We start from the raw sequence: 54,334 nt of genomic DNA, 5'->3' as shown, positions 1-54,334 counted from the left end.
CCGGGCGTCTTCTGGCTGTGGACGATTCCCTACAATGTCGCGATCGAAGCGACGATGGTCGCGCTCCTGATCGTCCGCTCGAAGCGGGCGAACGTCGCCCTTCTCCTGCTGCTCCTCCTGCTCCTCGCCATTCCCTATTGGAACGAAGGCTCCATCCCGAACGCGATCGCCCGGCATTACGGCTACAGTTGATGCGGCCTCTCGCCCTCCTCTTCCTCCTCGCCCTCGCCGCCTGCAACGGCGACAAGCCCGGCGAATGGTCGCTGTTCGTCTATGCGGACGCGGCCGACCATCAGAAGTGGCAGCGGACCGACCGTTTCCAGTCGGAGGGGATGTGCAGGCAGGCGGGTGAGGAAGCCGTCGCCGCGCTCCCCGATCCCGCCAGGGCCGGCTTCGAATGCCGGCGCACCGGCCCGCCCGCCTGATCCCTTCACCCGAAGCTAATCCCACCCGTGGCCGGCAAACCACGGGCGGGGCCGAGACTTCCTGAAAGCGGCCGGGCCTGCCAGGGCCGGGGCGGGTCCCCTACCCGAGCTCTCGGAAACCGGCGGATAGCTGACGGCGCTCTACTCCCTCTCGTGCGCCGCCCACCTAGGTCTTGGCTAATCCCGTGCAGTCCCACCGCATTCCAGTTGCAAACACGAACCGGAATCGAGCGTTCCAATGCAACCACAGTGGTCGGGAACTGACCTGGGATGGGACAAAAGCCTGTCCTACAGGCCCGCCTTTGTGGCTTATCCTCGCCGATGCGAGTCGCGGATAATCACCCCAGGCGCTTTTGTTCAATTCCGTCCGCAGCGCTGCTGCACCTGACCCGTTCATCAAACTGCGCCGACCTTCAACGTCCTCAACTTCCCCTCGGTGGAGATCCTGCGCACGCCGAAACCGGGCCGGAGCAAGCCGCCCTCACGCGCGCGTGCGTTGGGGAGTGAACTTAGTGAACTTTCGCGGCAGCCACTCCACCGCCTCCGCCTCCAGCGCAGCCTACCAGAAAGCGACGGCGGCCCCCGCCGCTACGACGATGACGGTCAGCAGCAAGGGCGCCCATGCGCCCCAATCGGGTTGCGAGATCTCGGACTTCATGTCGCTGTCCTTCGAAAGTCGCGCGCTAGGATCGCTCGAACGCGTCTTCCTCGGCATCCTCGACGGCCGCCGGCCGCTTGGCGGCCGTTTCGGCGGTCCGCCTGGCGATTCCGTCCTCGACCTGCTGGAGGATATTCGCGCGCTCGGCCCACATGGCGGCGCTGGTTTCCATTCGCGCCCGCTGGTTGGCGTTCAGCATCGACACCGATGCCAGAAGGTCGTTGGCGGAGCGCTCACGGCAGACCTTGGCGCTCTCGCGCTTGCCGCCGCCACGGGCCGACGCTGCAGAAGCGGCGGGCAAGGCAATGTCGAAATGCCGGGTCATGCGATGATCTCCCCGGGGCCCTCGGCCTCGACGGATCGCATCTCGGCGATCTCGGGCCGGCGGAACGCCTGCTTCGCCGCATCGATCCGCGATGCATAGCCCTCGGCAAGGCCGGAGTGGGCGGCGCGCGACGGCTCGCAGGCGGCGTTGTCCGCCATGATGAGAGAGACCTGGTGGCGGTGGTAGAGGTCGTTGAGGTCCATGGGTCTGCTCCATCTGCATCAAGCGGGAGCACGCGAATGTCTCTCTGTCGCACCTCGGCTCGGGGTTGGTCAGGCGCGATACCGGTGTCGTAGCACAGCACGCCTGATTTACCTAATAGTTCCTCAATAATTTTCAGGACGATGGAAAGTAAATTATCTGCCATTTACTCAGTTAATTCGTCATTCATTCGCCGAAATCATTGTAATTCTGCAGATGAAACCTACTTGATGATTTGCTATCAGTCGCAATCGACGGTTTTGGGCGCTACGTCGCTCCTTCCTCCATCCTGATCGTCTCCTAGCGTGAAGCGCGCCGATCCGGGCGCCTTCGACAAAGGAATCCACCATGAAATATTTTGGCACCGTCAAGTCGTTCGACAACGAACAGGGTCATGGAATGATCAAGCCGGAAACCGCCGGCGACGAGCTTCGCTTCGAGCGCAGCGCCATCAGCTGGGGCAAGGAAAACCCGCCCACGGCCGGCCAGCGCCTGTCCTATGACGTTGGACAGAACAGCGAGCAGAAGCCCTGCGCGATCAACCTTCAGACCATCTAAGAGCCGGGGGAGATGCCGCGGCGGCCCGCTAGTCGGGCCGCCACGGTATTTCCATTTCGTCGCGAGCAAAGCGCCTGCAACCGCCTGGCGCCTCGCGGACGCTTTCACTCCCCGTTCAACTGCTGCATGGCTAGGCGCGTCCCCGGCGCATGGCTTCCTACACCTTCCCCTCCGCCTTCGGCGCGACCCCGCTTCGGCGGCGGCTGTCGGGGCTCGGGCTGGCGCTGGCCGTCAACCTCCTGCTCTTCCTGGCGCTTCTCACGCTCGGCGTCGTCACCCTGCCCGCTCCAAAGTCGCCGCCGGCACTGGTGGTCGAGCTGATGGCCTCGGACTCGGCCGCCGCTCCGCAGCGGGCAAAGGCTGCTCCGGAAAAGGCTCGGAACCTCGCCCGGCCGGTCCTCCACCGCCCGACGATTGTTCCCGAGGCTCCCAAGCTTCCCAATCTCCACCCGACCGACCTGATCGAGATGAGCAGCGAGGAGCTTGCCGCCGCGGACATCTCCAGGCTTCCCAAGTCTGGCGCGGGCTCTGGCGCCGGTGATTCGAAGGAGGTCGGCCGCGGCCCCAACGGCGAAGTGCTCTACGCCGCCGAATGGGCCCGCCACCCGACCAACGCAGAGCTCGAGGGCTATTTGCCCCGCAACGCTCCCGAGGGCTCGGGGCTGATCGCCTGCCGCACGGCGCCGGGCAACCGCGTCGAGGATTGCATCGAGCTCGCCAACTCGCCGCCCGGCTCTCACCTCGCGAGCGCCGTCCGCCAGGCCGCGTGGCAGTTCCGGGTCCGTCCGCCGCGCCGCAACGGCAAGGAGCTGATCGGATCCTGGGTGCGGATCGAGATCGACTATTACCATTCGGGCGGATGAGGCGGCTTAACCACGTCCCGTCACCAGCCGGTAACGGCCGGGGCGCACAGGGAAAGACGGCGACGTCGTTTGACCTTTAGCGAGCTCCGGCGGCGTCGCCACCTCCCCTCATCACCATGGATTTGTTTTTCTGTTCTCCATGCTTGAGCGGCAACTATAGTAAATTGGACAGTAACCATTCTATTTTGCGACACGACCTTCTGTCCCGCTATTGTACAGTTTCCGGCATTACATCGGTTCTCGCTTGAACTTTCTTCGAATCGGTGCATTCTTGTTCGCGAGTTACGGCGTACCGACTCTCTGGGCCCGGGTGGACAGCTTTGAGGCAAACTGGAGACTCTTCGTGACGCTCGAATCCAACTGCCAGCGGTCCCGCGACCGCAAGCGAGTACTGATGAATGCGACGATCATCAGCGCCGACGCCACTCTGATGGCGCGCGTGATGGAGCTGACCGCGGCGGGCGCAAAAATCGCCTGCGACCGCCGGCTCGACCCGGACTCGGACGTGATCTTCAAGCGCTTTGATGCGTTCCTTGCTGCCCGTGTCGTCTGGTCGGACGAAAGCGGCGCCGGCCTGGAATTCTACCGGGCGAAGCCGGTTCTGCAGGCTGCGTAAGAGAAAAATACGAAGATTGCTGGAACAGAAGCGCTTCACATAAGTTAAGCCCGGCAGGACTATTTCCTGCGGGCCATTTCTCTTGCCGAACCAAGACGATACGGACGACGCCGAAAAACTGACCGGCGACATCCGCGATTTCAACCAGCAGCTGACCGCGAGCATCGGCCGATGCAAGTCGATCGTCGACGACTGCCGTTCGAAGCTCGTCGCCAATTCGAACGAGGAGGAGATTCCGGCCCCGCCTGCCGGCGGGCCAGGTCCAATCCCCTCCTGACCGGCTTCTCTGTCCCATCCTGGTGCATCCCGTTGGGCCGCGAAACCAACGGGCGCGCCGATGCTTTTTAAGTGACGAGTCGGGAGGAGCGGACGATGCGGGGCCGTGCCTCCCGGCCGCTGTGCCTTGGCGAAATGGAGGCTGAGTGACGGTCAACAGCGACCTCAGGCGCGCGAAGCGCAAGCGGGTGTTGATGACGGCAACCGTCATCTGCATGGACTGCGTCCAGAGGGCACGTATCCGGGACCTCACCAGCACCGGCGCCGGGATCACCTGCGACCGCCCGCTCGAGCGCGGTTCCGACATCATCCTGAAGCGAGGCGACCTGTTCATCGCCGCTCGGGTCGCGTGGGCCGACCGCAACACCGCCGGCCTGGAATTCTATCGCCCAATCGCGCTCGAAGAGCTCGCGTCCTCCTTCATGCTTGCCTAGCCGGCCCCGGCGGGCACTTTATCGGATCTTTGGCCCACCCGCGGCCTAGGTCGCTGGGACGGCGCGCTTCTGGTCGGCTGCGCCCGGCACCGGCTCGGCGGCGTCAGCTCCGAGTGCCACGATGCGGTTTTTCTCGTCCACATGAACAACCCGCGGCTTTAGCGAGCGCGCCTCGGCGTCGTCGACCATCGCGTAGGACATGATGATGACGAGGTCGCCGCTCTGAACCAGATGTGCCGCGGCGCCGTTGATGCCGATGATCCCGCTGCCGCGCGGCGCCGGGATGACGTAGGTTTGAAGCCTGGCGCCGTTGGTGATGTCGGCGATCGCCACCTGCTCGCCTTCGAGCAGGTCCGCCGCCTCCATCAGCTCGGCATCGATCGAAATCGAGCCGACATAGTGAAGGTCAGCCTGAGTCACCGTCGCGCGGTGGATCTTGGACTTCAGCATTGTTCGAATCACTGCAGCGACTCCCGTTCCTGCTGCAATGCAATATCGCACTTGCAACATCAGGGCAAAATTCCCAACTGTCGGTGACGAGCGCTGGCGAGCTTAGCCAACCGCTTGCTTTCCGACAAGCCAAGACTTTGAACTCGTTATATTTTTATGTTTGGCACAGCGCTTGCTTTGACAGTGGTGACAACGCCAACAGGAGCTTCCCGATGACCGTCGCCACCGCCGAGTACCAGAACGACCAGCTCGCTACCGAAAAGCGCGAGCCCGCGCTTCCGTTGCGCAGCGACACATTCCTGGGCGTTTGCGAGGCGATCGGCCAAGACTTCGGCTTCAACCCCAACTGGCTGCGGATTGCCTTTGCTCCGCTGATCATCATGAGCCCGCTGAGCGCGATGGGCGCGTATCTCGCCCTGGGCTGCGTTGTGGCTGTCGCGCGCTGGCTGTTCCCGGTTGCACTCGCGAATGCGGCGCAGATTGACGCTGGCGAGACGGGCCCCGCTGCAGACTACGGTCAATCGGAGGATAGGCTGGCCGCCTGAGGAGCAGCGCCACTGGCTGCTTCAACCGCGCTGGGAGAAAATCCCGTGCCCCAGATGCGGTAAACCCCGCCGGTTTGACCCGGCGGGGTTCCCATACTTCAAACCCGAAAGTCTGAAGCACGAGACCACTTTAGGCCCGCCGCGGCCGGAGTCGAGTCAGATTCGACTCCGGCCTCAACAAATTAGTGCGCGAATCGGTGGATAAGCCTGTGGACAATTCCGGCTTCCCCTCAGGCATCTTAATCTCGGTGACCGATTCCCTAAGACGCCATAAACCTCCTCTTTACGCCGTTGCGTTACGGACTTTCCCATAGAGCCGTTCAAGGCCTGGACGGAGGGAAACACGCGAATGGCGATCAATCAGTTCGTCGACCGCAAGGCGCTAGGCGCCGCGGAAGCGCATCTGGCACGCGTCGCCGACGAAGGCAGCGGGCGTCATGCGCATCTTGCCGCGCTTATCGAAGCTTCCGGTCCGAACGCGCCGCGCGACGTCGCCGATTCCGTACATCTCCTCTGCAGCATTCACGGCCATCATCCCGGCCTGATCGAGCAGGCGCTCGAACTTGCGCCGAAAGGACCGGCGCAGAGCTGGCTCGTCCGCGCCGCCGATGCCTTCGAGCGCGAACGGCTGTACCTGGTGCGCCTGACCGCCGCCGTCGGCCCGATCCCGAGCACGCCCGGCGCCGCCGAGACCGAGAACACGCTTCTCGCCCAGCGCCATGCGCTCGAGATCCTCGCCAGGTCGGAGCGCCGCGGCTGCGCTCTCGGAGCAGCAACCGCGCTGGTTTCCGACTGGTGGCCGATCCGCCGCCTGCTCGACCGCGCTGCCATTCGGGTCGGGATCGAGGCGCCCGCCCCTTCGCTTCCCGATGAAGCGTCCATCTTGGCGGTGATCGAGAGCGAGTGTGACACGCCCGCAAGCGAGCGAGCGCTCGGCTTTGGCGGAGAGCAGATGCTCCTGCAGAACCGCGGACTGTTCGACCTTCTCGAGGCTCGCGCAGCCGCCCGCGGCGACTACTGATCACCGACTGATTTACGGAAATTCGGGCGGCCGTCATTCGACAGCGCGGCCGCGACCCAGCGCGTGCTTTCGAACTGGGCGAAGGCCATCATCAGCATCAGGGTCATCGGCACCGCCAGGAATGCGCCGGGAATGCCCCAAAGGAACGTCCAAAGCGACAAGGCGACGATCGTCGTGACGGGATCAATGTTTTGCGTATCCGCCTGCATTCGCGGATAGATGAGGTTGCCGACCACGAAAGCGGCGACCTGGATAACGGCGAAGATCGCCACCGCCTGCCAGATCGTGTCGAATTGAAGCAGCGCGAACAGCGCCGGGGCGATGGACCCGATCGTGACCCCGATGTTCGGAATGAAGGTGAGAAGGAAGAAGATCACGCTCCAGAAAAGCACGTTGTCCAGGCCGACGGCGAGCATCACCGCTGCGGCGGCGAGGGCAACCATCAGTCCCGTCACGGCCTGGACCCACAGGTAGGTGCGAATATCGGCGGCGATATGCTTCAGGATGTCCTTGATCGTCCGCCGCTTAGCGGAGGTGTCGGCGATCGCGTCGATCTTGTCCCTGATCCTTCGGCGGCCGGCGACCATAAACCCGAAGTAGATGATGATCAGCAGGACAGCGCCGGCAACACCCTGGACCGCGGACAGCACATAGCCTGCGATTCGCGGGATGCTGACGTCGCCGATCAGCGACTGGACATGAAGCGGGCGGTTGAGCCCGGCCGAGCTGCTGACGTTGAGAACGACGGAATCGACGCGCTCCACCAGTGCCGGACCACTCTGCACAACCTGCACCGCGCCTTGGGCGAGGACGAACATGCCCCCTGAGGCGGACAGGATCACGACCAGGCCGGCGGCCGCCGAGACCACCCATTTGGGCGCCTTCGGCCAGCGGTTGTTGATGAAGGCGACGACGGCGTCGACAAGCACCACCAGGACGAAGGCGATGACTAGCGGGATCAGGATTCCGCTGAGGAAATAAAGCAGCGCCATCGCGGCCGCGGCGCCGGTCAGGATTTGCGCAGTCGCTATGGGCCGGGAGCTCACGCCGGCATGTGAGACGAACGGTCGCTACTTTGCAACCTTGCTCGGCTTCGCCAATCCCGCGGACTGGCCGCAGACGATCACTCGTCGCGGTAGGCCAGCTCGAAATTGCCCCAGCGACGGCCGTTAAACCACACCGGCACGAAGACGTTCTTCACCGGAATGAAATTGTCGCCCAGCTCCATCCTGTAAGTAGCGAGCATCGCCGGCTTGTTCGAGTTGATCGCGTTGCGCGTCGTCTCGTCCATGAAGATCCGCTTGTTGCGGCAATGCGCGTCGTTCCATACCGGATCGGGACCCGGCTTGTGACAACGCTCCGACAGATGGGTCGGAAGATAGCCGTTCACGTCGGTGATCGCGGAGCCGATGATCCTGTTGTCCGTGGCCTTGAAGCGGTCGAGGATGGGCCGGACGTACTTGTCGGCGAAGTCGCAAAAGCCGGTGTCGTACTGGGCCGGATTGCTGCCTTCGATCAGCTTGTAGTTGCGGTCGAAGACGTCGCTCTCGCTGATCTCGCCGGCTGCGATTCCCCGCTCCACCTCGGCCTGGATGGCGCGCATCGCCTCCTGTGCCTTGAGGATGAACGGCGTGTCGTCGATCTCCGCGCCGGAATTGGCGAGCGTGTCCAGCATCGAGTTGGACAGGCTTTCGAGGTGCTTCAGCCGCTCCTTGGCGGAGACTAGCTCCTGGCCGTTGTCGCGAGCGTCGCCCGCAAAATCCGTAAGGCCCGCCTTCACCCGGTCGACGCTGGTCTGGATCATGCTGGTGGAATGGGCGATGCCTTCGGTCTGGCGGTCGACCATTCCGACGATCTCGCTCACTTCGCGCACGGTGTCGCTGATCTGGCCGAACCCCTTCTGCGCCTCGCGGCTGCGGTCGACACCGGTCTTGATCTCGCTCGTGACCGCGCCTGCCTCGCGGGTCAGCTCGCCGATCGTTGCGGCAATCTGGCTGGTCGCGGTGCGAGTGTCGTGCGCGAGTTTCTTCACTTCGGCGGCGACCACCGCAAAGCTTCGGCCAGCATCTCCGGCGCGAGCGGCTTCGATGGTCGCGTTGAGGGCGAGCATGTTGGTCTTTCGGGCGATGGCTTCGATGGTCGAGGAGACCGTCTGGACCTGCGCCATCGCCGAAGCGAAGCCGGCCATCCGCTCGCCCAGCTGCACGATGAGGTCGGTCAGCCCCTTGAAGCCGCCGATCGTGCCTTCGATTGCATCGCGACCGGACTCGAGCTTGGCCTTGGCCTGCTCGGCGAGCAGCCGCGCTTCGTCCGTGGAATCCGATACTCGCCCTTGGTCGGCGAGAAGGCGGGTCGTCACCTCCTCCAGCTGGTCGAGCATCTTGAGGTTTTCGCTGATCCGGCCAGCGACACCCGAAACGTAGCCGGCGACGTCGCTGCATTCGATCGACAACGAACCGCAGTCCCGCGCAACCGCGCGAATTGCGTTTTCGGTGACTTCCTCGATCCCCTGTGTGGCCATGGCCGGACCCGCTCCCAATTCCTCTTGCCGTGCGGAATAGACGCGAGGTGCTACTCTTTCGTTAACCAACGCGCCCGCGGCGTCCGGCCGGATGCGCCGTCGGCGTACAGTTCCAGTGGCTCGGCGACCGGATTCACGGGGCCGCCTGAAGGTTCCGACCGGAGCCGCTAACATCCTGCAATGTCAGCATTTCACCTGCGCGAGGTGCGCTATCCATGATATTCAACCCGCACTAACGGGAGGAAAACCATGGAAGAAACCTTTAGCGACAGGTGGCGCAACGCCGCTTTCGGTCTCTGCCTGACAGTGCTGGTCGTGGGCGCAGGCCTGGCGGTCGCCTTCCTCTAGGCGCTGCGCAGCGAGGGCTAGTCGAGGGCAGTCGCGGCGGCCGGCTTTTTCGGCGCCTTTTGCCAAGCGGTCACCGTGTAACCCCGCTCCGCGAGGCAGCCTTCCATCGCTCGCTTCACGGCGGCTTCCTTTTGCGCTCGCTTCATTTTCGACATTCCCCACGCGCCGCCGAGGATCGCGAAGGGGAGCAGGGCGATCGTCGCACTCATCGCTGCCAGCCCGGCGTAGCCTCCGATAGCTGCAGCGGTGGTGGTGCCAACGGCCGCTGTCGCGGCTCCTGCCGCGACACCCACGCCTGCGGAGCCGGAGCGTCCGTTCGAATCCAGCTTTCCGGCGATGAAAAGTTGCTGGCAAGTCGAATAAGCCGTGTCGAACTCGGCCTGGTCGGCAGTCGCGGCGAGGGTCGGAGTGAATTCCCTCGGCCGGGACGAGCAACCCTCAAGCGTGATCCCGGCAATAACGGCAAGAACCGTGAGCTTGTTGCGCATCCATTTTCCCCCGTTCGCAACCCCTTCGGGGGACGCGCTCCTCACGCAGAGAATGTCATGTTTTTGAAGATGCGCAATTTTATTCGGCGCGAGGTCAGGAGAGCTATTCGGCGGCCAGGGCCTCATACTCCTGCGCCGCCAGATATTTTTCGGCATCGAGCGCGGCCATGCAGCCTGTGCCGGCGGCGGTGACCGCCTGGCGGTAGATTTTGTCCATCACGTCGCCGCAGGCGAATACCCCCTCGACGCTGGTCTTGGTCGTCCCAAGCTCGACCTTGATATAGCCTTCGGAATCCAGGTCGAGCTGGCCCCTGAACAACTCAGTCGCAGGACTGTGACCGATCGCGACGAAGCCACCTTCGACTTCGAGGCGGCTGATTTCGCCGGTGCGCTTGTTCCGAAGGTCCAGTCCGACCAGCGCCTCGGGATCGCCGCCGCCGACGAACTCGACCACTTCGCTGTCCCAGATCACGTTGATCTTCTCGTTTGCGAACAGCCGGTCCTGCAGGATTTTTTCCGCACGAAGGCTGTCGCGGCGGTGGATCAGGGTGACGTCATGGCTGTGGTTGGTCATGTACAGCGCTTCTTCGACCGCGGTGTTGCCGCCGCCGATCACCGCAACCTTCTTGCCACGATAAAAGAAGCCGTCGCAGGTCGCGCAAGCCGAGGCGCCCCTGCCCTTCATATGTTCCTCCGAAGGAAGCCCGAGCCATTTGGCCTGGGCGCCGGTGGCGATCACCAGGGCGTCGGCATGGTATTCGGTGCCGCTGTCGCCGATCAGCACGAAGGGGCGGCGCGACAGGTCGACCGAGGCGATATGGTCCCATACGACCTTGGTGCCGACATGCTCGGCCTGGGCCTGCATCTCCTCCATGAGCCACGGACCCTGGATGACCTCGCGGAAGCCGGGGTAGTTTTCGACGTCGGTGGTGGTGGTGAGCTGGCCCCCGGGCTGGATTCCCTGGATGACGATCGGCGAGAGGCCGGCGCGGGCGGCGTAGATGGCAGCCGTATAGCCGGCCGGGCCCGAGCCCAGCACCGCCAGGCGCGTCGAAATGCTGTTTGTCATTGCCGCCATTTAAGGAGCCGAAGCGGACCCCGCAACGGCGGCAATTCGACGGCTAGACCGCGCGGCGGCCGGCGACGAAGTTCCAGATGAGAACGATGACGCCGATGATCAGAAGCAGGTGGATGAGGCCGCCAGCGACGTGGAAGGCGAAGAAGCCCAATGCCCACAAGATGAGCAGGATTACGGCGATTGTCAGAAGCATGGGTAGGTCCTCTTGGCTGGAATTCGGAACGAAGCCGTAACCGTTCAACGGCAGCGCTGTTCCGCCGGTCCACCTGCCCAGGCTTAGACGAGCCTGCTCTGCTGCAGCGACGCGTCGATGAAACTCGCGAACAGGGGGTGCGGCTCGAACGGGCGGCTCTTCAGCTCGGGGTGGAACTGGACTCCGACGAACCAGGGATGGTCGGGCCGCTCGATGATCTCCGGAAGTCGCCCGTCGGGCGACATCCCTGAGAAGACGAGGCCGGTCTTTTCGAGAACCGGGACATAGTGGGTGTTCACCTCGTAGCGATGGCGATGCCGCTCGCTGATCCGGGTCGCGCCGTAGATGTTGGCGGCCCGGCTATTGTGGCCGAGCTCGGCTTCATAGGCGCCGAGCCGCATCGTTCCGCCAAGGTCGCCGTCGGCCGCTCGCTCCTGCAGCCCCTCCTTGCTCATCCATTCGGTGATGAGGCCGATCACCGGCTCCTCGGTGGGGCCGAACTCGGTGCTGGAGGCGTTCTCGACGCCAGCCGCGCGCGCGCCTTCGATGCAGGCCATCTGCATCCCCAGACAGATGCCGAAAAACGGGATTTCGCGCTCGCGGGCGAACTTGACCGCGGCGATCTTGCCCTCGCTCCCGCGCTCGCCGAACCCGCCGGGGACGAGGATGCCGTGCAGCGGCTCGAGCTCGGCCGCGAGGCTCGAATCCTCATGCTCGAACAATTCGGCGTCCAGCCACTGGATGTTGACCTTGGCGCGGTTGGCGATTCCGCCGTGGATCAGCGCCTCGCGAAGGCTTTTGTAGGCGTCGGGAAGGCCGACATATTTGCCGACCACGCCGATCGTCACTTCGCTCTCGTAATTGTCGATCCGGTCCATGACCTCGCGCCAGCGGTCCAAGTTCGGCCGAGGGGCGTCGTCCATTCGGAAGGCGTGGAGCACTTCATCGTCCAGCCCCGCCTCGTGATACTGCAGCGGAACGTCGTAGATGTTGCGCGCATCGAGCGCGGGGATGACCGCCGACTTCCGAACGTTGCAGAACAGCGCGATCTTCTCCCGCTCGGGTTCGGGCAAGGGTCGGTCGCAGCGGCACAGCAGCACCTCCGGCTGCACCCCGAGACTGGAAAGCTCGCGGACGCTCTGCTGGGTCGGCTTGGTCTTCAGCTCGCCGGCGGCGGCGATCCAGGGGACCAAAGTGGTGTGGACGCTGACGGTCTGGTCGCGGCCAAGGTCGTTCCTCAGCTGGCGAATCGCTTCGACGAAGGGGAGGCTTTCGATGTCGCCGACGGTGCCGCCGATCTCGCAGATGACGAAGTCGCAGCTGGCGGTATCGGCGAGAGCGAACTCCTTGATCGCGTTGGTGACGTGCGGGATCACCTGGACGGTTGCGCCAAGATAATCGCCCCGCCGCTCCCTGGCGATGATGTCGCGGTAGATGCGGCCGGTCGTGATGTTGTCCGACTGACGCGCGGATACGCCGGTGAAGCGCTCGTAATGGCCAAGGTCGAGATCGGTCTCGGCCCCGTCGTCGGTGACGTAGACCTCGCCGTGCTGATAGGGGGACATCGTCCCCGGATCGACGTTTAGATAGGGGTCGAACTTGCGGATCCGGACCTTGAATCCGCGCGCCTGGAGAAGCGCCCCGAGAGAGGCGGACAGCAGGCCTTTTCCAAGGGAAGACACCACGCCGCCGGTGACGAAAATGAACCGCGCCATGGGAGTTGAGGCTTAGGGGGCGAGTGCCCCCAAGGGCAACCCGTTAAGCGAAAAAAGTTTTCTACTGGGCGAGCGGAACCGCCGGCGCAGAGTCATTCGTCGGGGTCGCCGGCTGCTGTTGCGCGGGCTGCTGCTGGGTCGGAACCGGAGTGGTTGTGGCCGGGACCGCCGGAGCGGTCTGGTTGACGAGCGACGTGTCGATCGTCGCCGGCTTGCGGCTGACACCGGCGATGGCTGAGAGGGCGATCGCGAGGATGATGAAGAGTGCGGCGAGGACCGCGGTGGAGCGGGTGAGGAAGTCCGCGGCTCCGCGAGCAGTCATCAAACCCGACGAGCTTCCGCCCACCCCGAGGCCCCCGCCTTCGGAGCGCTGCATGAGGATCACGCCGACGAGGGCGGCGGCGACGATCGTCTGGATGATCAGGAGGAAGGTGAAGAGCATCGGGAAGCCTTATCTGTTGCCGCGGCGACTTAGCGAGTGAGGCTCAGGCTTTCAACGCCGCAGCTTCGATGATCGGAACGAAATCCGCAGCCTTGAGGCTGGCTCCGCCGACGAGAGCACCGTCCACATCCTTCACCGAGAAGATCTCGGCCGCGTTCATCGGCTTGACCGAACCTCCGTAAAGGATCCGAATCTCGTCTCCGGCGTCACCGTAGGCGGCGCGAAGCCTGCGGCGCAGGGCCGAATGCATCTCGCCGATGTCGGCTGCCGTCGCGGTCCGTCCCGTTCCGATCGCCCAGATGGGTTCATAAGCAAGGGCGAGCTTTGAAACGTCGATGCCGCGCGGGAGCGACGAGTCCAGCTGGCGCTCGACATTCGGCACTGCATCGCCGGCCTCGCGGACGGTGAGGGATTCGCCGACGCACAGGATGGTGAGAAGCCCGGCGTCGAGCGCCGCGGACGCCTTCTGCCGCACCTCGTCGTCGGTCTCACGCTGCGCATCACGGCGTTCGGAGTGGCCGACGATCGCCATCGTCGCACCTGCGTCCACCAGCATCGCGGTGGCCACGCAGCCCGTGTGGGCGCCCTTCTCCGCGAAATGCACGTCCTGGGCGCCGATGGGGAAGCCAGGGACAGCGCGGACCGCGCGCTCGATCAGCGTCGCCGGAACGCACAGGCCCGTCTCAACCTGGGGAAATTTTTTGGCAGAAGCGGCGATCGCCTCGATCTCCGCGATATCGCTTCCGACGCCGTACATCTTCCAGTTTCCAACGACGAGCTTGGTCCGTGCCATGCCTTTCCTCTCCTTGCGCGGTGCCGTAGCCTCGCCCCGCTTGAAGGCGCAAGCGCCCACCCGTAAAGCGGCTGCCAACCGCTTCTTTCCAGAGAGTTGCCAACCGTTATGCTCAGATATTTCCGCAGCATGTCCAAGTCGACGATTGGCACCGCCATCATCGGAATCGTCGGCCTTCTGATCCTGATCGGCTTTGCCGCCGGGGATATCAGCAGCGTTAGCCTGGGCGGCGGCGGGCTCAGCAGTGACACCTTGGCAAGAGTGGGATCGCGCAGCGTCACCGATCGCGACATGAGCTCGGCGATGCAGCGGCGCCTTGGCCAGGTCCGGCAGCAGAACCCTGAAGCCGGCTATCCGGAGCTCGCCGCCGACTTCGACCCGCTGCTCGAAAGCCTGATCGAGCTTCGGTCGCTGCAGGCGTTCGCCGCCAAGAACGGCTTCGTCCTTTCCAAGCGCCTGATCGACAAGGAGATCGCGCAGCTTCCGGGCGTTCGCGGCCTTGCTGGCGAAGTCAGCATCCAGGGCTACCAGACCTTCCTCGCCCGCGAGCATCTGACCGACGCGGAGGTCCGCGACATCATCTCCGGCACCTTGCTTCAGCAGCTGTTGGTAACGCCCGTGGCGAACAATGCCCGGGTGCCGATCGGGGTCGCCACGCCTTATGCTTCGATGCTTCTCGAGCAGCGGGAGGGCCAGGTGGCGCTGATCCCGATCGAGGCGTTCGCTGCAGGGCTCAACCCGAGCGACGCGCAGCTCCAGCAATATTATTCCGCCAACCGGGCGCGCTACATGGTCCCCGAACAAAGGGTGCTGAAGATCGCCAGGATCGGGCCGGAACAGCTCGCCGGTGTCTCTGCTACGCCCCAGGAGATCGAGGCGTATTACAAGGCTCACCAGGACGTTTACGGAGCTAAGGACGTTCGGGCGATCGACCAGGCGGTCGTGCCGGACCAGAAGGTCGCCGCCGGAATCGCTCAGCGCGCGCGCTCCGGCCAAAGCTTCGTCGACGCGGTGAAGCCGGCGGGGCTCGGGGCGCAGGACGTCCAGCTCGGCCCGCAGACCCGCGACCAGTTCACCGACGTCGCCGGAGCGAAGGTCGCCGCGACCGCATTTGCAGCCAAGACCGGCACGGTTATCGGGCCGATCCAGTCGGAGCTCGGCTGGCACGTGATCAAGATCGAATCCGCGCAGACGCAGGCGGGCAAGTCGCTGGCCCAGGCGAGCGACGAGATCGCGGCGAAGCTGAACGCCGAAAAGCGGGCCGACGCGCTCGCGACGCTGGTCGACAAGGTGCAGGACAAGATCGACGACGGGGCGAACTTCGACGAGACCGTAAAGTCGGCGAATCTGTCCGTGACGGTAACCCCCCTGATCACGGCGAGCGGAGTCCAGCGCGGCGACTCAGCCTACAAGTTCCCCGAGGACCTCGTGCCCGTGCTCAAGAGCGGCTTCGAGCTTTCGGCGACGGACGATCCGGTCGTCGAGCAGCTCGCCGGCGACAAGGGCTTTGCGCTGGTTTCCCCGGCGCAGATCGTGTCGAGCGCGCCGGCGCCGCTGGCGTCGATCAAGGACCGGGTCAGGACCGACTGGATCCGCGGGCAAGCGCTCGCCCAGGCCAAGGCAGTCGCGAACTCGATAGCTGCCAAGGCGCGCGGCAAGGGATCGCTTGCGGAAGCCGTGAAGGCCGCAGGCAAGCCGCTTCCGGCCATCCAGCCGATGAGGGCCCGCCGGATCCAGCTGTCCGAGCTTGGCGACAAGGTCCCTGCACCGCTTCGGGTGCTGTTCAGCAGCGCGTCGGGAACGGCCAAGGTCGGCGCAGACCCGCAGGGCCGCGGTTTCTTCGTCGTCAAGGTCGACAAGATCGTGCCCGGCAACGCTACCGGCCAGCCGGGGCTGATCACCGAAGTCCAGAACGAATTCTCGCAGCCCTTGGCGCAGGAATATGCGCAGCAGTTCCAGGCGGCAGTCAAGAACGCGGTCGGGGTCAAGCGGAACCAAGCGGCGATCCAGGCGACCAAGAAGCGGATCACAGCGGGCTCGCTTTAAGCTTCAGCTCGCTTGACCTGCAGGCATTTGTTTCCTACACGTTCCCTGTCTGTTCATGCTATGGGGGCCACGGAAATGCTGACCGCAAAGCAACGCGAGCTTCTCCTCTTCGTCAACCAGCGACTTGGCGAAACAGGCGTCAGCCCGAGCTTCGACGAGATGCGCGAGGCGCTCGCACTCAAGTCCAAGTCCGGCGTGCACAGGCTTATTTCGGCTCTTGAGGAGCGCGGGTTCATTCGGCGGCTAGCCAATCGGGCGCGTGCTCTCGAGGTGGTGAAGCTCCCCGAGTCGAGTGCGCCGGCGCCTATGACGCCGAGGCCGGTCACTCCGGTGGCAGCGAACGACACGATCGAAATCCCGCTGCACGGACGAATCGCGGCAGGCACTCCGATCGAGGCCCTGCAGGGCACCGAAGGCTTTGCGGTTCCGGCTGCGCTTCTGGGGCCGGGCGAGCATTACGCGCTCGAAGTCTCGGGCGATTCGATGGTTGAGGAGGGAATCCTCGACGGAGATTTCGCGCTGATCAGGAAGGTGGATACCGCCCGCGACGGGGAGATCGTCGTCGCCCTAATCGACAATGAGGAAGCGACGCTCAAGACGTACCGGCGCGAAGGACAGGTGATCCGGCTGGACCCCGCCAATTCGCGCTATGAGCCGCAGCGCTACGAGGAGGGCCGTGTCCAGATCCAGGGACGCCTGAGCGGCCTGATCCGGCGCTACTGACGATGGCCGATCCCAGGATCGACTATGTCGAGCTTCCGAGCGCGACCGCGCACGAGTTCACCCGGGCTTTCTATTCGAAAGCGTTCGGCTGGACTTTCACCGATTACGGGCCGGATTATTCAGCGACGACCACTGGCGACGTGGACGTCGGGCTGAACGGCCAGCCGGACGATTCGATCTCGGCACCGCTGCCCGTCATCCGGGTCGCGGACCTCGAGGCGGTGTTCGACGCCGTGAGCAAGGCCGGCGGAGTGATAGCCAAGCCCATCTTCTCCTTTCCCGGCGGACGGAGGTTTCACTTTATCGATCCGTCGGGAAGCGAGCTCGCCGTGTGGAGCGAGCTCTAGCTTATTCCGCCGTCGTCGGGTCGATGACGCTTCTGACCTCGGAAATCTTGTTGGCGGGGAAGCCGCCGCGCTGCGCATGCTCGCGGATAATCTCCTCGTTGGGAGCGCGGTAGACGCAGTAGATCTTGTCGTCGGTCACATAGCTGTGGACCCACTGGATCGTGGGGCCGAGGTCACGAAGCACGTTGCAGCTCGTCTGGGACGCGTTCTTGAGATCGGGTACCCCGAGCTTCCCGACACCCGGCATGTCACGCTCGATCACATATTGTGGCATGAAATTTCACCTCCCTCGCTTTCGCGACCGCATAGCAGATGGCGGCGCAGGCGCCCACGGGTGCTGGCCAAGCTGGCTCGACACGGTGACCACGCGCGGCGCCCCCCGGAGATAAATCGCAACGCCGCCGGTGCGACCGAGCGAGTCCCGATCGAGCTTGAGCCATCTGGGACTGCAACTGCGCGGAAGCCAGCGGTCCGATACGGCGATGTCTGAAGCCGCGCAGGAGCGGACGAGGTCGCGCCAGGCGATCGAGGCGGTCGAGCGGGTCGCGAGTACTCGCCACGTCCGCCCTTCCCTCATCACGTCGGCGACGCAGGAGTCGCGCGAGCAGTTCGCGAACGGCGCTTCCTCGAGAACCAGCGGATCGCCGTCGAAGCCCGCGGTCTCGGCAAAGACGTCGCGGATGAAATCGCCGGTTCGGCTGCGAAGGATTCGCGGGGCGCCGTCGCTCTCGACGACCGCGAGATGCTTGCCGTCGCCGGTCACCAGCAGGTCGGGCGAAGGCGCCAGCGCCGCTCCGGTCGCCCCGAGAGCGACCGGGACGAGCCCAAGCAGGCGCACTCGCCCGTTCCACATCGCCAGCCACAATCCGCCGGCGATCATAAAAGCGAAGGCCCAACCCGGCATCGACGCGAGCGTGGCGACGGCTCCGCTGGCGCTTCCGACCCAGTGCGCGAGCCACAGCAGGAACTGGATAGAAAGACCGGTGAGGTACCAGAAAGGCGCGCCCAGCCCGACCAGGTCGAGCAGGAGCGATGCGGCCTCCAGCGGCATGATGACGAAGGTAGTGAGGGGGATCGCGACCAGGTTCGCGCCGATCCCGTACAGGCCGGCCTTGTGGAAATGGTAGAGCGCGAGCGGAATCAGGGTGAGCTCGACTGCAAGGCCGGTCGCCGTCATCGCCAGGAGTGCCCGGCCAAGCCGCGCGAACGGGCCTTCGTCGCGCCTCATGAAGGTACGGCGGGCCCAGCCGGTCGAATGCAAGGCGATAATAGCGGTGACCGCGGCGAAGCTGAGCTGGAAGCTCGCGCCGGCGATGGATTCGGGCTTGATAAGCAGGATCGCGAGCGCGGCGACGCTCAGCAGGCGAATGCTGAGCGCCTCGCGGCCGAGGGCGATTCCCGCCAGCACGAGCAGTGCAACGATGCAGCTCCTGACCGTCGGAACCTGGGCGCCGGTGAGAAGGGTGTAGGCGATGCCCGCGACCGCTCCGGCCGCAGCGGCGACCAGCACCAGGTTGAACCTAAGTGCCAGCCGCTCCGACAGTGCCAGCAACTTCAGGGTCAGCAACATGGCTGCGGCGATGACCGCGGCGATGTGGAGGCCGCTGACCGACAGCAAATGCGTCAGGCCGCTCCTTCGCATGGCGTCGGCATCGTCCTCGCCGACCGCGTTCTGGTCGCCCGTTGCAAGCGCCGTGGCGATTCCGCCGGAAGGGCCCGGCAAGCGCTCGCGGATGTGCCGGCCGAGCTGATCGCGGACGCCGTCGAGACCGTCGGATCTTCCCGGCGCCAGCACCTCGACCGGTCCCAGCGCCTTGCCGACGCCACCGATGCGCTGAAACCAGAGATCGCGCGCGAAATCGTAGGTTCCCGGCAGAACCATCGGCGGCGGCGGAGCCAGGCGGGCGCGGACGGCGATTCGCGCGCCGCTCGTCAGGCCCTGCGGAAATGAGTCTGCCTTGACCGAGACCCGTACCCTGGGCGGAAGCGAAGGATCGGTCGGAGCGAGCGTTAGCCGAACGTCGCCCTTTGCCACCCGAGGCTCAACACGCTCGATCAGACCGTTGAAGGTAGAGACGAGCGGGCGATCGATGCGGGGCGCTGCGACTCGCTCGGAGCGAATCCAGATCAGGCCGCAGCCCAGGGCCATCATCAGGGCGAACCATCCGGCCGCGCGCTCGGCCCTGCCGCCGCCGACGGTGAAGCCGGCGATAGCCACTCCGGAAGCTATTGCGAGGAGCGCGAGCCATTCGGTTCGGGAACCCAGCGCGAACCAGCAGGCGATGCCCGCGCCGAAGCCGACCACCGCCCACGGCGGCAGCTGCGCGCGCTCGGCCTCGAGAAGGGCTTCAACCCTTTCCCGGCCAGCGCGAAAGCGCTCCTCCCAATAGCCCCGAGCCCGCTGTGGAAGAGGCGCACCCTCTATGTTAGGGGCGCTCGTCCATTGCATTGCACAACGAAAAAAGAGGAAAGCGCGCTTGAGCGCAAGCGGTAGTTCTCAGCCGGTGGTGACAAGGTTCGCGCCGTCGCCGACCGGATTCCTTCACATCGGCGGCGCTCGAACCGCGCTGTTCAACTGGCTGTTCGCCCGCCATCACGGCGGCAAGTTCCTGCTTCGGATCGAAGACACCGACAAGGCGCGTTCCACCAAGGAGGCGATCGACGCCATCCTCGACGGGATGCGCTGGCTCGGCCTCGATTGGAACGGGCACGAATATTACCAGTCGCAATTCTGGGCTCGCCATGCCGAGATTGCCCACAAGATGCTCGACCGCGGGCACGCTTACCGTTGCTACATGAGCCAGGATGAGCTGGCCGCCGAGCGGGCGAAGGCACAGGAGGAACGGCGCCCATTCCGGATCCGCAGCCCCTGGCGCGAGCGGAGCGACGGACCCGACGGCGAACCCTTCGTCATCAGGCTGAAGGCGCCGCAGGACGGCGAGACGGTGATCGAGGACCGGGTTCAGGGGCGCGTCGCGGTCCAGAATGCGGAAATCGACGATTTCGTGCTGCTGCGCTCCGACGGAACGCCGACCTACATGCTAGCGGTGGTGGTCGACGACCATGACATGGGAATCACGCACGTGATCCGCGGCGACGATCATCTCAACAACGCGTTCCGGCAGCTCGCGATCATCCGCTCCATGGGCTGGCCGGAGCCGATCTATGCGCACGTGCCGTTGATCCACGGCGCCGACGGAGCGAAGCTGTCGAAGCGCCACGGCGCACTGGGTGTCGATTCTTACCGCGACGAACTGGGGCTGCTACCTGAAGCGGTTTCCAATTACCTGCTTCGGCTCGGCTGGGGTCACGGCGACGACGAAATCATCAGCCGCGACCAGGCAGTCGAATGGTTCGACCTCGCGCACGTCGGCAAGTCGCCTTCGCGTTTCGATTTCAAGAAGCTCGAGAATTTGAACGGCCATTACATGCGCGAGGCGGACGATGGCCGGCTCGCGCAGTTGGTCGCGCCGAGGCTCGGAGCCCTCACCTCGGACCAGCGCGACCTGCTTGTTCGTGCGATGCCCGAGCTCAAGGCCCGCGCGCAGACGCTCAACCAGCTCGCGGATGCGGCGCGGTTCCTGTTCGACAAGCGCCCGCTGGATATGGATCCGGCCGCGGCCGCACTCCTCGACGGCGACGCGCGCAAGCTTTTAGCCGCCGCGCATGGAGCGCTGTCAAAGCTCGGAAGTTGGGATCACGATGGCCTCGAGCAGTGCATCCGCGAAGTTGCGGAGCAAGAGGGCGTGAAGCTTGGAAAGCTCGCCCAGCCGCTTAGAGCGGCGCTTACCGGGCGGGCGACCAGCCCGGGCATTTTTGACGTGCTGGCCCTGCTGGGGCAGGGCGAAAGCCTGAACAGAATACAAGACCAGATCGTGGAGCCAAACGAATGACCGACGAAGTCACCTTCAAACTTCCGAAGGGGGATCAGGCCTATCCTGTCCTGGAGGGCTCCGTCGGCCCAGAGGTCATCGACATACGCAAGCTCTACGGCCAGACGGGTATGTTCACCTACGACCCCGGCTTCACGTCGACGGCGAGCTGCCAGAGCGCGATCACCTATATCGACGGCGAGAAGGGAATCCTCCTTCATCGCGGCTACCCCATCGACCAGCTCGCCGAAAATTCGAGCTTCATGGAGGTCGCCTACCTCCTTCTGCACGGCGAGCTTCCTGCCAGGAAGGAGCTCGAAACCTTCAGCTACACCATCTCGCGGCACACAATGGTGCACGAGCAGATGCTGACCTTCTTCCGCGGCTTCCGGCGTGACGCGCACCCGATGGCGATCATGTGCGGAGCGGTCGGCGCACTGTCTGCTTTCTACCACGACAGCACCGACATCACCGACCCCGAGCAGAGGATGATCGCTTCCCACCGGCTGATCGCGAAGATGCCGACGCTGGTGGCGATGGCGCACAAATATTCCGTCGGGCAGCCGTTCCTCTATCCCGACAACTCGTTGAGCTACACCGGCAATTTCCTGCGGATGACCTTCGGCGTCCCGGCCGAGCCCTATGTGGTCAACCCGATCATCGAAAATGCGATGCGGCGGATCTTTATCCTCCACGCCGACCATGAGCAGAATGCGTCGACCTCGACGGTGCGGCTGGCCGGATCGTCGGGCGCCAACCCGTTCGCCTGCATCGCCGCTGGAATCGCCTGCCTGTGGGGGCCTGCGCACGGCGGCGCCAACGAAGCCGCGCTCAACATGCTTCGCGAAATCGGAAAGCCCGAGAACATCCCGCAATATATCGCCCGGGCCAAGGACAAGAACGACCCGTTCCGGCTGATGGGCTTCGGCCACCGGGTCTACAAGAATTTCGACCCGCGCGCGAAGGTGATGAAGGCGACGGCGGACGAGGTGCTGAAGGAGCTCGGCAAGTCCGATCCCGTTCTCGACGTCGCCAAGGAGCTCGAGCGGATCGCCCTCAGCGACGAATATTTCATCGAGAAGAAGCTCTATCCGAACGTCGACTTCTACTCGGGCGTCATCCTCAATGCGATCGGCTTCCCGACCGACATGTTCACCGCCCTGTTCGCGCTTGCGCGGACGGTCGGCTGGGTGGCGCAGTGGAACGAGATGATCTCCGACCCCGAGCAGAAGATCGGACGTCCAAGGCAGCTGTACGTCGGCGCACCACAGCGCGACTACATTCCCGTCGAGAAGCGCTAGCCGCTCAGGCGGCGGGCAGGACGAGCGTGAAGCGCGAGCCCGAGCCGGCCTCGCTCTGAAGCTGGACCTCGCCGTTCATTGCCCTGGCAAGGCGCCGGGCGATGGCAAGGCCGAGGCCGCTGCCCTCCCCGCCCTCATTGCCTTTCTGGAACGCCTCGAAGATCCTCTCCTGGTCGTTCAAGGGGATTCCCGGCCCTTCGTCCGCGACATGGACGAAAGCTGCATGTCCAGACTGCTCGAACGAGACGGTGACGGCGCTGTCTTCGGGCGCGTAGCGAACCGCATTGCCGATCAGGTTCACGAGGATCTGGATAACGCTTCGGGACTCGCCGCGTGCGACTAGCCGGTCCGTCGGCTGCACGCCGATGACGATCCGGCGCTCATTGGCCGCAGATTCGATCAGCGCCAGCGCTTCCGACGTGAGCTCGACGAGGTCGATCTCGCCCACTCCATTGACCTGCGCCTGCTCGCCAAGCGAGCGGATCACCGAAAGCAGGTGCCGGGCCGCGGTGGCAATGTCGGACGCGTAGGCCGAATAGCCCTCGCTGACCGGCTCGCCATCGGCCTGGCTCATCTCGGTCGCCGACTGGACAATCCGGTCGAGCGGAGAGCGAAGGGCGGTCTGGATCGCTCCGTCGAGAACGGGCGCACCCGCTCCCGCTGCCGGCGCATGCGTGGCAACAGCAGAGCCCTCAAAACCGGCGAACGATCCGTCGGCGGCGAGTGCCACCGAGCCGCTGAGGATCAGCTCGGCATGGCCATCGCGAATCTGGACCCGCTGGCCGCTGAAGCCCGTGCGGCAAGCCAAAGCGTCCAGGAGAGGCATCTCGCCGTCGCCGCCTTCGTGAAGGCGAAACAGCCTCGTCAATGGCTGGCCAGCGGCCTCCGCCAGCTCGCACCCCAGCAACTCGGCGAGCGGCGGGCTGACCGAAAGCAGCCGAAGTTGATCGTCCACCGCCCAGCTGAGCGCCTCGGGAAGGAGCTTTTCATCCTCGGCCGAGGCGATTGCCGCGAGGCGCGGCGCGGACGCCGGACGAGCGCTCCAGCGCTCGATGGTCAGCGCGACTTCCTCACCCTCGGGCACGGCGCGGACCCACATATCGACGTCCTGATCCCGCCCTGCAGCCAGGACCCGCCGCGAGATCGGGATTCGAAGGCGCTGAGCAACGCGTACGATCGCAGCCAATTGCGGAAGGGCCAGCGACGCCCCGAGCTTCGAGCCAGCTTCCGACTGGAGCCGCTCGAGTTCCGGATCCGCGGCGACCAGCCGGCCGAGTCCATCGACCCGGCCGAGGACCGGCTTCGGGTCAGACGGTGCGCTGGCCATTGTCCACCGCCAGTGAGTCGATCGCGCTTCGATAGGCCGGATCGAGTCGAAGCCAGCCGCGGGCCCGGTCGACCTCCTCTTCCGCCATCGAGTCGAAGGCGATGATTTCCGATTCCGGATCGCTTCCGGAGAGCTCAGCCAGACGGGCGATGATCTCGCCGGCGATGGAGCGCGAAACGCCGCCGAGGCGCAGGAGCAGGGCAAGCTTGCCGTAGCCCGCGGTCAGGAGTTCCCATGAATCGTCCAGCCCGATTCCCGAACGACGACCGAGCACTTCGGCGAGGAGGGATGCCTCGCCTTCGTGGAGGCAGGAGAGGATCACTTTTTCGTCGAGTCGGCTCGAGCGATCGAGCGCGTGCGCCAGGTCGAACAGCCGCGCCTCGAGGCGATTGCCCTCGTCGTGGCGCGACAGGACTGACTGAGCGGCAGATGCCAGGCGTTCGTCGGCCTCGCCTTCCGACAGTCGCATGAACAGGTCCATGCGAAGAGCGGCCGCGATCGCGTTGACCAGCGAGGCCGCAGCCTCGGCGGACAGGTCGTCGAAGATGATCCGCGGCCCGTCAAAGCGGTCGCGGCGCCTGCCGCGCGCCAAAATGAGCGCCATTGCGGCGGCTGAAACCTCAGAATCGTCGTCGCTCACCAAGGACTGGAGGAAACGCAGCTTTCCAGTTCCGACACCGGAGCGAAGCGCGGTCGACACGCGCTCCTCCTCCGCCCTTCGAAGCAACAGATGGATCAGGTCCGGGATGTCGAGGAGGCCGGACGAGCGGAGCGAGTCAAACAGCTGCTCGCCGTCGTCATTGGCGGGCTCCGCCCCGGCGAGGATGACTCGGAACTCGTCGGCGACGGAATCGACGAGGCCGGTCAGCATGCCGGTCATCAGCGCCCGTTCCTGTTCCGTCAGGCGCGCACTTGGATCGAGGAAGAAGTCGGTTCGCGCAGTGCGCAGCCGGACACGGCCCGCAACGCGTGCGGGATCACGCCCACCACCTTCGCCGGCGGCGGCAATCGGCCATTCGACGGGCACCATCGTACCTCGATTTAACCCGATCCAGTTAACGTGCCGTCAACCGGGTGCCAATCGATGGTTGATGTGCTGGACGAGGAAAAAGCTCACCCCGGCGTAGACCGCGAGCGCGAGCAGGTAGGCGGTCCATGCGCCGAACGCCGCGAAGGGCAAAGCGGCTAGGATCGCGTTGCGGCGCGACAGCAGCCAGATGCCGCCTGGAATCTCCAGCTTTCCGCTTTCCACCCGCGCCGCTTCGGCAAGAGCCGCGGCAGTGGCGGCGGCAAACAGCGCACCCCAGCCTGAGCCGTGCCCAGCCTGCCACCAGCCGAGTGCGATCAGCGCGGCCCCCGCCGCGGGCCAAAGCAGCCGCCGGGTGAGCGACCGCGAAGGCATCGGCTTCAGCCTCAGCGCAGCCAGTCTTCGTGCGATGAGGGGCAGCGGCGTGGTGAGGACGAGCAGCAGTAGGCCGGTCCATAGCCAGCCCGTCGCGAATGCGACCGTGGCGCCTACAGACAACAGGACCGCCGCCTGAAGGAGGTTGTCGGGCCGGACCCGGGTTTCGATCAGCTTTTCGGTGGCCAGCTCCTCTACGAGGGGAAGAACGTACCGGCTTGCCCAATCTCGCCTCGATCCGCGCGAGGCGACGATCAAATGCCGCTCCAAATCGGCCAGGTCGCCGCTCGTCTCTGCCAGGAGCGGGTCGCCGACCCCGGCTGCGATCGGCACCAGCCGGGCGCCGCCCTGAAGACTCCGCCGGAGAAGAGTCGATTGAAGGTCCCAGTCGCCTAGCATCGACGCGGTTGCGCCGACGGTCGCGGAATCGACCAGCGCGACTCCTGCCCAGCGGCTCACTGCGTCGATCCGCTCGAACTTCTCGTGCCCGGAATCGTCGGGAACGGTGACGATCGTCGGCTCTTCTTCTTCGGCGATCGCGGCGAGCAGCTCGGGCGGCGGAGCAAGGCCGTCGGCGACCATCAGGATCAGCTCCCCCGCCTGAAAACGGCTGGCGGCTTCGACTCCATCGCTGACAGTGACCACGGGAAGCCCGTCCTGCTGGAGCTTCTGAAGCACCTCGTTGAGAGCGATGGGAATGCGTTCGACGATCACAACGATCGGAGCGGCTCCCGCGGCGGCGGCGCAGCGTACCTGATATTCGAGAAGGGTCCTGCCGGCGATCGGAAGAAGGGCCCGAAGCGAGCCCGAATCGTCCTCCGAATAGGCTGCGATCAACGCACCCAGAGCCATTCAATCCCCCACACTGCGGCGGCCTACTGTGCCGTCCTGCTCCACCCGGTTCTAATCGCTTTCTTGAGCGAACAAAGATGGTAAACTGCCACACATGACCGCAACCCGCCCGAACGCCGCCTCTCCGGACCATCCGGAGACGGAGGTCCCGCTGGACGAGAGCGACCAGAGCGCTCCGGCCGCAGGCTTCGACCAGATGCAATGGGAGGAAAGCCGGTCGGACGACTCGCCGGCAACCGCCGGGGGTCGAACGGTACTCGCCACCGTACTCATCCTGCTCGCGATCGGCTGGACGGCGTTCACCGCATGGTCGGCGGGCCGAGTGCTTGGCAACGGGTCGCTTGCCTCGCCGGCGGTGGCCCAATGGGTGGCGGTCGCGACCGGCCCGCTGGCGCTTCTCGGCCTCGTCTGGCTGATGTTCGGCCGCACCCGCCGCAAGGAGGCCGAGCGCTTCACCCGCTCGGTCGTGACCATGCGAACCGAGGCGCGCTCGCTCGAGAGCCTTCTTCACGTCCTGTCGCGGCGCATCAACGACAGCAACTCCGAGCTGACGATGATTAGCGAGCATCTGATGCAGCTCGGCGACAAGGCGACCGACAAGCTTGGCGGAATCACCCGCGAATTCGATTCGAGTACCGACCGGCTGTCGCGGCACGGCGAAGCTCTGGACCGCGCGGCCGAGGCGGCGCGGACGGACATTGCTGTGCTTCTCGAAGACCTTCCGAAAGCGGAAGTGCACGCGAAATCCATCTCCGAACAGCTTCGCGGCGCGGCGGCGGAAACGGCCGCCCGGACAGCTGAATTCGACCAGCAGCTTGCGGCGCTTGCCGACCGTAGCCGCGAAGCCGACGAGATCGTCTCCGCCGCCTCGCAGCGGCTGGTCGCGCACCTCACCCATATCGAAAGCGCCGGAGCAGCGGCGGCAGTGCGAGTGGGCGAAGCGGAAACGGGTTTCTCGTCGATCGTGGACGCGCTCCTCGACCGGACCGGAGCGACCCTTGAGGAGATCAGGACCGGCATCGACATCCAGGCCCAGGCGGTTACCGCGCTGGTCGAGCAGGCTTCGGCCGGAATCGGGCGCGCCGGAGTCGACGCTGCCCAGGCGCTCGGCGGCAATGTGGATGCCGCGAACACCGCGCTCGACAGCCTGACTAGCCGGGTTGCCGAACAGGAGCGGACATCGCAGCGGATGGTCGCGGAGATCGACCGAGCGCTCGGCGAGCTTGACCAGAGGTTTGCCGCGCTTGCGGACGCCGGCGACGAACGTTCCGGACGGTTCTTGCAAGCCATCGGCCGTTCGCGGGCCGAACTCGACGCGCTGGACGAGCAGACCGGTGCGCAGCACCAGTCGCTCGAAGGGCTGGCGCAGCGCAGCCAGGCGCTACAGGCGGCGGTCGAGCGGCTTTCGGCGACGGTTCGAGCGCAGCTGACCGGCGCGCTGGAGGAAGCGGGCGGACAGACCGACTATCTTCTCAATTCCACTCGCTCGGTTCGGCCGGAGATCGAATGGATCCGCGATGCCGCTCGCGATGCGAGCGAGCGAATCGAATCGAGCCGCTCGGCAATCGCGGAACAGCAGGACAGGCTGTCAGCGCTATTGGGAACGCTCGATGAGGGCGTCGGCGGCGCGCAGGAAAGCCTTGCGAACCTTGCGACCGCTTTGTCGGCTGCACAGGTGGAAGCCGCGCAGCTGACTAACGAAACCGGCCCCGGCCTGGTCCAGGCCATGGTGCAGGTCCGCGAGGCCGCAGCGCAGGCAGCCGAGCGCGCGCGCGAAGCGATCGCTGCCGTCATTCCCGAAAGCGCCGAGGGCTTCAGCGAGGCCACTCGCGAAGCGCTGGAGCGGGTCATTCGCGAAAGCGTCGAGGGGCGGCTTCGCGACGTCGAAGTCGTCGCAGCCAGGGCCGTCGAATCCGCGCGCGGAGCGACCGACCGGCTGACCCACCAGATGCTTGTGCTCGGGCAGAGCGCGACCGCACTCGAGCAGCATATCGAGAAGCAGAACGACGAGCGGCGGGAGGCGGACAGCGAGGCCTTCGCCAGGCGCGTTTCGCTGCTAATCGATTCGATGCACTCGGCGTCCATCGACGTCGGCAAGATCCTGTCCGATGAGGTCGATGAGAAAGCGTGGGAAGCCTATCTGAAGGGCGACCGCGGAGTGTTCACCAGGCGCGCGGCGCGGCTGATCGGCTCGAGCGAAGCCCGGGCGATCCGTGCCCATTACGAATCCGACGGCGAGTTCCAGCAGTCGGTGAACCGCTACATCCACGATTTCGAGGCGATGCTTCGCCGCGTGATGGCGGAGCGTGAAGGCGGAGTAATGGCCGTTACGCTGATGTCGTCGGATACGGGGAAACTTTATGCCGCGCTGTCGGACGCGTTGGATCGCCGCCGCTAACCGACGATCCGCCGGTACAGGTCGAGATCGTCCGGAGTTATCCAACCGTAGATGTAATTAAGGTCGTAGAGCGCCGTCAGGACCGCCGCGAGAACGGCAGCGCGCAGCAGGTGTCGCCCGAGCCTGAAGCGGTGCGGGGCGCTTCTCGCCTGCCCCGGGACAAGCTCATTGCCCACTTCTTCGTCCGTCTTCACCCCGAACGGGAGCATGATGAAGGCGCTGGCGACGACGAACAGGAAGTAGATGGCAACGAGCGACGTCCACCTCATGCCATCTCGACCCTCAGGACCATGACTTCGACGATCGGCTTCTTGCCGGTCCAGGCAGTCGCGCAGCGACGCACGGCAAGGCGTACCGCCTCGCGCATCTTCTCCTCGTCGGCGGACGGGTCGAACGCGCGCTTGGCGGAGTCGGTGGCGTCGGCGACGAAGTCATCGCGATCCTCCTCCACCGGCACCCCGAACGGCCGGATGTGCGGAGTTCCGGCGAGGCGTCCCTTGGAGTCGAGCGGAAGAGCGACGGTGATCAGGCCGCCGACGCTGATTCGCCGACGCTCGGTGACCGTGGCGCCATCGGCGGGAAGGATCACGTCGCCATCAAGGACGAGGCGGCCGACCCGGATCTCGTCGATCTTCTTAGGATCGCCCGGCGCCAGCCGGATGACGTCGCCATTCTTCTGGACGACCGCCTTCGGAACCCCGTGTGCCCGGGCGAAACGAGCCTGTTCCGCAAGGTGCCGGGCTTCGCCGTGAACGGGAACGATGATCTCCGGACGGATCCAGTCGTACATGGCAGCAAGCTCCGGCCGTCCCGGGTGACCGGAGACGTGAACGTGCGCCTGCTTCTCGGTCACGATGTTCACCGCAAGGTCGGACAAAGCGTTCATGATCCGGCCGATCGCGATCTCGTTTCCGGGGATGATCTTCGACGAGAAGATCACCGTGTCGCCCTCGGCCAGCTTCAGCTCGTGATTGCCGGTCGCGATCCGCCCAAGCGCCGCCCGCGGCTCGCCCTGCCCGCCGGTGGCGATAATCAGCACCTCGCTGCGGGGAAGCCGCATCGCCTCTTCGAACGATAGCCTGGGCGGGAAGTCGAGAAGATAGCCGGTCGCCTGCGCGACATTGAGGATCCTGTCGAGCGAGCGGCCGGCCACGCAGACCTGGCGGCCGGTATCCAGGGCCACTTCGCCAATCGTCTTCAGCCGCGCGGCGTTGGAGGCGAAGGTGGTGACGAGGACCCGGCCTTTCGCCTTCTCGACTTCGCTTCGGAGCCCGACGTGAACTCCCGCCTCCGACCCTGAAGACTGGTCCTGAAACACGTTGGTGGAATCGCACACCAGCGCCAGCACGCCTTCATCGCCGATCCGCTGCAGAGTCTCGGCGCTCGACGGTTCGCCCAGCACAGGGGTCTCGTCGATCTTCCAGTCGCCGGTGTGGAAGATCCGCCCGTAAGGCGTGTCGATGCACACGCCGTTGCCCTCGGGAATCGAGTGGGCGAGAGCGACGTAGCGCACCTTGAACGGGCCGAGCTCGACCTCGCCTTCACGGTCGATGATGTGGAGCGGTACGTGGCCGGTAAGCCCCTCTTCCTCGAGCTTCGAGGCGATCAGGCCCGCGGTGAACGGGGTCGCGTAAAGCGGGACCTTCAGGTCCTCGGCGAGATAGGGCAGCGCGCCGATATGGTCTTCGTGACCGTGGGTGAGGATGATCCCAGCGAGCCGGTCCTGCTGCTGCTCGATGAACTCCAGCTCGGGAAGGATCAGGTCGATTCCTGGATATTGGGTGTCGGCAAAGGTCAGGCCGAGGTCGACCATCAGCCACTCGCCGCGGCAGCCGTAGAGATTGACGTTCATGCCGATCTCGCCCGACCCGCCGAGCGCGCAAAACAGCAGTTCTTCTCCTGGAATCATTCGCCTGCTGCGATCTGCTCGTAGAGGAGATTCAACCCCTGGATCGTTAAGTCCGGTTCAACCGCGTCAAACACCTCGGTGCGCTTGTCAAAGAGGTCGGCGAGACCCCCGGTGCCAATAACCGTGACCTTGCCGCCCACTTCTTTCCTGAGCCGCGCGATCAGTCCCTCCATCATCGCCACATAGCCCCAGTAGATGCCGATAAGCATCTGGCGCTCGGTCGTGCGGCCGATGACGCTGTCATCCTCCGGCGTTTCGATAGCGATCCGCGGAAGCTTTGCGGCGGCGTTGACCAAGGCATCGATCGACAGGTTGATTCCGGGGGCGATGATCCCGCCTTTATAGGCTCCGCTCGAGCCGACGAGGTCGAACGTCGTCGCGGTCCCGAAATCGACGACGATCAGATCGCCGGGATATTTCGCATGACCGGCCATCGCATTGAGCGCCCGGTCCGCGCCGACGCTTTGTGGCTCGTCCACTTCCAGCGGGATCGGCCAGGCTGCTTCGCCCTGCCCCGCGATCAGGGCCTTCACGCCGAAATATTTGCCGGCGAGGACTTCGAGGTTGTGCGTGGCGCGCGGGACGACGGTTCCGATGATGACCGCGTCCACGGCGTCCTTCGACAGGCCTTCGAGCTGGAGCAATTGATGAAGCCAGACCGAATATTCGTCCGCCGTCCGCCTCACGTCGGTTGCAATCCGCCACCGCGCGCGAATGGCGCCGGAATCCACCAGCGCGAACACGATATTGGTGTTTCCGGCGTCGATGGCGAGAAGCATTCCCGCGCCTTAGGCCAAGCGAAGCGCGGCGGCAAAGTGCCCGTCAGCCAAGGCTGATGTCGCCCGCTCTGATCAGCTCGACCGTGCCGTCCCAAAGGCGAAGCCGAAGCGTCCCGTCCGGTTCGATTCCGTCGAACGTGCCGCGGATGACGGTCTTCTCGTCGGCGTGGACGCTGAGCTCGGTTCCGACGGGGTGCGCACGGGCAAGCCACGCCCGCGCAAACTCGCCAGGCTCGGCCGTTCGCCAAAGCATGACGAGCCGCGTCATCGCGGCTGCGAGGAGCGGAGCGAAGCTCTCAGGCGAGATTCGACTACCGAGATGGGCGGCCTTGCGGCCATGAACGTCCGGCGCCGCGGCAAGGTTGACCCCGAAGCCGATGACGACCCGATCTGCTTGGCGCTCAAGAAGGATCCCGGCGAGCTTGCCGCCGTCCAGCAAGAGGTCGTTTGGCCATTTGAGCAGGAACGGACGGCCGGGCGCAGCACGGTCCAAGGCTTCCACGAGCGCCAGTCCGGCTGCAAGCGACAGCGATTGGGCCGGGGGATCACCGGCCGAAAGCTCGATCAGCGTGCTTCCGAAGAAATTGCCCGGTTCGGTCCTCCATTCGCGGCCCTGCCGGCCCTTGCCCGCGGTCTGTTCGAGGGCGACGAGCCAGTCGCCTTCAACCGCGCTGCTGTCGGCAAGCAAATCGGCATTGGTCGAGCCGGTAGCCTCGACGATCCGGATTCGGCTCAGAGCAACGACCCCGCGGCGCGATCGGTGAGACTGCCGAGCGGGCCGATCAGCAGATATCCGATAGGCGAAACGATCAGCGCGGCAGCGAGCATCAGCAGCCCTTCGACCGGCGCCCGTACACGCGCATAGGGCGCCGCCGGCTCGTCGAGGTACATGATCTTCACGATCTTCAAATAATAATAGGCCCCGATCACCGCCCCAAGGATGCCGGCAACGGCCAGCGGAACGAGGCCGGCATGGATCGCCGCCTGGAACACCACCAGCTTCGGCCAGAATCCGAACATTGGCGGAACTCCGGCGAGGCTGAACATGAAGATGAACATCGCAAAGGCGAATGCGGGTCGCCGCTGCGACAGGCCGGAAAGGCTTGCGAGGGTCTCGATCGGCTCACCCTTCTCGTCGCGCATCCACAGCACGCACAGGAAAGCGCCTAGAGTCATCACGACGTAGACGGCCATGTAGAACAGCACGGCCGACGCTCCGGTTTTCCCGCCCGCCGCCAGTCCGATCAGTGCGAAGCCAACGTTGTTGATCGACGAATAAGCGAGCAGCCGCTTGATGTTGGTCTGGCCCCAGGCGCCGATTGATCCAAGGAAGATCGATGCGAGTGCTGCGAAGATGATGATCTGCCGCCACGCATCGGTGGCTGGGCCGAGCGCCTCGACGCAGACTCGAACGCCCATCAGGACGGCCGCCGCTTTGGGGGCGGTAGCGAAGAATGCCGTCACTGGCGTCGGTGCGCCTTCGTAAACGTCCGGAGTCCACATGTGGAACGGGACGGCGCTGATCTTGAAGGCGATGCCCGAAAGCAGGAACACGAGGCCGAACAGCAGCCCCAGTGAATTGCCGCCTCCGCGAGCGAAAGCCGCTGCCAGGCCGGTGAAGCTCATCGTCCCGGTGAAGCCGTACAGCAGGGAGATTCCGTACAGGAGGATGCCGCTGGCAAGCGCCCCGAGCACGAAATATTTGAGGCCGGCTTCCGCCGAGCGGTCGTCCATCCGCCGGTAGGAAGCGAGCACGTAGGAAGCCAGGCTGAGAAGCTCCAGCCCAACGTAGAGCGTCATCAGATTCGTCGCGGACACCATCACGCTCATTCCGACCGCGCTGAACAGGATCAGCACCGGATATTCGTTCGCGTGCTCGGTGCCGCGCTCGAACCAGCCGTTGCCCATCAGGATCGCGACCGCTGCCGCGGGGAAGATTATGCACTTGGCGAACGAGGCGAAGCCGTCCGCGGCGATCAGCCCGCCGAACACTGGGCCCGCATGCGTCGGAGCTCCAACCAGCGCGACGGTGGCGCCGGCGAGGAGCGCAACGCCGAGCCAGCTGATCACTCCGGCAGAGCGGCGGCTGGCGAAGGCGGCGACCATCATCAGCAGGACCGAGCCGACGGTCAGGATCAATTCCGGGAGGATCGCGGCGAAATAACTCATTCGTGCGCGCCTTCCGCGTCAATGACCTTCAGCGGGGGCTTTCCGGCGGTCGGCTGCGAATCCCCAGGCGGCGCGACACGCTCGAGCCGCTGGAGCAGATAGCCCACGTCCTGCCGCATCGGCGCAAGGAAGCTTTCAGGATAGACGCCCATCCACAGCACACCCGCAGCGATGGGACCGAGAAGCCACCATTCGCGCGCCGACAGATCGGGCATCGCCGCGGCTTCGGCCGTCCGCGCCGTTCCGAACGCCACTCGCCAGTAGAGGTAAAGCATGTAGCAGGCGCCAAGGATGATTCCGGTGGTCCCGGCGATCGCTCCCCAGGTCGACGCCTTGTACGTTCCCATGAGGCTCAGGAACTCACCGACGAATCCGCTGGTGCCCGGCAAGCCGACGCTCGCCATGGTGAACAGCATGAACAGCAAGGCATAGCCCGGCATGTTGTTCGAAAGCCCGCCATATTGGGCGATCTCACGGGTGTGCATCCGGTCGTAGATCACTCCGACGACGAGGAAGAGCGCGCTCGAGACGAGGCCGTGGCTAAGCATGACGATCAGCGCGCCTTCGATCCCCTGCCGGTTCATCGCGAACAGGCCGAAGGTGACGAACGCCATGTGAGCGACCGAGGAATAAGCGATCAGCTTCTTCATGTCGCGCTGAACCAGCGCAACCAGCGAGGTATAGATCACCGCGACCGCCGACAGCGCGAACATCAGCGGGATGAACTGCGCCGAGGCGTCGGGGAACATGGGCAACGAGAAGCGGACGAAGCCGTACCCGCCCATCTTCAGGAGCACGCCTGCAAGGATCACCGATCCTGCCGTCGGCGCCTGGACGTGAGCGTCGGGCAACCAGGTGTGGACCGGCCACATCGGAAGCTTGACCGCGAAGCTGGCCAGGAAGGCGAGCCATAGCCAGGTCTGCACCTGCGGCGGGAAGTCGTACGCCATCAGCTGCGGGATCGACGTCGTGCCGCTGGTTGCGACCATGTAGATCATCGCCACCAGCATCAGCACCGAGCCGAGGAAGGTGTAGAGGAAGAACTTGTAGCTGGCCTTGATGCGCTCGGCACCGCCCCACACGCCGATGATCAGGTACATCGGGATCAACCCGCCTTCGAAGAAGACGTAGAAGAGGAACAGGTCCTGCGCCGCGAAGACGCCGACCATCAGCGCGTCCATCAGCAGGAACGCGGCCATATATTCCGGCACCCGCCGCTCGATCGAGCGCCAGCTCGCGAGGATGCAGATCGGCATCAGGAACAGGGTTAGCTCGGTCAGGAGAAGCGCGATGCCGTCGATCCCGAGCGCCCAGGAAAAATCGCTCGCGAGGGCGACGTGCTCTGTGAACTGCCACTGCGGACCGCCGGGGACGAAAGCGATCCACATCCAGATGCCGATTGCGAAGCCCGCGAGCGTCGAGAGCAGGGCGATCCAGCGGGCCGCCTGGGCGCTTGCGAAAAGGCACAGGACGCCCGCGATCAGCGGCAGTGCGATCAGGATGGTCAGCACTGGCAGTCCGCTCATCGCGCCCACCAGATTGCCCAGGTGGCGGCTCCGATCAGGCCGAGAAGCATGACCAGCGCGTAGCTGTAGAGATATCCCGACTGAAGGCGCGTCGTGAACCGGTTGCCGACCCCGACCGCATAAGCCGCGCCGTGCGGCCCGAAACGGTCGATCGTCCCTTCGTCGCCACCATGCCAGAACAGGCGGCCGAACCACAAAGCCGGTCGGACGAAGATGCGGTCGAACAGCTCGTCGAAATACCATTTGTTGGCGACGAAACTGTGGAGTCCGGGGAACTGGGCGACGAACGCCGAGGCCGCACCCGGCCGCTGGATGTAATTGCGCCAAGCGATCCACAGTCCGATCAGCATCACGATCGTCGGAGTCAGCTTAACCCACTGCGGAGCCTCGTGGGCGGCATGGGCGAGATGCTCGCTGAAAGCGACCGCGCCGCGCCAATATTCGGGCGCCGTTTCGGGGCTGACGAACACGCCGCTGAAGAGGAGGCCGGAGAAGGCGGCGCCCAGCGCGAGGAGTCCGATCGGTACCAGGATCGTCAGCGGGCTTTCGTGCGGATGATAGCCGCCGGTCCCAGTCGGGACGGCATGCGTATCGCTCGGGCTGTCGCCATGCTCCTCCGCGGGATCCTCATGCTCGCCGTGAAGGGCGTGCTGGATATGCTCCGAAGCGGCCCAGCGGGGCTCGCCGAAGAAGGTCAGGAAGATCAGCCGCCACGAATAGAAAGCGGTGAGAAGCGCAGCGACCGAGCCGAGGAAGAAGGCGATCTCTCCCGGCACGCTTCCGCTCGCCCAGGCGCTTTCCAGGATCGCGTCCTTCGAATGGTAGCCGGCGAAGCCGACGCCGAAGACGCCGACGCCGGTGATGGCGAGGGTTCCGACGACCATGACCCAGAACGTGAAGGGGATTTCCTTCCGGAGGCCCCCGTAGAACCGCATGTCCTGCTCGTGGTGCATCGCGTGGATGACCGAGCCGGCGCCGAGGAACAGGAGCGCCTTGAAGAAGGCGTGGGTGAACAGATGGAACATCGCCGCGCCGTAAGCGCCGACGCCCGCAGCGAAGAACATGTAGCCCAGCTGCGACATGGTCGAATAAGCGATGACCCGCTTGATGTCGTTCTGCGCGGTTCCGATCGTCGCGGCGACGAAGCAGGTTGCCGCGCCGACATAGGTGACGACGTGGAGCGCGACCGGGCTCACCTCGAACATCGGCGACAGGCGGCACACCATGAACACGCCCGCGGTGACCATCGTCGCCGCGTGGATCAGCGCGCTGACCGGCGTCGGACCCTCCATCGCGTCCGGAAGCCAGGTGTGGAGCCCCAGCTGAGCCGACTTGCCCATCGCCCCGACGAACAGCAGAAGGCACAACAGGGTCATCGTGTCCACGCGCATTCCGGCAAAGCCGATGGTCGATCCGGCCATTCCCGGAGCGGCCGCGAGGATCGCCGGGATCGAGACCGTGCCGAACACCAGGAAGGTGCCGAAGATGCCCAAGCTGAAGCCGAAGTCGCCGACGCGGTTGACCACGAACGCCTTGAGCGCGGCCGCGTTGGCCGATGGCTTGTGGTACCAGAAGCCGATGAGGAGATAGGAGGCGAGGCCCACCCCTTCCCAGCCGAAGAACATCTGCACCAGGCTGTCGGCGGTCACCAGCATCAGCATCGCGAAGGTGAACAGCGACAGGTAAGCGAAGAAGCGCGGCTGGCCCGGGTCCTCCTCCATATAGCCCCAGCTGTAGAGGTGGACGAGCGACGACACTGTCGTGACCACGACCAGCATCACCGCAGTCAGGCTGTCGACCCGAAGGGCCCATTCGACCTGCAAGTCGCCAGAGCGGATCCAGTCGAGCACCGGCACCACCTGGGCCTGTGCATCCCCGGCGATGTACGAAAAGAAGATGGGCCAGCTGAGCGCCGCGCCCACGAACAGCGCGCCGGTGGTGAGCACCTTGGCCGCCGTCTTGCCGATCCACCGGCCACCAAGGCCGGCGACGATCGCGGCAATCAGCGGCAGGAAGACGATCAGCTCAAGGGACAATGCCATGCCCATCAGCCGCGCATCCTGTCGGCCGCGTCGACCGCGATAGAGCCCTTGCGGCGGAAGAAGATGACGAGGATCGCCAGGCCGATCGCGGCCTCCGCGGCGGCGACGGTGAGGACGAACATCGCCATCACCTGGCCGGTGAGGTCGCCGAGGAAGGCGCTGAACGCGACGAGGTTGATGTTCACGGCCAGCAGGATGAGCTCGATCGCCATCAGCATCAGGATGACGTTGCGGCGGTTGAGGAAGATGCCCAGCACGCCGAGCACGAACAGGACCGCGGCAACGGTCAGGTAATAGGAGAGCGGGATCACAGCTTCATCCCCTCGCCGACCGTCGGCTGCTTGAGCTGCACCGCATCTTCAGGCCGGCGGCGGATCTGCTTGGAAGCGTTCTGCTTGCGAACGTCGCCGCGGCTCCGGTGCGTGAGGACAATCGCCCCGATCATCGCCACCAGCAGCACCAGGCCCGCGATTTCGAACGGAAACAGGTAGCGGGTGTAGAGAAGCTCACCCAAGGCGACGATGTTGGGGGCGGTCGTCGGCGGCGGAGCAGTGCCGCTCAGGCCAGGGCCCGCTTTCCACGCGCTCAACCCCACGATCATCTCGCCGAGAAGCACCAGTGCCACGATCAGCCCGAACGGCAGGTTCTTCGTAAAGCCCGAGCGTAGAGTGCTGAAATCGATGTTGAGCATCATCACGACGAACAGGAACAGCACCGCGACCGCGCCGACGTAAACGATGACCAGAAGAAGCGCGATGAACTCCGCGCCCGCCAGGAGCATGAGCCCGGCAGCGTTGAAGAAGGCAACGATCAGCCACAGCACCGAATGAACCGGGTTGCGCGCAAAGATCACCGCCACCGCGGGGGCGATGGTGAGCGTCGCGAACAGGTAAAAGGCGATGAGTGCGATCAAGTGGAAACCCTGGTTGCGGCGCGCTTATCGGTAGGGGGCATCGGCGGCAAGGTTGGCGGCAATAGCCTGTTCCCACCTGTCGCCATTGGCTAGCAATTTGGCCTTGTCGTAGAGCAGTTCCTCGCGCGTCTCGGTCGCGAATTCGAGGTTGGGCCCTTCGACGATCGCATCCACCGGGCAGGCCTCCTGACAGAGGCCGCAATAGATGCATTTGACCATGTCGATGTCGTATCTCGTGGTTCGGCGGCTGCCGTCCTCGCGGGGCTCGGCTTCGATCGTGATCGCCAGCGCCGGGCAGATCGCCTCGCACAATTTGCAGGCGATGCAGCGCTCTTCGCCGTTGGGGTAGCGGCGCAACGCATGCTCGCCGCGGAAGCGCGGGCTCTGCGGCGTCTTCTCGTACGGATAGTTGATCGTCGCCTTGGGCTTGAAGAAATATTTCAGCGTCAGCCAGTGCGCCTGGAGCACCTCCCAGAGGGTGAACGACTTGATCCAGTGAGCGATCATGCCGCGACTCCATAACGGGTAAGCATCAGCCAGCCGGAGACCAGCACGACGAAGATGATGCTGAGCGGAAGGAATATCTTCCAGCCGAGCCGCATCAGCTGGTCGTAGCGGTAGCGCGGCACAGTCGCGCGCACCCAGCCGAAGATGAAGAAGAAAATCAGCATCTTGCCGAACAGCCAGATGATGCCCGGAACATAATAGAGCGGCGCCCAGTCGATCGGCGGGAGCCATCCGCCCCAAAACAGGATGGCGTTGAGCGCGCACATCAGGATCACGTTGCCGTACTCGCCGAGCCAGAAGAGCGCGAAGCTCATCGAGCTGTATTCGGTCTGGAATCCGGCAACGAGCTCGCTCTCCGCCTCGGTCAGGTCGAACGGTGTCCGGAAAGTCTCAGCCATCGAGCTGATCAGGAACACTACCCACATCGGGAACATCAACAGGTTGAAGGCGAATGCGTTGACGATGCCGAGCCCGAAACCCTTCTGCATCAATACGATGTCGGTGAGATTGAACGTGTTCGCGTAGAGCACGACGGTGATCAGGACGAAGCCGATCGAGACTTCGTAGCTCACCATCTGCGCCGCGGCTCGAAGCGCCGAGAAGAAGGGATATTTCGAGTTGGACGCCCAGCCCGCGACGATGACGCCGTAGACCCCCAGGGAACTCGCCGCGAGCACGTAGAGCAGCCCGACATTGATGTCGGCGAGCACGACGCCGGCTTGGAACGGGATCACCGCCCAGACGATCAGGGCGACTGTGAAGCTGATGATCGGCGCGATCAGGAACAGGCCCTTGTTCGCGGCGCTCGGGACGATGGTTTCCTTGAGGAAAACCTTCAGCCCGTCCGCGAAACTTTGCAGCAACCCCCAGGGGCCCACCACGTTCGGCCCGCGCCGGAGCGCCATCGCCGCCCAGATCTTGCGTTCGGCATAGATGATCATCGCCACCGCCAGCATCAGCGGCAGCGCGATGACCAGGATTCCGATTATCGTGGCGATGAACCACGACCATTCGTAGCTCGCGCCCCAGTTCTGGAACGTCGCGGTCATTCCGCGGCCTCCAGAGTCTGCACCTGCCCGTGCACCAGCTCTTGCGAGCAGATGTGCATGGTCGGGCTCGACCGGGCGATCGCGTTGGTCAGGTAAAAATCGCGGATTGGGTAATTCACCGGGCCCGACGCCTTCGCATCCAGCTTCGGCGGCGCCCATTTGAGCTTCAGCAGGCCGGGACTTGCGAGCTTCGGATGTTCAGCCGCCATCGCTGCATGGAGCTGGCCGAACGTGTCGAACGGGAGCGGCTTGCCGAGAAGCTCCGACACCGCGCGGAAGATCGTCCAGTCCTCGCGAGCCTCGCCGGGCGGGAAGACGGCCTTCTCCCCGCGCTGAACCCGGCCTTCCATGTTGACGTAAGTGCCGTGCTTTTCGGTGTAGGCAGCGCCCGGAAGCACCAGGTCCGCCTGCCGAGCGCCGGCATCGCCGTGGTGACCGATGTAGATCTTGAACGCGCCTGAGAGCCGGTCGGACGGCATTTCGTCGGCTCCGAGAAGAAGAGCGACCTGGGGTCTGGCCGCTTCTACGTCCGCGAGCCCGCGCGGCTGCGCATAGCCGAGGATCAGCCCCGCCATCCGCGATGCGGACGTGTGGAGCACGTTGAAACCGTTCCAGTCGCCCTTGATCAGCCCGAGCGTCTCGACCAGCGCCAGCGCCGCTCCGAAGGCTCCGGCGGCGAGCGCTCCGGGGCCGACGATTACCGCCGGCCGCTCGGCATTGGCGAAGGCGTCCTTCACCGTTTTGGGCAGCTTGCCGATCAGCTTCAGGTCGTCGCCGAGCCATTCCACCCGCATCGCGAGGTCCGCCTCGGGGCCGATGGCGAAGATCTTGCCGCCCTTTTTGTCGACCTTGCGAAGGCGGGTGGCGACCAAAGACGCCTCAAGGCGCGGGTTGCTTCCGATCAGAAGCACCGCGTCGGCTTGCTCGATACCAGCAATCGTCGAATTGAATGCGACCGCGCTCAGGCTCGAGACGTCATAGTCGAGCCCGGTCTGCCGCCCCTCGAGGAGCTTCGACCCCTGCGCTTTCAGAAGCGCCTTGGCGGCGTACATCGTCTCGGCGTCGAGCAGGTCCCCGGCGATCGCCGCAACCTTCGGTCCCGCCGCTCTGACCTTCTCCGCGAAGATGCCGAGTGCCTCGTCCCAGCCGGCCTCGCGGAGCTTGCCGTTCTCGCGCACCCACGGCCGGTCGAGCCGATTGCGGACCAGGGCATCGGCATGGTGCCGGGTGCGGTCGGAAATCCACTCCTCGTTGACGTCGTCGTTCACTCGCGGAAGGATCCGCATCACCTGCCGCTGGCGCACGTCCAGCCGGATGTTGGAGCCGACCGCGTCCATCACGTCGATCGCCGGAACCCGGCGAAGCTCCCACGGCCGGTATTCGAACAATTGCGGCTTCTGGAGCAAAGCGCCCACGGGGCAAACGTCGGCGAGGTTGCCTGCAAGCTCGCTCGTTACCGCCTGTTCCAGGTAGGTGGTGATCTGCGCGTCCTCGCCGCGGTAGAGCATCCCGATCTCGGGCACTCCGGCGACTTCCTCGGCGAAACGGACGCAGCGCGTGCACTGGATGCAGCGGGTCATCGACGTCTTGATGACCGGTCCCATATATTTGTCGTCGACCGCGCGCTTGTTCTCGGAAAAGCGAGTGAAGCTTCGACCATAAGCCATCGCCTGGTCCTGAAGGTCGCACTCGCCGCCCTGGTCGCAGATCGGGCAGTCGAGCGGGTGGTTGATGAGCAGGAACTCCATCACCCCCTCGCGCGCCTTCTTCACCATCGGCGTGTCGGTTCGGATCGCCTGGCCGTCAGCGGCGGGAAGAGCGCAGCTGGCCTGCGGCTTGGGCGGGCCGGGAGCGACCTCGACCAGGCACATGCGGCAATTGCCGGCGATCGACAGCCGCTCGTGATAGCAGAAGCGCGGGATCTCCTTGCCGGCAAGCTCGCACGCCTGAAGCACCGTCGCGCCCTGCGGCACCTCGATCTCGACTCCGTCGACAGTGACCTTAGGCATCGTCGCGATCCTCTTCGTCGCGATCTTCGCTCTCGTCGCGAGTGCGCGTGATGGTCGTCACACTGGTCCCGCCGCGCTGCATGGCGAGGACGATGATCGCGAGGACGGCGATGACTGCGATTGCGAGGAACAGCTTCATTCCGCTGCCTCCAGCATTTCGCGCGACTTGCGCTCGGCGATTCTGCGCTCGAGCTCAGGGCGGAAGTGGCGGATCAGTCCCTGGATCGGCCAGGCGGCGGCGTCGCCAAGAGCGCAGATGGTGTGGCCTTCGACCTGCTTGGTGACGTCGAGCAATTTGTCGATCGTCTCGACCGTCGCTTCGCCTTCGCGGAGGCGCTCCATCACCCGCCACATCCAGCCGGTGCCTTCGCGGCACGGCGTGCACTGGCCGCAGCTCTCGTGCTTGTAGAAATAGCTGATCCGACTGATCGCCCGGACAATGTCGGTGGACTTGTCCATGACGATCACCGCCGCCGTTCCGAGGCCGGAGCCGAGCGCCTTCAGTCCGTCGAAGTCCATCGGGCAGTCCATGATCTCCGCCGCCGGGACCAGCGGCACCGACGAGCCGCCGGGGATCACCGCGAGGAGGTTGTCCCAGCCGCCGCGGATTCCGCCGCCGTGGCGGTCGATCAGCTCACGGAAGCTGATGCCCATCGATTCCTCGACGACGCAGGGCGTGTTGATGTGGCCCGACAGCTGGAACAGCTTGGTGCCTTCGTTCTTCTCGCGGCCGATCCCGGCAAACCAGGCGGCGCCGCGGCGCAGAATCGTCGGCACGACCGCGATCGATTCGACGTTGTTCACGGTCGTCGGGCAGCCGTACAGGCCCGCGCCTGCAGGGAATGGGGGCTTGAGCCTCGGAAAGCCCTTCTTGCCCTCCAGGCTGTTGAGCATCGCCGTCTCTTCGCCGCAGATGTAGGCGCCGGCGCCACGGTGGACGAACAGGTCGAAATCGAAGCCGGAGCCGGCGGCGTTCTTGCCCAGAAGGCCCGCGTCATAGGCCTCGGCGACCGCCCGCTCGAGAACCTCCGCCTCGCGGATGAACTCGCCGCGGATGTAGATGTAGCCTGCCCTCGCCCGCATCGCGAAGGCGGCGATCAGCGACCCTTCGATCAGCTTGTGCGGGTCGTGGCGGATGATTTCCCGGTCCTTGCAGCTTCCGGGCTCGGATTCGTCTGCGTTGACGACCAGGAAGTTGGGTTTGCCGGGCTTGGGCTCCTTGGGCATGAAGCTCCACTTCATCCCCGTCGGGAAGCCCGCCCCGCCGCGGCCGCGAAGGCCGGACGCCTTGACGATGTCGATGATCGGGTCCTGCCCGATCTGCATCAGCTTGGCCGTCTCGTCCCAGTCGCCGCGCTGCTTCGCCGCCTTCAGATAAGGCGACTGGAAGCCGTAAACGTTGGTGAAGATGCGGTCCTTGTCCGCCAGCGGTCCGGTATAGCCCATCAGCCGAACTTTCCCGACAGGAAGGCGATCACCGCGAAGACGATGACCGCAAGGATCACGAACTTGACGATCCCGGCGACGAGCTTGAGCACCAGGAAGCCGAGGATGACGGCGATGACGATTGCGACGATGCTCATGCGCCCTCTCCGGCCGTGTCGGTCCATTGCGGGCGATAGTCGTAATTGCGCTCGGCCATCTTCTTGAGCGTCGTCGCGCCGCCCTCCGGGCAACTCGTCTGCCGCTCGACCTGCGGGCCGGGCTTGGGAGTCTCCCCCTTGGCCAGAGCGTCGAGGATGGCGCCCATGGTCTTGGCTGTCAGGTCCTCGTAATTGTCATCGTTGATCTGAACCATCGGAGCGTTGGCGCAGGCGCCCAGGCACTCGACTTCCGAAAGAGTGAACAGCCCGTCCTCGGTGGTGTGGCCCTTCGTCAGGCCGCGTTTCTTGCAGGCTGCGAACAGCTCGTCCGAGCCGCGAAGCATGCACGGCGTCGTCCCGCAGACCTGCACGTGGAAGCGACCGACCGGCTGCAGGTTGAACATCGTGTAGAAGGTCGCGACTTCGAGCACCCGGACATAGGGCATGTCGATCTCGCGCCCGACGAACTCGAGCACGGGGATCGGCAGCCAGCCCTGCGTGCCTTCCTTCGCGCCGACTTGGCGCTGGGCCAGGTCGAGAAGCGGGAGCACCGCCGAATGCTGCCGGCCGGCCGGATATTTGGCGATGGCCGCGTCGGCCTTCTTCCGGTTCTCCGGCGTCCAGTCGAAGTGCTGCCACTTGGCCAGCACTTCCGGATCCTCAAGGGGTGTGATGACGGCCATCAGCGTGTCCCCGCGATGCGACGCTTCGCGTAGGTGACAATCGCCATTACTTTGTCGACCACAGTGAGCAAGGCGCCCGTACCCATCCAGAGAATGCCAATCGCAGCAGGGAAGCCGATGGCGAACCGGATTGCGTCCGGCATGTGCTGGAGGTCGGGAATGATTGCTACGAGAAGACCAAGTAGCACCCACAGAACGACGACGATCTGAAGCAATGCAGGCGCCTTTTCCCATAGTCGATCGAATGAGCTGAGCCACCAATGCTGCAACATCACCGGTCGCACTCCCCGAACACGACGTCGATGGCGCTCAGCACCGCGGTCGTGTCCGCGAGCATGTGGCCCTTCATCATGAAATCCATCGCCTGCAGGTGAGAGAAGGCGGTCGGCCTGATCTTGCAGCGATAGGGCCGGTTGGTGCCGTCGGCGACCAAATAGACGCCGAACTCGCCCTTCGGGCTCTCCGTGGCCACGTACACTTCGCCGGCGGGCACGTGATAGCCTTCGCTGTAGAGCTTGAAGTGGTGGATCAGCGCTTCCATCGAGGTCTTCATCTCGGCGCGCGGCGGCGGAAACACCTTGCGGTCCTCGGTCGCCACCGGGCCCGACGGCATCTCCTTCAGGCACTGGCGCATGATCCTTGCCGACTGGCGGACTTCTTCGCATCGGACCATGAAGCGGTCGTAGCAGTCGCTGTTGGTGCCGACCGGAACGTCGAACTCCATCCGGTCATAGACTTCGTAAGGCTGCGAGCGGCGGATATCCCACGGAACGCCCGCGGCGCGGATCATCGGCCCGGAGAAGCCCCACGCGATCGCATCTTCCTTGCTCACCACACCGATATCGACGTTGCGCTGCTTGAAGATGCGGTTGTCGGCAACCAGGCTGATCGCGTCCTCGAACAGCTTGAGCCGGGTATCCAACCAGTCGCCGAGGTCGACGAGCATCTTTTCCGGAAGGTCGTAACGCACGCCGCCGGCGCGGAAATAATTGGCGTGCATCCGGGCGCCCGACGCGCGCTCATAGAATTGCAGGGTGTCCTCGCGAACCTCGAACAGCCACAGGTTCGGAGTCATGGCACCGACGTCCATGATGTGGCTTCCGAGATTCAGCATGTGGTTGGAGATGCGGGTCAATTCCGCCATCAGCACCCGGATGTACTGGGCGCGGAGCGGGATCTCGAGGCCCATCAGCTTCTCGATCGCGAGCACGAAGCTGTGCTCCATGCACATCGGCGAGCAGTAATCGAGCCGGTCGAAATAGGGCAGCGCTTGCTGGTACGTCTTGTACTCGATCAGCTTCTCGGTGCCGCGGTGGAGCAGCCCGATGTGCGGATCGACCCGTTCGACGATCTCGCCGTCGAGCTCCATGATCAGCCGGAGCACCCCGTGCGCCGCCGGATGCTGGGGCCCGAAGTTGATCGTGTAGTTGCTGATCGATTCCTTGATCGCCGCGTCGGCGCTCTCGGTGCCCGCGGCCACCTGGTCGGCGCCGGCCGCCCCAAGGGTCATCTCTACCGTTCGCGTGGACATCATGCGGCTCCCGTCGGCCGGCGGCGGTTGCGGCCCTTCGGCTTGGGCTCGGGAAGCTTGCTGTCGTCCTTGTCGATCTGGTTCTCGGCCTTCGCGGCGCTGGACTTGCGGGCCTCTGCCGTGGCCTTCCTGTCGGCGGGCTTGCCCGCGCCCGTATCCGACGGCTTGTCCGTCGTCTTCGGAGTCTTCGCGGGAGTTGCAGGGTTCACCTTCGCCCCGCCGGTCGGAGAGGGCGCAGGAGACGGCGCGCCGGGTTCCTCGGGCGTCGCCTTCTCGTCGCCGGGCAGATGATATTCCGGCCCTTGCCAGGGCATCAGGAAGTCGAATGCCCGGAAGTCCTGCGGCAAGTCGACCGGCTCATAGACCACGCGCTTCTCGGCCTCGGAGTAGCGAAGCTCGATATGGCCGGTCAGCGGGAAATCCTTGCGCTGCGGGAAGCCTTCGAAGCCGTAATCGGTCAGGATTCGTCTCAAGTCCGGATTGCCGGCGAAGACCACGCCGTACATGTCGTAGACTTCGCGCTCGAGCCATCCGGCGACCGGCCAGACGCCGGTCACGCTCGGCACGGGGGTCGTCTCGTCGGCCGTGACCTTGACCCGGATTCGCCGGTTCTTCGTCAGCGACAGCAAATGATAGACGACCTCGAACCGCTCCGGCCGCTCGGGATAATCCACCCCGGCGATCTCCATCAACTGCTGATATTCGAGGCCCGGCGTCTCGCGCAGCGTCTGGAGCACTTCGGCGATGTTGTCGCGGCGAACCGTCAGTGTGATTTCGTCGACAGCATTCTTCGCGTCGATCAGGGCGTCGCCGATCGCGGACTTGGCACCCTCCATCACGCCCTCGTCGGACGCCATCTTGGGCACATGCGAAGCGAATTGAACGGCCATCAGCGCTCGATCGTCCCTTCGCGGCGGATCTTCCGCTGGAGCTGGAGGATTCCGTAGAGAAGCGCCTCGGCTGTCGGCGGACAGCCCGGGACGTAGATGTCCACCGGCACGATCCGGTCGCAGCCGCGAACCACCGAATAGCTGTAGTGATAATAGCCGCCGCCGTTGGCGCAGCTGCCCATCGAGATCACGTAGCGCGGCTCGCTCATCTGGTCGTAGACCCGGCGAAGGGCGGGAGCCATCTTGTTGCAGAGGGTCCCAGCCACGATCATCACATCCGACTGGCGAGGCGAAGCGCGAGGGGCGACGCCGAACCTTTCAAGGTCGTAGCGCGGCATGTTCACGTGGATCATCTCCACTGCGCAACACGCCAGGCCGAAGGTCATCCACCACAAGGACCCGGTGCGCGCCCAGGTGAACAGGTCTTCGGTGCTGGCGACGAGGAAGCCCTTGCTGTCGAGCTCGCTCCTCATCTCCTCGAACTGCTTCATGTCGACGTCGCCGGGGACGAGACCGGCCGCCCGGGCAAGCTCTTCCTCGGTCGGGTTCGGGTCTTCGCCCGGGCTGAGCATCACTCCCATTCGAGCGCACCCTTCTTCCACGCGTAGGCAAGGCCAAGGCCGAGCTCGGCGAGAAAAATCATCATCGCGATCCAGCCGACTAGCTTGGTCACGCCGAGCGACACCGCCCAGGGGAACAGGAACGCGGCTTCGAGGTCGAAGACGATGAACAGGATCGCGATCAGGTAGAAGCGGACGTCGAACTGCGCCCGGCTGTCCTCGAACGCGGGAAAGCCGCACTCATATTCCGAAAGCTTCTGCGGATCCGGCTGGTGAGCCCCGGTGAACCGCGCCACGATCATGGGCAGCACGACGAACGCCGCGGAGAGCCCGAGCGCTACGATCAGGAACAGCAGAATGGGCAGGTAGCCGAAGGCAACGCTTGCCAAGGGGAACTCCAGGGGTCGAAAACTTGGCGGCGCTTTAGGGCAGCGAGTTGCCGCCCGCAACCGTTTGGGTCAGCTTCTCACCGCTCCGGCGACGAGCTTCTGAAGCTTGCTGTGGATGGAGCTCGCCGCGGCGACATATTCGCGCCGCTCGAACGACCGGTCGGAGCCCCGATAATCGGTGACGAACCCGCCCGCTTCCTTGACCAGCAGAATGCCCGCCGCGGTGTCCCAAATGTCGAGATCGTCCTCCCAGAAGCCGTCGAAACGGCCGGCCGCGACCCAGGCCAGGTCGAGGGCCGCCGAGCCAAAGCGGCGGACTCCCGAGACCTGCGGTCCGATCGCTGCGTAGATCTTTGCCCAGCTTTCCGATTCGCCGCGTCCACAGTGGGGGATTCCGGTCGCCATCACCGATTCCGACATGTCACGGCGAGCCGAGACTCGGAGCCTCCGGTCCTGGAGCCAGGCGCCCCTGCCCTTTTCCGCCCAGAACTCCTCGTCGTTCAGCGGCTGGTAGACCATCGCATGGGTGATCTCCCCGCGACCGTCGGGCCGTTTCTCCTCGACCGCGATCGAAATCGCGAAATGCGGGATTCCGTGAAGGAAGTTGGTGGTCCCATCGAGCGGATCGACGATCCAGCGCGGCTTGTTGGGATTGCCGGCGACCTCTCCGCCTTCCTCCAGAAGCATGCCCCAGTCGGGGCGGGCGTTCCGGAGCTCGTCGACGATCGTCTGCTCGGCGCGCTTGTCGGCCATCGACACGAAGTCGGCCGGGCCCTTTCGGCTGACCTGGAGCTGCTCGACCTCGCCGAAATCGCGCCTCAGCCTCGGCGCCGCCTTGCGGACGGCGCGCTGCATGACGGTGATGAGGCCGGAGTGGGAAACCATCCGATCAGGCTTGGTCCGCGCGTTTCACATATTCGCGGCTGTAGGTGTCGACGACGATGCGCGTTCCGCTCGAAATGTGGGGCGGCACCATTACCCGGACGCCGTTGTCGAGCACCGCTGGCTTGTAGCTGGAGCTCGCCGTCTGGCCCTTCACCACGGCGTCGGCCTCTACGATCGTCGCTTCGATCTGGTCGGGAAGCTGAACGCTGATCGGCCGCTCGTTGTAGAGCTCCATCACCACGTCCATCCCGTCCTGGAGGAAGGCCGCCGGCTCGCCGATCAAATCCTCGGGCAACGACACCTGCTCGTACGTATCCTTGTCCATGAAAACGAGCATGTCGCCGTCGTGGTAGAGATATTGGAAGTCCTTGGTGTCGAGCCGGACCCGCTCGACCGTCTCCGCGCTGCGGAAGCGGACGTTGGTCTTCCGGCCGTCGATGAGGTTCTTCATCTCGACCTGCATATAGGCGCCGCCCTTGCCCGGCTGCGTGTGCTGGATTTTCACAGCGCGCCAGATGCCGCCTTCATATTCGATGATGTTGCCGGGACGGATGTCCACGCCGCTGATCTTCATGGATCGCCTGCTCGTGCTGGAATTGGGATTGGCGCGGCCTCTAGCCGCTGACCGATTTCCCGGCAAGCAGCGGGTAGGGGTTGATCGGCTCGCCATTGTACCACTTCTGCCCCGCCTCCATCCGGTTGATTGCGAAGTGGAGGTGCGGGCCGGCGGCATTGGCGTTGCCCGTGTGGCCGACGCGCCCGATCACCTGGCCCTGCCGGACTCGCTGCCCTTCGGCGAGGCCCGGCGCGTAGCCCTGCAGGTGCGCGTAATAATAAGTCCACTTTCCGTCGTTCGAGCGCTCGTAGATGGTGATTCCGCCGCCGCCGTCGCTGAAGAAGAGTTTCTCTATCGTCCCGTCGGCGGCCGCGATGACCGGAGTCCCTTCCGCGGCCATGATGTCGATCGCGTCATGGACCCGGCCGCCGGCGCGGGCCTGGGTGAAGGTGTCGATGAGATCGCCCTGCTTCACGCCCTGGACCGGAATGGCCAGCCCCGCAGGCCCGACGACCAACCCTTCGGCGATCGCCACCGGCGGCTGACCGGGAGCCGACACCTCGGCCATCTTCCCTGCCGGCTGGAGCTCGTTGGGAGCGTTGAAGATCTTGAAGGTGAAGATCCAAAAGGCACTCGTCAGGATCGCGGTGATCACCGCCGTCGACAGAATGGTGAGAGCCCGCGCCCCGCGAGGCGGGCGATCATGCGCTCGGGCATCGCTTAGAGGCACGCGCAACTCCTTCCTCGTTCACACCGTTGTCGCTGTGGAACGATGGAGGCCAATGTAGTTTCCGTACCCGCGCAAATCCGAATCGGCTGCTCGGGCTGGCAGTACAAGCACTGGCGCGAGCTCTTCTATCCCAAGGGCCTGGCGCAGACACGCTGGTTCGCCTTCTACGCCGAGCATTTCGACACGGTCGAAATCAACAGCAGCTTCTATCACCTGCCCAAGGCGACCACGTTCGAGAAATGGCGCAACCAGGCGCCGCCGGGCTTCTGTTACGCGATCAAGGCGAACCGCTTCATCACCCAGGCCAAGAAGCTTCTTGATTGCGAGGAGCCGATGGAGCGCATGATGACCGCGACCCGGCATCTCGGCGACCGGCTTGGGCCAATGCTCTACCAGCTGCCACCGAGCCTCAAGATCGACCTCGAGCGGCTCGAGTCCTTCCTTCGGCTGCTGCCGTCCGACGTCACCAACGTCTTCGAGTTCAGGCACAAGAGCTGGTACGTCGACGAGACTTTCGCGCTGCTCGAGCGCCATCGCGTCAGCCTTTGCCTGCATGACATGCGCGGATCGGTGACGGAAAGGCTGGAGGTGGGGCCGGCTGTCTATGTCCGCTTCCACGGCGGCGCCGGCAAATATTGGGGTCGCTATTCGGACGAACGGCTGATGACCTGGGCGGAATGGCTGGTGGAACAGGCGCGGTCTGGCCGCTCCTGCTGGTGCTATTTCAACAACGACATCATGGGCCACGCGATCGACGATGCGCAGACCCTCAAGTCGATGGTTGGGCAGCTCAATCGCTGACTATACGAGCAGGTCCGAAAAGGCGCTGACGGCCGCCGCCGGGTCGTCCTTCGACCACACCGCCTGGCAAACGGCCAGGAAGTCGGCGCCGGCCTTCACCAGCGGCTCCCCATTTTCAGGCGTGACGCCGCCGATCGCGACGCACGGAATTTCGAACAGCGTCGACCACCAGGTGAGGATCGTCGGATCAGGCCGGTAGTCGGACGGCTTGGTCGTCGTCGGGTAGAAAGCGCCGAAGGCGACATAATCGGCGCCGGCCTCACCTGCGTCCATCGCCAGGTGACGGCTGTCATGACAGGTCTTGCCGATCTGCGCTGCCGGACCGAGCAACGCTCGCGCATCGCGGATGTCGCCGTCGCTCTGGCCCAGGTGCACCCCGTCAGCGCCGAGCCGCTTCGCAAGGGACGCGCTGTCGTTGACGATGAACGCAACTTCCGCGTCGGCGCAGATGCGCTGCAGCGGCTCCGCCAGGCGAGCGAGCTCGTGTTCCTCGACGTCCTTCACCCGAAGCTGGAACGCCGTTGCCAGCCCCGGTTCCAGCGCGGCTTTCAGCCGGTCGGGAAATGGGCCGCCGACCTCCTGCGGGCTGATAAGGTAGAGCCTGCACGGCGCCCGATCCCTCGGGACGAAGGCCTCGGCGAATTCGTGAGTTACTTCGTCCAACGTCAGGCCGGCACCTTCTGGGTCGAGGCTTCGTAAATCTCGTCGATCGCGGTGCCGAGCGAGCGGTCGAACTCATCGTCGCTCATCGAGTGACGCAGGTCGGACAGAAGCGCCCGCGAGAAGCTCGCTATCATTCCCGGATTTTTCGCCAGCTCGCGGCACGCTTCGGCGCGACTGAACCCGCCCGACAGCGCGACGACGCGAAGCACCTTGGGATGTTCGACGAGCGGCCGGAACAGGTTGGCTTCGGCCGGAATCGACAGCTTCAGCATCACGCGCTGACCGGCTGGAATGCTCTCCAGCTCGTGGAGGATCGCGTCGAGGAGCAGGCGGTCGGCCGCTCCGCGCTCAGCGCTCTTGATGTTCACTTCGGGCTCGATGATCGGCACTAGCCCCTGGGAAAGCACCTGCCGCGCGACGTCGAACTGCTGCTCGACGACCGCGGTGACCCCCTCCGGATTGGCGAGGTTGATCACCGACCGCTCCTTGGTCCCAAACACGCCAAGGGCCTTGGCGCGAGTCAGAAGGTCGATCAGCGTCGGCATCGGCTTCATCATCTGGACGCCGTTCGCTTCGTCCTCCAGGCCCTTGTCTATCTTGATGAAGGGAACCACACCCTTTTCGATAAGCACCTGCGGAACGGGCTTGCCGTCGATCGTGCCGTCCATCGTCCGCTCGAACAGGATGGCGCCGAGCACCTTGCCGCTTCCGAACGAGGGGGAGCTGATGATCCGTGAGCGCATTTGGTGGATAAGGCCGAACATCTCCTCGTCGTTCGACCAGGCGCCCTCCTCGATTCCGTAGCCCTTGAGCGCCTTGGGCGTCGATCCGCCCGACTGGTCGAGCGCGGCGATGAAGCCATTCCCTCGCTCGATCTTCGTCATCATTTCCGCGTGGTTCATCTCTTCCTCAGTCCTTCTGCAGAGCGGCGACGCCAGGCAGCGTTCGCCCTTCCATCCACTCCAAAAACGCTCCACCTGCCGTGGAGACGAAACTAAAATCCTGTGCGACTCCCGCCTGGTTCAGCGCCGCGACGGTATCGCCGCCGCCGGCAACGGAGACGAGGGAGCCTTCCTTCGTCAGCGCTGCGGCCGTTTTCGCCAGGGCGACCGTCGCTTCGTCGAACGGCGGAGTCTCGAACGCTCCGAGCGGTCCATTCCACACCAGGGTGCGGCAGGTCTTGAGGACGTCCGAAAGGGCTTCGACGGCGGCCGGCCCGACGTCGAGGATCATCTCGTCGCTCTGGACCTCGTGAACGTTGCAGGTGCGGACGCTCGGCGGGTTTGGAGCGAACTCCTTCGCCACCACGACGTCGTACGGCAAGTGGACGGTGCAGCCGGCACCCTCCGCGCGGGTCATGATGTCTTCGGCCTCGCCGGCGAGATCACGCTCGGCGAGCGACTTGCCGATATCCACGCCGCGCGCGGCGAGGAAGGTGTTCGCCATCCCGCCACCGATGATCAGGTGATCGACCTTGCTGACGAGGTGGCCGAGCACGGCGAGCTTCGTCGAGACCTTCGCTCCGCCGACCACCGCCGCGACCGGGCGCTCCGGATTGCCGAGCGCCCTTTCGAGAGCCTTGAGCTCGGCCTCCATCGCCCGCCCGGCGAACGCCGGAAGCAGGTGAGCGACGCCCTCGGTCGAGGCATGGGCCCGGTGCGCGGCGGAAAAGGCGTCATTGACGTAATAGTCCGCGAGCGCCGCCATGCCTTTGGCGAGCTCTGGATCGTTCTTTTCCTCGCCGGAATGGAAGCGCGTGTTCTCCAGGACCGCGATATTGCCGGGAAGCATGGTCTGGATCGCGCGTTCCGCCTCCGGACCCTGGCAATCCTCGATGAAGCGCACCGACCGGCCCGCCAGCCTGTGCAGCGGCATCACCAACTGCGCGGTCGACATGTCCGGGCGGCTCTCGCCCTTCGGCCGCCCGAAGTGCGACAGCAGGAGCACGATCGCACCCCGGTCGCTGAGCTCGAGGACGGTGGGAAGCATAGCCCTCAGCCGTGTGTCGTCGGTGACAGACGCGCCCTCCATGGGCACGTTAAGGTCCACCCGCACGAGCACGCGCTTTCCGGTCAGCTCCTCCGGAAGGTCGTCGAGGGTCTTGAACCTCACTGAAGCTCGATCCTGATTTCGTCACCGACGGCAACGCTTCCGCCCCGCAAAACACGCGCTCGGGCACCGGCTCGCCAGTCGGGTGTGAGCGCCTGCCGAAGGCCCGGGTGAAGAGCCTCCATCCGCTCGCATGGCGCGCATTCCTGGGTGATCTCCACGAGCACTCCAGTGCCGATGCCAAGCTTAGCGCCGGGCTGCTGGGGAAGGTCGAGCCCTTCGACGAGCAGGTTCGCCCGACGCTCCCACCACGGAAGCTCCGCGCCGCACTCGGCCGTGGCTTCAGTCCAATCCGCAGCTTCCAGAAGGACGACGCCGCGGCGTCCGTCCGATCCGGCCTTCAGCGTTCCACGGAAATCGCCGGCAACGCCCTGCCCCTCGATCAGCTGCGCGCTATCGAGCACTTCGACCGGCCCGAACGGACGATCGTGACGAGCGATGCCGGCAATCCGAGCCATTAGCCGAGCTTGGCCATAGCCGCCGCGGTGTCGACCATCCGGTTCGAGAAGCCCCATTCATTGTCATACCAGCTGACTACGCGGACGAGCTTGCCTTCTAGAACTGCTGTTTCGAGGCTGTCGACGATCGAGCTCTGCGGCGTATGGACGATGTCGATCGAGACCAGCGGTTCGTCCGAATAGACCAATATGCCTTTCAGGCGGCCGCTCTCGCTCGCGGCCTTCAGTACGCCGTTCACTTCCTCGACATTGGTGTCGCGCTTCGGCGTGAATGTCAGGTCGATCAGGCTTCCGTCCGGAACCGGCACCCGGACGGCCGACCCGTCGAGCTTGCCCTTGAGTTCGGGCAGCACTTCGCCGACGGCGCGTGCGGCGCCCGTAGTCGTCGGGATCATCGACATCGCCGCCGCACGGGCGCGGCGCAGGTCCGGGTGGATCTGGTCGAGGATCTTCTGGTCGTTGGTGTAGGCGTGGATCGTCGTCATCAACCCGCGCTCGATGCCGATCGTGTCGTTCAGCACCTTGGCGACAGGCGCGAGGCAGTTCGTGGTGCAGGACGCGTTGGAGACGATCCTGTGCTCAGCGGTCAACTTGTCGTCGTTGACGCCATAGACAACGGTCAGGTCGACGCCCTTGGCCGGTGCGGAAATCAGGACTCGCTTCGCGCCCGCCTCCAGATGCTTCTCGCCGCCGGCTCGGTCGGTGAAGAAGCCGGTGCACTCCAGGGCGATGTCGACGCCGTTCGCCTTGTGCGGAAGCTTGGCCGGGTCGCGCTCGGCGGTGACGTGGATGGTCTTGCCGTTCACGACGATGTCGTTGCCGCTGGTTGTCACCTCGCCCGGGAAGGCGCCGTGAACGCTGTCGCGCTTGAACAGCCAGGCGTTGGACTTGGCGTCGGCGAGGTCGTTGATCGCAACCAGCTCGAGCCCGCAATCGGGCCGCTCGAGGATCGCGCGGGCGACCAGGCGGCCGATCCGGCCAAATCCGTTGATTGCAACTTTCGTCATCGAATTTCCCTTTGCTTCATGTGGTCGGCGACCCGGGCGGCGACCGCGTCCGGAGTCAGCCCGAAGAATTTATAGGCGTCCGGCGCCGGGGCCGAGACGCCGTAGCGGTCGATACCAAGCCTCAGCCCGTGGAGGCCCGTGTAGCGTTCCCAGCCGAACGTCGATCCCGCCTCGACCGAGACCCGCAGGATCTCCCGGTTGGAGACGTCCGGGAGGATGTCCTCGCGGTAAGCGTCATCCTGCGCGTCGAACTTCTCGGTGCAGGGCATGGACACGACATCGGCACCCACCCCCTGCGCTTCAAGCCTCTCGGCGGCGCCGAGCGCTATCTCGACCTCGGAACCCGTGGCAAGGAAGATCACCTTGCG

The 54,334-nt window shown here is 64.8% G+C and carries 62 protein-coding genes (2 of these 62 only partly in view); 16 read left to right on the top strand and 46 right to left on the bottom strand.

Translation table 11 applies throughout. The features are described 5' to 3' along the window. Window positions 1–192 carry the final stretch of a hypothetical protein gene (locus LZ519_RS01485; RefSeq protein ID WP_249866973.1) on the top strand. The gene continues 417 nt to the left of window position 1, outside the view, so only the last 192 of its 609 coding nucleotides appear in the window; its start codon lies beyond the left edge, outside the window; it ends in the stop codon at window positions 190–192. Then, the gene (locus LZ519_RS01480) at window positions 192–425 is read left to right on the top strand and encodes a hypothetical protein (RefSeq protein WP_249866972.1); all 234 of its coding nucleotides are present in this window, start codon (window positions 192–194) and stop codon (window positions 423–425) included. Before LZ519_RS01485 ends, LZ519_RS01480 begins: the two co-directional genes overlap by 1 nt. A 683-nt stretch (window positions 426–1,108) precedes the next feature. On the opposite strand, the gene LZ519_RS01475 is transcribed toward LZ519_RS01480, so the two are convergent. Both LZ519_RS01475 and LZ519_RS01470 read right to left on the bottom strand, forming a co-directional pair. Next, a complete protein-coding gene (locus LZ519_RS01475) occupies window positions 1,109–1,408 on the bottom strand; it encodes a hypothetical protein (protein WP_249866971.1) in 300 nt (99 codons plus the stop codon). Beyond that, window positions 1,405–1,611, bottom strand: coding sequence for a hypothetical protein (locus LZ519_RS01470; RefSeq protein WP_249866970.1), 207 nt, complete (start codon window positions 1,609–1,611; stop codon window positions 1,405–1,407). The genes LZ519_RS01475 and LZ519_RS01470 overlap by 4 nt, the downstream gene beginning before the upstream one ends. 346 nt (window positions 1,612–1,957) lie before the next feature. On the opposite strand from LZ519_RS01470, the gene LZ519_RS01465 reads away from it, so the two are divergent. The 5 genes from LZ519_RS01465 to LZ519_RS01445 all read left to right on the top strand — a co-directional run bounded on the left by LZ519_RS01465 (window position 1,958) and on the right by LZ519_RS01445 (window position 4,356). Continuing rightward, complete coding sequence (locus tag LZ519_RS01465) at window positions 1,958–2,167, top strand: cold-shock protein (protein ID WP_249866969.1); 210 nt, start codon at window positions 1,958–1,960, stop codon at window positions 2,165–2,167. 149 nt (window positions 2,168–2,316) lie between these two features. Beyond that, window positions 2,317–3,030 carry a hypothetical protein gene (locus tag LZ519_RS01460; RefSeq protein ID WP_249866968.1) on the top strand — a complete coding sequence of 238 codons (714 nt, stop codon included), beginning with the start codon at window positions 2,317–2,319 and terminating at the stop codon, window positions 3,028–3,030. A gap of 343 nt (window positions 3,031–3,373) precedes the next feature. Then, on the top strand, window positions 3,374–3,646 hold the full coding sequence (locus tag LZ519_RS01455) for a hypothetical protein (RefSeq protein ID WP_249866967.1): 273 nt from the start codon (window positions 3,374–3,376) through the stop codon (window positions 3,644–3,646). An 82-nt stretch (window positions 3,647–3,728) separates the two neighbouring features. Then, entirely contained in the window at window positions 3,729–3,923 is a 195-nt protein-coding gene (locus LZ519_RS01450) for a hypothetical protein (protein ID WP_249866966.1), read from the top strand. Between the two features lie 145 nt (window positions 3,924–4,068). Then, a complete protein-coding gene (locus LZ519_RS01445) occupies window positions 4,069–4,356 on the top strand; it encodes a PilZ domain-containing protein (protein ID WP_249866965.1) in 288 nt (95 codons plus the stop codon). A gap of 45 nt (window positions 4,357–4,401) precedes the next feature. Here LZ519_RS01445 and panD read toward each other — a convergent pair whose 3' ends face one another. Next, a complete protein-coding gene (gene panD / locus LZ519_RS01440; RefSeq protein WP_249866964.1) occupies window positions 4,402–4,806 on the bottom strand; it encodes an aspartate 1-decarboxylase in 405 nt (134 codons plus the stop codon). On the opposite strand from panD, the gene LZ519_RS01435 reads away from it, so the two are divergent. Together LZ519_RS01435 and LZ519_RS01430 are read left to right on the top strand one after the other, a co-directional pair. After that, window positions 4,806–5,351 carry a PspC domain-containing protein gene (locus LZ519_RS01435; RefSeq protein WP_249866963.1) on the top strand — a complete coding sequence of 182 codons (546 nt, stop codon included), beginning with the start codon at window positions 4,806–4,808 and terminating at the stop codon, window positions 5,349–5,351. The genes panD and LZ519_RS01435 overlap by 1 nt on opposite strands. A gap of 349 nt (window positions 5,352–5,700) precedes the next feature. Beyond that, window positions 5,701–6,372: a DUF6975 family protein gene (locus LZ519_RS01430; protein ID WP_249866962.1), complete on the top strand. Its 672-nt coding sequence runs from the start codon at window positions 5,701–5,703 to the stop codon at window positions 6,370–6,372. Here the strand turns inward: LZ519_RS01430 and LZ519_RS01425 are convergent. The 8 genes from LZ519_RS01425 to tpiA all read right to left on the bottom strand — a co-directional run bounded on the left by LZ519_RS01425 (window position 6,366) and on the right by tpiA (window position 13,950). Beyond that, window positions 6,366–7,418, bottom strand: a complete 1,053-nt coding sequence (locus LZ519_RS01425) for an AI-2E family transporter (RefSeq protein ID WP_249866961.1) — start codon at window positions 7,416–7,418, stop codon at window positions 6,366–6,368. The two genes, LZ519_RS01430 and LZ519_RS01425, sit on opposite strands and share 7 nt — an antisense overlap. Window positions 7,419–7,495: 77 nt before the next feature. Then, window positions 7,496–8,893: a methyl-accepting chemotaxis protein gene (locus LZ519_RS01420; RefSeq protein ID WP_249866960.1), complete on the bottom strand. Its 1,398-nt coding sequence runs from the start codon at window positions 8,891–8,893 to the stop codon at window positions 7,496–7,498. A 365-nt stretch (window positions 8,894–9,258) separates the two neighbouring features. Beyond that, entirely contained in the window at window positions 9,259–9,729 is a 471-nt protein-coding gene (locus tag LZ519_RS01415) for a hypothetical protein (protein ID WP_249866959.1), read from the bottom strand. Between the two features lie 103 nt (window positions 9,730–9,832). Then, complete coding sequence (trxB, locus tag LZ519_RS01410) at window positions 9,833–10,798, bottom strand: thioredoxin-disulfide reductase (protein ID WP_249868828.1); 966 nt, start codon at window positions 10,796–10,798, stop codon at window positions 9,833–9,835. Window positions 10,799–10,850: 52 nt separating this feature from the next. Then, window positions 10,851–11,000 carry a lmo0937 family membrane protein gene (locus LZ519_RS01405; protein ID WP_249866958.1) on the bottom strand — a complete coding sequence of 50 codons (150 nt, stop codon included), beginning with the start codon at window positions 10,998–11,000 and terminating at the stop codon, window positions 10,851–10,853. A gap of 83 nt (window positions 11,001–11,083) precedes the next feature. After that, window positions 11,084–12,715, bottom strand: a complete 1,632-nt coding sequence (gene pyrG / locus LZ519_RS01400; RefSeq protein ID WP_249866957.1) for a CTP synthase — start codon at window positions 12,713–12,715, stop codon at window positions 11,084–11,086. A 61-nt stretch (window positions 12,716–12,776) separates the two neighbouring features. Next, entirely contained in the window at window positions 12,777–13,157 is a 381-nt protein-coding gene (gene secG, locus LZ519_RS01395) for a preprotein translocase subunit SecG (RefSeq protein WP_249866956.1), read from the bottom strand. A 43-nt stretch (window positions 13,158–13,200) separates the two neighbouring features. Continuing rightward, window positions 13,201–13,950: a triose-phosphate isomerase gene (gene tpiA / locus LZ519_RS01390; RefSeq protein ID WP_249866955.1), complete on the bottom strand. Its 750-nt coding sequence runs from the start codon at window positions 13,948–13,950 to the stop codon at window positions 13,201–13,203. 108 nt (window positions 13,951–14,058) lie between these two features. Between tpiA and LZ519_RS01385 the strand changes: the two genes are divergently transcribed. The 3 genes from LZ519_RS01385 to LZ519_RS01375 all read left to right on the top strand — a co-directional run bounded on the left by LZ519_RS01385 (window position 14,059) and on the right by LZ519_RS01375 (window position 17,066). Further along, window positions 14,059–15,996: a peptidylprolyl isomerase gene (locus LZ519_RS01385; protein ID WP_249866954.1), complete on the top strand. Its 1,938-nt coding sequence runs from the start codon at window positions 14,059–14,061 to the stop codon at window positions 15,994–15,996. Between the two features lie 75 nt (window positions 15,997–16,071). Continuing rightward, a complete protein-coding gene (gene lexA / locus LZ519_RS01380) occupies window positions 16,072–16,719 on the top strand; it encodes a transcriptional repressor LexA (RefSeq protein ID WP_249866953.1) in 648 nt (215 codons plus the stop codon). A 2-nt stretch (window positions 16,720–16,721) separates the two neighbouring features. Beyond that, a complete protein-coding gene (locus LZ519_RS01375; protein WP_249866952.1) occupies window positions 16,722–17,066 on the top strand; it encodes a VOC family protein in 345 nt (114 codons plus the stop codon). Between the two features lies 1 nt (window position 17,067). Here LZ519_RS01375 and LZ519_RS01370 read toward each other — a convergent pair whose 3' ends face one another. Further along, a complete protein-coding gene (locus LZ519_RS01370) occupies window positions 17,068–17,340 on the bottom strand; it encodes a DUF4242 domain-containing protein (protein ID WP_249866951.1) in 273 nt (90 codons plus the stop codon). A 6-nt stretch (window positions 17,341–17,346) separates the two neighbouring features. After that, window positions 17,347–19,515, bottom strand: a complete 2,169-nt coding sequence (locus LZ519_RS01365; RefSeq protein ID WP_249866950.1) for a ComEC/Rec2 family competence protein — start codon at window positions 19,513–19,515, stop codon at window positions 17,347–17,349. A 28-nt stretch (window positions 19,516–19,543) separates the two neighbouring features. Between LZ519_RS01365 and gltX the strand changes: the two genes are divergently transcribed. Both gltX and LZ519_RS01355 read left to right on the top strand, forming a co-directional pair. After that, on the top strand, window positions 19,544–20,959 hold the full coding sequence (gene gltX, locus LZ519_RS01360) for a glutamate--tRNA ligase (RefSeq protein ID WP_431358074.1): 1,416 nt from the start codon (window positions 19,544–19,546) through the stop codon (window positions 20,957–20,959). After that, a complete protein-coding gene (locus tag LZ519_RS01355; RefSeq protein ID WP_249866949.1) occupies window positions 20,956–22,239 on the top strand; it encodes a citrate synthase in 1,284 nt (427 codons plus the stop codon). Before gltX ends, LZ519_RS01355 begins: the two co-directional genes overlap by 4 nt. A 4-nt stretch (window positions 22,240–22,243) precedes the next feature. On the opposite strand, the gene LZ519_RS01350 is transcribed toward LZ519_RS01355, so the two are convergent. Genes LZ519_RS01350 through LZ519_RS01340 form a run of 3 tightly spaced genes read right to left on the bottom strand, consistent with a single transcriptional unit; the run spans window position 22,244 to window position 25,820 of the window. Then, a complete protein-coding gene (locus LZ519_RS01350; RefSeq protein ID WP_249866948.1) occupies window positions 22,244–23,566 on the bottom strand; it encodes a sensor histidine kinase in 1,323 nt (440 codons plus the stop codon). Beyond that, window positions 23,547–24,596: a DUF2336 domain-containing protein gene (locus LZ519_RS01345; RefSeq protein ID WP_249866947.1), complete on the bottom strand. Its 1,050-nt coding sequence runs from the start codon at window positions 24,594–24,596 to the stop codon at window positions 23,547–23,549. The genes LZ519_RS01350 and LZ519_RS01345 overlap by 20 nt, the downstream gene beginning before the upstream one ends. Window positions 24,597–24,632: 36 nt before the next feature. Continuing rightward, on the bottom strand, window positions 24,633–25,820 hold the full coding sequence (locus tag LZ519_RS01340; protein WP_249866946.1) for an NTP transferase domain-containing protein: 1,188 nt from the start codon (window positions 25,818–25,820) through the stop codon (window positions 24,633–24,635). Between the two features lie 94 nt (window positions 25,821–25,914). Here LZ519_RS01340 and LZ519_RS01335 point away from each other — a divergent pair, with 94 nt between their 5' ends. Continuing rightward, on the top strand, window positions 25,915–28,218 hold the full coding sequence (locus LZ519_RS01335) for a coiled-coil domain-containing protein (protein WP_249866945.1): 2,304 nt from the start codon (window positions 25,915–25,917) through the stop codon (window positions 28,216–28,218). Here the strand turns inward: LZ519_RS01335 and LZ519_RS01330 are convergent. The 24 genes from LZ519_RS01330 to LZ519_RS01215 form a co-directional block, all read right to left on the bottom strand. Continuing rightward, window positions 28,215–28,487, bottom strand: coding sequence for a DUF1467 family protein (locus LZ519_RS01330; protein WP_249866944.1), 273 nt, complete (start codon window positions 28,485–28,487; stop codon window positions 28,215–28,217). The genes LZ519_RS01335 and LZ519_RS01330 overlap by 4 nt on opposite strands. Next, entirely contained in the window at window positions 28,484–30,127 is a 1,644-nt protein-coding gene (locus LZ519_RS01325; protein WP_249866943.1) for a ribonuclease J, read from the bottom strand. The genes LZ519_RS01330 and LZ519_RS01325 overlap by 4 nt, the downstream gene beginning before the upstream one ends. Further along, entirely contained in the window at window positions 30,124–30,906 is a 783-nt protein-coding gene (locus LZ519_RS01320) for a type III pantothenate kinase (protein ID WP_249866942.1), read from the bottom strand. The genes LZ519_RS01325 and LZ519_RS01320 overlap by 4 nt, the downstream gene beginning before the upstream one ends. Window positions 30,907–30,949: 43 nt before the next feature. Continuing rightward, on the bottom strand, window positions 30,950–31,627 hold the full coding sequence (locus tag LZ519_RS01315; protein WP_348539398.1) for a biotin--[acetyl-CoA-carboxylase] ligase: 678 nt from the start codon (window positions 31,625–31,627) through the stop codon (window positions 30,950–30,952). A gap of 11 nt (window positions 31,628–31,638) precedes the next feature. Next, window positions 31,639–33,075 (bottom strand): NADH-quinone oxidoreductase subunit NuoN, encoded by a 1,437-nt coding sequence (gene nuoN, locus LZ519_RS01310; protein WP_249866940.1) that lies wholly within the window; start codon window positions 33,073–33,075, stop codon window positions 31,639–31,641. Beyond that, window positions 33,072–34,601 (bottom strand): NADH-quinone oxidoreductase subunit M, encoded by a 1,530-nt coding sequence (locus tag LZ519_RS01305; RefSeq protein ID WP_249866939.1) that lies wholly within the window; start codon window positions 34,599–34,601, stop codon window positions 33,072–33,074. The genes nuoN and LZ519_RS01305 overlap by 4 nt, the downstream gene beginning before the upstream one ends. Then, complete coding sequence (gene nuoL / locus LZ519_RS01300) at window positions 34,598–36,643, bottom strand: NADH-quinone oxidoreductase subunit L (RefSeq protein WP_249866938.1); 2,046 nt, start codon at window positions 36,641–36,643, stop codon at window positions 34,598–34,600. The genes LZ519_RS01305 and nuoL overlap by 4 nt, the downstream gene beginning before the upstream one ends. A 5-nt stretch (window positions 36,644–36,648) precedes the next feature. Then, the gene (gene nuoK, locus LZ519_RS01295; RefSeq protein WP_249866937.1) at window positions 36,649–36,954 is read right to left on the bottom strand and encodes an NADH-quinone oxidoreductase subunit NuoK; all 306 of its coding nucleotides are present in this window, start codon (window positions 36,952–36,954) and stop codon (window positions 36,649–36,651) included. Next, entirely contained in the window at window positions 36,951–37,556 is a 606-nt protein-coding gene (locus LZ519_RS01290) for an NADH-quinone oxidoreductase subunit J (protein ID WP_249866936.1), read from the bottom strand. Before LZ519_RS01290 ends, nuoK begins: the two co-directional genes overlap by 4 nt. A 24-nt stretch (window positions 37,557–37,580) precedes the next feature. Then, window positions 37,581–38,063: an NADH-quinone oxidoreductase subunit NuoI gene (nuoI, locus tag LZ519_RS01285; protein WP_249866935.1), complete on the bottom strand. Its 483-nt coding sequence runs from the start codon at window positions 38,061–38,063 to the stop codon at window positions 37,581–37,583. Further along, window positions 38,060–39,112, bottom strand: a complete 1,053-nt coding sequence (nuoH, locus tag LZ519_RS01280; protein WP_249866934.1) for an NADH-quinone oxidoreductase subunit NuoH — start codon at window positions 39,110–39,112, stop codon at window positions 38,060–38,062. The genes nuoI and nuoH overlap by 4 nt, the downstream gene beginning before the upstream one ends. Continuing rightward, window positions 39,109–41,121 (bottom strand): NADH-quinone oxidoreductase subunit NuoG, encoded by a 2,013-nt coding sequence (nuoG, locus tag LZ519_RS01275; protein ID WP_249866933.1) that lies wholly within the window; start codon window positions 41,119–41,121, stop codon window positions 39,109–39,111. The genes nuoH and nuoG overlap by 4 nt, the downstream gene beginning before the upstream one ends. Beyond that, window positions 41,114–41,260 (bottom strand): hypothetical protein, encoded by a 147-nt coding sequence (locus LZ519_RS01270; RefSeq protein WP_249866932.1) that lies wholly within the window; start codon window positions 41,258–41,260, stop codon window positions 41,114–41,116. Before LZ519_RS01270 ends, nuoG begins: the two co-directional genes overlap by 8 nt. Continuing rightward, window positions 41,257–42,567, bottom strand: coding sequence for an NADH-quinone oxidoreductase subunit NuoF (gene nuoF, locus LZ519_RS01265; RefSeq protein WP_249866931.1), 1,311 nt, complete (start codon window positions 42,565–42,567; stop codon window positions 41,257–41,259). The genes LZ519_RS01270 and nuoF overlap by 4 nt, the downstream gene beginning before the upstream one ends. Next, entirely contained in the window at window positions 42,567–42,704 is a 138-nt protein-coding gene (locus tag LZ519_RS01260) for a hypothetical protein (RefSeq protein WP_249866930.1), read from the bottom strand. The genes nuoF and LZ519_RS01260 overlap by 1 nt, the downstream gene beginning before the upstream one ends. Continuing rightward, the gene (gene nuoE, locus LZ519_RS01255; RefSeq protein WP_249866929.1) at window positions 42,701–43,387 is read right to left on the bottom strand and encodes an NADH-quinone oxidoreductase subunit NuoE; all 687 of its coding nucleotides are present in this window, start codon (window positions 43,385–43,387) and stop codon (window positions 42,701–42,703) included. The genes LZ519_RS01260 and nuoE overlap by 4 nt, the downstream gene beginning before the upstream one ends. Continuing rightward, window positions 43,387–43,602 (bottom strand): hypothetical protein, encoded by a 216-nt coding sequence (locus LZ519_RS01250; protein WP_249866928.1) that lies wholly within the window; start codon window positions 43,600–43,602, stop codon window positions 43,387–43,389. Before LZ519_RS01250 ends, nuoE begins: the two co-directional genes overlap by 1 nt. A gap of 56 nt (window positions 43,603–43,658) precedes the next feature. Beyond that, window positions 43,659–44,897 (bottom strand): NADH-quinone oxidoreductase subunit D, encoded by a 1,239-nt coding sequence (locus LZ519_RS01245; RefSeq protein WP_249868826.1) that lies wholly within the window; start codon window positions 44,895–44,897, stop codon window positions 43,659–43,661. A gap of 20 nt (window positions 44,898–44,917) precedes the next feature. Further along, window positions 44,918–45,808 (bottom strand): NADH-quinone oxidoreductase subunit C, encoded by an 891-nt coding sequence (locus LZ519_RS01240; RefSeq protein ID WP_249866927.1) that lies wholly within the window; start codon window positions 45,806–45,808, stop codon window positions 44,918–44,920. Beyond that, window positions 45,808–46,389 carry a NuoB/complex I 20 kDa subunit family protein gene (locus LZ519_RS01235; RefSeq protein WP_431358073.1) on the bottom strand — a complete coding sequence of 194 codons (582 nt, stop codon included), beginning with the start codon at window positions 46,387–46,389 and terminating at the stop codon, window positions 45,808–45,810. Before LZ519_RS01235 ends, LZ519_RS01240 begins: the two co-directional genes overlap by 1 nt. Beyond that, window positions 46,380–46,757, bottom strand: coding sequence for an NADH-quinone oxidoreductase subunit A (gene ndhC, locus LZ519_RS01230; protein ID WP_249866926.1), 378 nt, complete (start codon window positions 46,755–46,757; stop codon window positions 46,380–46,382). Before ndhC ends, LZ519_RS01235 begins: the two co-directional genes overlap by 10 nt. Before the next feature lie 69 nt (window positions 46,758–46,826). Beyond that, the gene (locus tag LZ519_RS01225; RefSeq protein WP_249866925.1) at window positions 46,827–47,642 is read right to left on the bottom strand and encodes an inositol monophosphatase family protein; all 816 of its coding nucleotides are present in this window, start codon (window positions 47,640–47,642) and stop codon (window positions 46,827–46,829) included. 4 nt (window positions 47,643–47,646) lie between these two features. Continuing rightward, entirely contained in the window at window positions 47,647–48,216 is a 570-nt protein-coding gene (efp, locus tag LZ519_RS01220) for an elongation factor P (RefSeq protein ID WP_249866924.1), read from the bottom strand. A 40-nt stretch (window positions 48,217–48,256) separates the two neighbouring features. Then, window positions 48,257–48,805 carry a M23 family metallopeptidase gene (locus LZ519_RS01215; RefSeq protein WP_431358105.1) on the bottom strand — a complete coding sequence of 183 codons (549 nt, stop codon included), beginning with the start codon at window positions 48,803–48,805 and terminating at the stop codon, window positions 48,257–48,259. A gap of 165 nt (window positions 48,806–48,970) precedes the next feature. Between LZ519_RS01215 and LZ519_RS01210 the strand changes: the two genes are divergently transcribed. Further along, window positions 48,971–49,729: a DUF72 domain-containing protein gene (locus tag LZ519_RS01210; protein ID WP_249866922.1), complete on the top strand. Its 759-nt coding sequence runs from the start codon at window positions 48,971–48,973 to the stop codon at window positions 49,727–49,729. Here the strand turns inward: LZ519_RS01210 and thiE are convergent, their stop codons facing one another. The 6 genes in view from thiE to tkt are tightly spaced (at most 7 nt apart) and all read right to left on the bottom strand, a layout consistent with a single transcriptional unit that may run on beyond the window. Then, a complete protein-coding gene (thiE, locus tag LZ519_RS01205; protein ID WP_431358104.1) occupies window positions 49,730–50,398 on the bottom strand; it encodes a thiamine phosphate synthase in 669 nt (222 codons plus the stop codon). It lies immediately after the preceding gene. Beyond that, window positions 50,395–51,294: a fructose bisphosphate aldolase gene (locus LZ519_RS01200; RefSeq protein ID WP_249866920.1), complete on the bottom strand. Its 900-nt coding sequence runs from the start codon at window positions 51,292–51,294 to the stop codon at window positions 50,395–50,397. Before LZ519_RS01200 ends, thiE begins: the two co-directional genes overlap by 4 nt. Before the next feature lie 7 nt (window positions 51,295–51,301). Next, complete coding sequence (locus LZ519_RS01195) at window positions 51,302–52,504, bottom strand: phosphoglycerate kinase (protein ID WP_249866919.1); 1,203 nt, start codon at window positions 52,502–52,504, stop codon at window positions 51,302–51,304. Further along, the gene (locus tag LZ519_RS01190; protein WP_249866918.1) at window positions 52,501–52,959 is read right to left on the bottom strand and encodes an MOSC domain-containing protein; all 459 of its coding nucleotides are present in this window, start codon (window positions 52,957–52,959) and stop codon (window positions 52,501–52,503) included. Before LZ519_RS01190 ends, LZ519_RS01195 begins: the two co-directional genes overlap by 4 nt. Continuing rightward, on the bottom strand, window positions 52,959–53,966 hold the full coding sequence (gene gap / locus LZ519_RS01185) for a type I glyceraldehyde-3-phosphate dehydrogenase (protein WP_249866917.1): 1,008 nt from the start codon (window positions 53,964–53,966) through the stop codon (window positions 52,959–52,961). The genes LZ519_RS01190 and gap overlap by 1 nt, the downstream gene beginning before the upstream one ends. Further along, window positions 53,963–54,334, bottom strand: the end of a protein-coding gene (gene tkt / locus LZ519_RS01180) for a transketolase (protein WP_431358103.1). It continues 1,569 nt past the right edge of the window; only the last 372 of its 1,941 coding nucleotides appear in the window; the start codon falls outside the window, past its right edge; its stop codon occupies window positions 53,963–53,965. The genes gap and tkt overlap by 4 nt, the downstream gene beginning before the upstream one ends.

It is taken from the genome of Sphingomonas anseongensis (assembly GCF_023516495.1).
Lineage (GTDB): Bacteria > Pseudomonadota > Alphaproteobacteria > Sphingomonadales > Sphingomonadaceae > Sphingomicrobium > Sphingomicrobium anseongensis.
This window is presented reverse-complemented; position numbering and strand designations above follow the sequence as displayed.

What these genes read in the sequence shown, in the direction of transcription:
- LZ519_RS01480 (WP_249866972.1), top strand. Translation starts at nt 192, where the DNA reads ATGCGGCCTCTCGCCCTCCTCTTCCTCCTCGCCCTCGCCGCCTGCAAC.
- LZ519_RS01475 (WP_249866971.1), bottom strand. Translation starts at nt 1,408, where the DNA reads ATGACCCGGCATTTCGACATTGCCTTGCCCGCCGCTTCTGCAGCGTCG.
- LZ519_RS01470 (WP_249866970.1), bottom strand. Translation starts at nt 1,611, where the DNA reads ATGGACCTCAACGACCTCTACCACCGCCACCAGGTCTCTCTCATCATG.
- LZ519_RS01465 (WP_249866969.1), top strand. Translation starts at nt 1,958, where the DNA reads ATGAAATATTTTGGCACCGTCAAGTCGTTCGACAACGAACAGGGTCAT.
- LZ519_RS01460 (WP_249866968.1), top strand. Translation starts at nt 2,317, where the DNA reads ATGGCTTCCTACACCTTCCCCTCCGCCTTCGGCGCGACCCCGCTTCGG.
- panD (WP_249866964.1), bottom strand. Translation starts at nt 4,806, where the DNA reads ATGCTGAAGTCCAAGATCCACCGCGCGACGGTGACTCAGGCTGACCTT.
- LZ519_RS01430 (WP_249866962.1), top strand. Translation starts at nt 5,701, where the DNA reads ATGGCGATCAATCAGTTCGTCGACCGCAAGGCGCTAGGCGCCGCGGAA.
- LZ519_RS01420 (WP_249866960.1), bottom strand. Translation starts at nt 8,893, where the DNA reads ATGGCCACACAGGGGATCGAGGAAGTCACCGAAAACGCAATTCGCGCG.
- LZ519_RS01415 (WP_249866959.1), bottom strand. Translation starts at nt 9,729, where the DNA reads ATGCGCAACAAGCTCACGGTTCTTGCCGTTATTGCCGGGATCACGCTT.
- trxB (WP_249868828.1), bottom strand. Translation starts at nt 10,798, where the DNA reads ATGACAAACAGCATTTCGACGCGCCTGGCGGTGCTGGGCTCGGGCCCG.
- LZ519_RS01405 (WP_249866958.1), bottom strand. Translation starts at nt 11,000, where the DNA reads ATGCTTCTGACAATCGCCGTAATCCTGCTCATCTTGTGGGCATTGGGC.
- pyrG (WP_249866957.1), bottom strand. Translation starts at nt 12,715, where the DNA reads ATGGCGCGGTTCATTTTCGTCACCGGCGGCGTGGTGTCTTCCCTTGGA.
- secG (WP_249866956.1), bottom strand. Translation starts at nt 13,157, where the DNA reads ATGCTCTTCACCTTCCTCCTGATCATCCAGACGATCGTCGCCGCCGCC.
- tpiA (WP_249866955.1), bottom strand. Translation starts at nt 13,950, where the DNA reads ATGGCACGGACCAAGCTCGTCGTTGGAAACTGGAAGATGTACGGCGTC.
- LZ519_RS01385 (WP_249866954.1), top strand. Translation starts at nt 14,059, where the DNA reads ATGCTCAGATATTTCCGCAGCATGTCCAAGTCGACGATTGGCACCGCC.
- lexA (WP_249866953.1), top strand. Translation starts at nt 16,072, where the DNA reads ATGCTGACCGCAAAGCAACGCGAGCTTCTCCTCTTCGTCAACCAGCGA.
- LZ519_RS01375 (WP_249866952.1), top strand. Translation starts at nt 16,722, where the DNA reads ATGGCCGATCCCAGGATCGACTATGTCGAGCTTCCGAGCGCGACCGCG.
- LZ519_RS01370 (WP_249866951.1), bottom strand. Translation starts at nt 17,340, where the DNA reads ATGCCACAATATGTGATCGAGCGTGACATGCCGGGTGTCGGGAAGCTC.
- LZ519_RS01365 (WP_249866950.1), bottom strand. Translation starts at nt 19,515, where the DNA reads ATGCAATGGACGAGCGCCCCTAACATAGAGGGTGCGCCTCTTCCACAG.
- LZ519_RS01355 (WP_249866949.1), top strand. Translation starts at nt 20,956, where the DNA reads ATGACCGACGAAGTCACCTTCAAACTTCCGAAGGGGGATCAGGCCTAT.
- LZ519_RS01350 (WP_249866948.1), bottom strand. Translation starts at nt 23,566, where the DNA reads ATGGCCAGCGCACCGTCTGACCCGAAGCCGGTCCTCGGCCGGGTCGAT.
- LZ519_RS01345 (WP_249866947.1), bottom strand. Translation starts at nt 24,596, where the DNA reads ATGGTGCCCGTCGAATGGCCGATTGCCGCCGCCGGCGAAGGTGGTGGG.
- LZ519_RS01340 (WP_249866946.1), bottom strand. Translation starts at nt 25,820, where the DNA reads ATGGCTCTGGGTGCGTTGATCGCAGCCTATTCGGAGGACGATTCGGGC.
- LZ519_RS01335 (WP_249866945.1), top strand. Translation starts at nt 25,915, where the DNA reads ATGACCGCAACCCGCCCGAACGCCGCCTCTCCGGACCATCCGGAGACG.
- LZ519_RS01330 (WP_249866944.1), bottom strand. Translation starts at nt 28,487, where the DNA reads ATGAGGTGGACGTCGCTCGTTGCCATCTACTTCCTGTTCGTCGTCGCC.
- LZ519_RS01325 (WP_249866943.1), bottom strand. Translation starts at nt 30,127, where the DNA reads ATGATTCCAGGAGAAGAACTGCTGTTTTGCGCGCTCGGCGGGTCGGGC.
- LZ519_RS01320 (WP_249866942.1), bottom strand. Translation starts at nt 30,906, where the DNA reads ATGCTTCTCGCCATCGACGCCGGAAACACCAATATCGTGTTCGCGCTG.
- nuoN (WP_249866940.1), bottom strand. Translation starts at nt 33,075, where the DNA reads ATGAGTTATTTCGCCGCGATCCTCCCGGAATTGATCCTGACCGTCGGC.
- LZ519_RS01305 (WP_249866939.1), bottom strand. Translation starts at nt 34,601, where the DNA reads ATGAGCGGACTGCCAGTGCTGACCATCCTGATCGCACTGCCGCTGATC.
- nuoL (WP_249866938.1), bottom strand. Translation starts at nt 36,643, where the DNA reads ATGGCATTGTCCCTTGAGCTGATCGTCTTCCTGCCGCTGATTGCCGCG.
- nuoI (WP_249866935.1), bottom strand. Translation starts at nt 38,063, where the DNA reads ATGATCGCTCACTGGATCAAGTCGTTCACCCTCTGGGAGGTGCTCCAG.
- nuoH (WP_249866934.1), bottom strand. Translation starts at nt 39,112, where the DNA reads ATGACCGCGACGTTCCAGAACTGGGGCGCGAGCTACGAATGGTCGTGG.
- nuoG (WP_249866933.1), bottom strand. Translation starts at nt 41,121, where the DNA reads ATGCCTAAGGTCACTGTCGACGGAGTCGAGATCGAGGTGCCGCAGGGC.
- LZ519_RS01270 (WP_249866932.1), bottom strand. Translation starts at nt 41,260, where the DNA reads ATGAAGCTGTTCCTCGCAATCGCAGTCATCGCCGTCCTCGCGATCATC.
- nuoF (WP_249866931.1), bottom strand. Translation starts at nt 42,567, where the DNA reads ATGGGCTATACCGGACCGCTGGCGGACAAGGACCGCATCTTCACCAAC.
- LZ519_RS01260 (WP_249866930.1), bottom strand. Translation starts at nt 42,704, where the DNA reads ATGAGCATCGTCGCAATCGTCATCGCCGTCATCCTCGGCTTCCTGGTG.
- nuoE (WP_249866929.1), bottom strand. Translation starts at nt 43,387, where the DNA reads ATGGCCGTCATCACACCCCTTGAGGATCCGGAAGTGCTGGCCAAGTGG.
- LZ519_RS01245 (WP_249868826.1), bottom strand. Translation starts at nt 44,897, where the DNA reads ATGACCCTTGGGGCGGCCGGCGCCGACCAGGTGGCCGCGGGCACCGAG.
- LZ519_RS01240 (WP_249866927.1), bottom strand. Translation starts at nt 45,808, where the DNA reads ATGGCCGTTCAATTCGCTTCGCATGTGCCCAAGATGGCGTCCGACGAG.
- LZ519_RS01235 (WP_431358073.1), bottom strand. Translation starts at nt 46,389, where the DNA reads ATGGGAGTGATGCTCAGCCCGGGCGAAGACCCGAACCCGACCGAGGAA.
- LZ519_RS01225 (WP_249866925.1), bottom strand. Translation starts at nt 47,642, where the DNA reads ATGGTTTCCCACTCCGGCCTCATCACCGTCATGCAGCGCGCCGTCCGC.
- efp (WP_249866924.1), bottom strand. Translation starts at nt 48,216, where the DNA reads ATGAAGATCAGCGGCGTGGACATCCGTCCCGGCAACATCATCGAATAT.
- LZ519_RS01210 (WP_249866922.1), top strand. Translation starts at nt 48,971, where the DNA reads ATGGAGGCCAATGTAGTTTCCGTACCCGCGCAAATCCGAATCGGCTGC.
- LZ519_RS01200 (WP_249866920.1), bottom strand. Translation starts at nt 51,294, where the DNA reads ATGAACCACGCGGAAATGATGACGAAGATCGAGCGAGGGAATGGCTTC.
- LZ519_RS01190 (WP_249866918.1), bottom strand. Translation starts at nt 52,959, where the DNA reads ATGGCTCGGATTGCCGGCATCGCTCGTCACGATCGTCCGTTCGGGCCG.
- gap (WP_249866917.1), bottom strand. Translation starts at nt 53,966, where the DNA reads ATGACGAAAGTTGCAATCAACGGATTTGGCCGGATCGGCCGCCTGGTC.